Raw genomic sequence first — 57,671 nt, 5'->3', positions numbered from 1 at the left:
GATATTAAAGATATCGGTTCAGCGTATAAAGCGTTATTGAAACAAGCAGCTATTGCGACTGTGCAATCACTTGAACCTGCGGCTGATGCGATGCGTAAGCAGCTCATGGATTTATTATATGCAGCCAATGATCAAGGTGTTCAGGCACCAGGTATTTATATCACGCTTGATCTAAATGATAGCGACGCACAACGCGTATTTAAGATGATCACAGCGCCATGCTATGTGAGGGAACACCATATAGACAGTGTCGTGCGCTTCTCTGAGGGCGTATTTTATATTACTGAAGACAAAGATGACCAAGGTGTTGATACAGGCTTAACACGTATTGTTTATGTTGGACAAGCTGCGTTTGAGCGTTTTTTCTTGAAGTTTAGTAATCGATAAATCTCGCTCAGCCGGACTCTTTATACCAATTTGCTTAATTAAGCTTGTTATTTTGAGGCGAACAGATAATACCGCTAGCACGTCATACTATCGCCAAGGTAGCTGCATGGATGCAGACAAGGAAAAGGCGGTGCTACTTAGTTTGTTCTAGATAAGCAACGTTTAACCAATTAGCGTCAGATTTATTCCTTCAAATTGAGCAAGTATTAAGGCGAATTGGTATAATATTAGCGCCTTTTTTTAGTTGCAACTTTAGTGTAAGCAACCCATTGGATACTGTGCGCATTGTACAATATGCAAATTCACAGCGAATTTACTGTGTTGCTTTTAACTTCTCCATGAGACCCATTACATGTTTAATTCAGATCCACTTTTCTTAACATCAGCGCAAAAACCAAATACACACCGAATTGGTAATGTACTTCATTGTGATAAGCTCCCCTACCCCACCAATTACGTCCAACATGATATATATTGTGTTGTATATGTTGGTGATGATGTTCAAGACATACTCAAAGCACGTTACACCATTAATTTACTCATTGAGAGCGGGCGTTTAACGGAAGATAGAATTAGATTAAGAAAAGCACTGGGTGAATACAATTTTAATAGAATGATTGATGGCTTTTTGCAAGAACAAATTAACACATCAAAGCAAGGGTAAATTGTACAATATAAAGCATACCGTACTGTACAACTCATTCATGCTCATTGCTAGAAGTCATTACCTCAGGCGCTTGACACTTGACGACATCAGAAAAAGAACTGCTGTTTTGCTATTACCTTACGCTACGATAACATTAAACTTGGCAATTAACTTTCCTAAATGGCCGGTGCTTCACTTGTTATAACGGTAAGCGCCACCCAAGGTTATAAAGTCATTTAAAATCAAAGCACTAATAGATAAAATAATTAACAACGCCAGCTAAATAAACTGCCTATTAAGCTTAGAATATTACTCTGGCATTGCGACAAATTACACCCTAACAGACGCCGATATGAATTAAAATGTAGTCGTAGCGTCTGAGCATTCATTGAATAAGGGTAACCAACAAGCATATTCACTCTTTTAAGCAAAGCGTTTTACTTCCCGTACCTTACAATCAACAATATGAACGTCGCTCTGATAAAAGCGCACTTAAGGTATATTTAGATTTCTATTACTCCTTTTCATATTCAACAGGCGGTACCATACCGGCTATTCCAACCCCGACATTAATCGCTGCGTTACACAACACTTTTGCTTTGTCCTCATCACTTAGGGCTTCATATGCAGCAATGAGTGCAGGTCCACCTTGGTAAGTAGTATTAAGCAGTGCTGCTATATTAATGTCTTCTCGAACAAAAGTCGCATTAAAGTGTTTTGCGTCCATCTTAGTCCACCATTCATTACAAAATTCTTATAGCCCTTGACCTATCATTTTAAGTGCACAGTTCGTCATATAATGATATTGGGCTAAATGTCGTTAGTCTCGAGTCAACATTCTAAATGTAGTGCATCACTAAACGCAAGACGCGTGACTACAAGTATATTGAAAATCGCACATTGCTTGTGAGTACATTAAGTACACACGCAGAGCCGTTTTAGTTAAGAATCAAATTGTCCAATACTGGTGTAATGTCAAATACCTGCTCAACAGCAGGGTTACCAATATAAAATTCATCAGACGGAAACTCAAAAGCTTGATATGCAACGTTAGACACTGTCGCTAGTAGGCTTGCCTGGATCTCATTTTCTGGTAGCCATTTGTTATAGGTTAATATACCTGCATCATTCGCTACACCAACAATTGCCACACTCACATTGTAATTGAACTCATCAATGTTCATCCCTAGCGTATCTGCACTCGTGACAAGTAAATAGGCTACTTTGGCACTCTCCTTTAACGGCAGAGCATCGCGTAACCCATTAGCAGTGTTCAAAGCCAATGTTTCAAATGCTCTAACGTGGGTGTCTTTTAGAAGACTGTTTAGGCTTGTTCGCTTGCCTCGACCATTAGTTATGCTGGACTTGCTGTACCTTATTGTCATACAACACTCACTCCCTAATAAAACGTACATTTCTTTATAGGCGCCTTAGATTGCCTAGTATTACAACGACTAACATTTCCCCGCGCTATAAAACATTACACTCAAAGTGTGATTGATTCAAGCTCAATCTGTTGCGTCATATACAATTCTTCACTTATCGATCTGAAAACATGTTTTAGCACACTTTTTGTTAGAGTTGTGTTGATATATAGCAAATGTAGGCGAATAAAAGCATTTGACGCAATTCACATTTTAGATAAATTACCACGCCTATTATCCAGTTTTATATAATTATAAATCTTGATAAATGTATTTAAAGTGCTATTAATTCAAGGTGTTATTTTTCAAACCAGCAAAACGGAAATAAAAAAAACCTTACTAATGAATGATTTAATATTATTAAAATCATACTTAAAGCTGAATTAGAGCGACGCACTCTATGGCGTTTCAACTGTAACGGCTGTATGATTGCAGCAGCTTTTTGCACTTTAAGTGTTAAGCAATGTTTTTCGTTCGGAGCCACTAAAGTTGACAGAACTATACTATAAAGATCACCAAAATCTGGGGTTAAAAAGCCCAAATGGACCGTCAGCCCGCCTCAATGAAATGTTGGATAAGAATAAGAAACGATGGAAAGAGCCCGGCCACGGCAGAACTTCTGTGGTTAGAGATGCTGCTGATATCTCCTTCTCAGCCGCTGCAAAGTGGCTAAAAGAGGATGTTTTGCCTCGAAAAGCTGAAGATAGAGTGCATTTTGCTCAGATCTTACAAGTAGATCTACTGTATTGGGAATATGGTGAGCGAAGAAAAGTTGAACGAAAACCGGTGGATATTTTGAAGTTTAGTGTCGTAACGCACCAAATGATGTCCAAATTAGGGCTTTCTCACAATGAGATAAAAACCGAGCAGCTGATATTGATTCAGGAAATCGCACTTGCATTCTCAGATAGATGTGGAGATGCCTACCCAGATGAACATATCATAGAGCGACTTTTCAAGTTAGCAATCGGAAATAATTAATCAATACATAAATATTGTACAATATCAGAGTTTGGCTGACCCAATTCTCTTATTTTCCTGTTACAACTTGTATTGTACAATTACAACTTCATCGCTGTTAAATATTAAGCCCCTTGGCTTTTTGATAACGGCCACTAACACACTTTAGTAAGCGCGGGTGTAACATCAGCGTCAGAAACTCACTCATTAGTGAGCTTCAATTATAGTGTCTTTACAATCAATTGGAGTACTTGGTATGTATCTTGAAGAGTTAATTGACTACGTCATGATCGAAACCGGTGGATTCATTATGGGCGACTTAGAAATGACCCAAATTGACAAGCATCAATTTCACCTCATCGTGAAGCGTGCCTTGGGTATTTACAACAAATATTGCCCGCAATCAAAACGCCTTATCGTTGACTGTGACAAGACATATGACTTTACTACGTCACCTTTGGGCAGGCCAAACTGGGTTTCTAATGTTACTCCATTAGACCATGAGAGCGCCATAGCAGAGTTAGTTTATGGCCGCTCAATCATCAATAAGCCTCCGGTTTGGGAATACCAAGAGCCAACCCTTTTTATAGCCGGTTCAGCAGGAAAATACGACGTAACAGCACTCTATTTTCATGACATTACTGATATCATGTTTGATGAAAACAATCGAGTAACGACATGCAATTTACCTTCGATTTCCTATGACGATGTTTTATTTTTAGACCTACTAGTAAGCTACTCTTTACTTGCCATTGGCCGCTCTAGGCGCGCCTTTACATTGCAAGACTTTCCCGTCTCAATGGACGGAAAGTTACTCGTATATGAGGGACGGTTGATGCTAAAAAACACGAAGCGTAGACTACAAGAGCAATCTCGCTGGCATCATGCGATTGGGTGAGTAAGCGTAAATACCAAGACCTTGTTTCTCTGTGGTAATTTGATAATATGCTTGAAAATTGTACCTATCAACGTGTTTTTGACTAAGGCAATTTTGTATCGCCAACTTGAGACTGGAAGTATGAGACACTGAACTATGACATATAATGATTATGATTGGTCTATTGTGCCCTTAGAACCTGTTCCCCTTACTATGGGCCACATTAACTTATTAAATTTAGCTAGGCATCAAGCAGATAATACGCTGATTATTTTACGCCACCATAATAGCACCGCTTCCCCAAAGCATTTATGGACACAAGCTCAAAGCCAAGAAATGATCGAGCGATGGTGCGCCTCTCAAGTTTATGTACCAGCTTTAAAGTTCGTTCAGCCAGATGCACAAAGTAGCAATAGCGATTGCATTGAACTCATTCAGTCAAACACCAGTGGGAAAAAGGTATTGCTAACATCAAGCCTGAGTGCATGCGGTAAATTTAGTGAATATCAGCAAAATGGAATTGACTGTCGCTTTGTGACCCCAGCGAAAGACAAAGCAGGCGCAATCATCGACTCCTCAACAGTATTGCACGCTTTTTTAGGTGAGCCGTCATTGATTAACTTACAGTATGAGCTAAAACAATGCTTAGATCTGGGCATTTTGCATTATTCAACATACCAGTGGCTGTGGCGTTACGCACTGAACATACAACAAAATACGAATACCAGAATGGCGAGTTAACGATGGATCAGCTCACAAACAGAGGTAAACAAGGTACCCGTACGTATTACGTGGCTCGGACATCCGTGTTGCAAGCGCTGAGTGATTGTGCGCCTTTACTAAAGCAGCATGAGTTCGAATTAATTGACACATTATACAATAGAATCATGAACTTATTTGATACAGACCAATATGCCTTATATGAACAGGTTGCAAATATATTGTCAGTAAAGAAAAACACCTCTATTACAGCGTATTTAAAAGAAGCAATAGAGGCGACTGTCGTTAGCTTTACACATAAAAACTGACAGCTTGGTGAAGCAATTACCTTTTGCAATAAAAACAGCAATAGGTGTTTAACAGCGATGATAAGCTGTTCAGTGACAAAGACTCTTGGTATACTCTATTGTACAACTGAGACTACACCGACACCAAGCGGTGAATAATGAGAACTATGGGGCCTGTATGATGTCCACACGTGAAACATGTAATACACAACTTTGCGCTTTACCCGTCCATTTTGCGGACCTCTATGTGTTAGCTTGTCAAAGCAGCCTATATAACGAGTAAACTATGTCAGGTATGTCGTTTAACCGCAGTGGCTACAAATCACACGTCAATATGTTAAAAGATGTGGTGATTGACATGGTCGAGTCTGGAAAATTTCAGTCAGTCTCGATACAGCAGCTGGATAATGATCAAATCATTCACCCCAAATTACTTGAAGATGACGCCCCGTTCTCGTGCTTACTTGAAGTACTGCCTGAGGGTAACGCCATGCTGGCTGGCAACCAGTATAGTTGGCGCGTTATGTTTAAAGTTAGTTGGAATGAAGCCAGATTATATGTGGCGCCAAAGTTGCAGCTTCCCGACACCGCAATGCTCACAGAGGTGCAGGGTCAGTTTGAACGGTTAGTGGGTTGGGATCATGTTGGTGTCATCGGGTCTGATATTGGTAACTCAGGGATCCCATTTGTTGATAGAACGTACCTGAGAAAAGCAGCTCCAGCGTATCCAATGGGGTATATACTTACGTTAACCGAGCGCGGCTTTGTATTTTTTTCATACGAAGAAACTTTTGATGATGCAACGCAAATAAACAGTAATAATGCAAGCTGGTTTAGTTGGCTTTGTGTACAACGCCCTGTTGATCCAGAATCGGGCGAGCCGCTGGTAAGTGAAATGTCGCCAGTATTCGCAGCATATGAAATAAAAAATGGTTTTGGTCATGTAAGAAACAAGTTTGTAGTACGGGAGGCCGACGTGTACGTACCGACTAAAAGCCAACCGGCTTGGCGATTTAAGCACATGGACAATGCGATTTTGCCTCATCAAGACGCTGAAGTTAACTATTTTACTGATGATAATACCGCAAAAGTATTTTTTCCCCACAATTTGAATACGCGCCGTTATCGCTACAAACATGTCCTCGATCTGATTGCCTACAGTGAGGCTCGCTTATTTGGAAGTTTACAAAACGTTGAATTTTCTCAGGTCTTTTACGAGAAGCAAAGTCGCCGCTTTAAAACAGTATTGAATCACGCCCAAGATTCGACCGGCACCATTATTCTGATTTATATCAATGGACCAGAGATAAAAGAGCATGTTCGCTCGGTGCATGATGAAAGTTACAACTGGTTATTGGCCACAGGATAGCAGCATGACAAACCATGAAACGTATTGCGATATAAAGGGCTGGTAAAATATATGTACCATCAGTTTAAACATGGCTTAGTGGACTTGGCACAAGTACTTGATTTCTTGATAGAATCAACAAGTATGTATTTCACTTATAAAAAAATGGAAAATGGCCGCGTACTTAACTTGATGCCGCGTGTCACACTTGATGCCAATGCAAAAGACCAGCCTTGGGTCGTGCGCTTTGAGCTGATTAACGACATAGCGCTGCGCATGAATATTGTGACGCCCATGCAGTTAGACCCTGACGGCTCTCTATATAATAGAAACCTAGGTAGCCTTAATACAAAAGACACAAGTTATGCTGTTGGCTATTGGCATCAAAGGGAAGGACTTAAAGGTGATGCTAAGTATTCACGGCCTTTTTCTGTGCTTTTCACAGCCGATTCTCATGGCTTTGCTTTTGCAATTTGGGAGCATGCGGTCGTTAACAGTTTAAACCGTCAACTATCTTGGCTAGTCGTACAAAAGCCTGTTGAATGGCAAAATGGCATTGCTATTCCAACTGAGCATAACCCGGTGATTGCATTAAGCGGTATATTCAACCGCTATGAGTCAAGCGTTGAACAGATGCTCGTACGTGAGCGCGACATTCCAGTCCCCGCGCCTGCACAAACAGCGATTTCAGATCAATACAATCGTTACAGCGCAATGCATACAGTGAAATTAAAAGAAATTTCAGAAAGTAGGGATTACTTTATTCAATTTCCTAATAATTTCTCTACTGAACGATTTAGCTATGATGGTGTATTCGATATGATTGGCTTTGCCAATACGGATTTAGTCAGCGCCAATGCCACTCTACCTCTTGAGGTATTTGGTGAGCGCAGGAACTATCACACCATGGTAAGTACATTAGCCGATAATAACGGCGTCAGCGTTATGTTTCGCATTACATAATGCGCTACATATTGAGATTTTGTGAAACACAGTAGTGAAACACCTTAATTATTGTACGATCGAAGCGTTTTAAATTGTACAATAGTTAGAACCGCACTTTGCAGAGGCAAAGTAGGCATTAATGAGACCAGTTTGCATTGGCCCCAGACTATCCGGAGAAATTTATGGGTTTTGTCAAAAAAGCGGAGTTTGCGCCTTATTCAGTCGAGCGTGGTGGATACACGACGTTAAAAAGCCTGATCACAGCCGTAGTCCGAGATTTAGTGAATTATTATGAGCATCCAACTGCTGCCGATGAAGCGCAGAATGCGTTTGAACTTTTATATCCCGCAGATAACCCAGATTTGGGTGATCCGGAGTCAATTGATAGCGACGTATTTGTTGTACAAGCGACGGGGTTTGTCGATCCTTTAGCTGGCGCGGATCCAACTTTTAAGGCACAAGGTACTGAGATCATCCCTCAGCCTTGGATTATTCGTTTCGATACTGGTGTTGGCAAACAATGCACCCCAGCACATAACAATCGCCGTGAAGACCGCGACAACGATGCGCCTGAAGTTGGTAACTTGCATATCAATATTTCTACCCCACTACAGTTGTACAAACCTGCAAGTGGAGACTGGCAAATGTACGACTATACGCCACCGAACCGCGGTACAGGTGACGAACCCATTGTCGTTGGCACTTTGGGCTTCTTGGGCGAACGTGTTCCCGTTGTAGACAAGCAAGTTGCTTGGTGTGACCCAAATGATAAGCTGCGCCTAGAGATTGAAGACAAAGGCTTTTTCTGTCGTCGCCCGCTTTACAATATTAAAACAGAATTTGAAACTAAGTACCCTGACACAGCTCAGGTAAACATTGCAGGCACGCCTAATATTCCAATGTCATATGCCCTGTCCGTTAGTGAGCATGGTATTGCATTGGCTATTTGGGAAGAAGCGACAGATCAATATGATGCAAAAGGCCACCGCCACAGCTGGTTTGTTTGCCAACGCCTCGTAGACAAAGAAAGCGGCACACCACTTGTAAATCAAGCCGATTCACACTGCCCACTAGCGTGTTTGTATGGTATTCAAAACCAAACTCAAAATATTAAACGTTATTTTGTGGTTCGAGAATCAGATGTGCACCGTCCATCTGAGGACTTAGATGCAACCAAAAACACCCAAGACAGTGTTGCACTTATCAATCCTAACGAACAAATCTCTGTCACAGAAAACTACGAATATGTCGTATCCGTACCAAGTGGGATCAACACCCAACGTTATTTGTATCTTGAAGAGATGGACATGATCAGTTACTGCTCAGCCGATATTATTTCTCAAGACGGTATTGCTGAGTTGTCCATGTACGATGATGGCAGTAAAAAGCGATACAAAGGGTTGCGCTCCACGGGCAAATATAACACCGGCGTACGCATTCTCATGCGCTGGTACAACACGGCTATCACAACACAAGACAACGTGGGTCAGACCGACGTTGTGCCTGGCTCTAGCGCTGGCACTTACTAACAGGAGAGTTATCGATGCCACTTACAATAAATGGTGATATTTACACTTCGAATTTACCAGCGAGCTTGGCCAATGGTGGAGAGCATTTCGTCACGACCGTTACCCGTGATGGCTTCACTGATGTCCGTGAGCTTGTCAGCAACTGGTTACAAGTGATGGTCGAAAACGGCTATAAACGGATCACCCGCACCCCTATCGAGTTCGACCCAAATAATCCTCAGCCTATTATGGCTGTACTTGAGTCAACGACTGCGACAAATTCACTCAACGATGAAGAACCTTATCGCATCAGGGTATACGCAGATACACAATACACTTGTGAAATTCAAATGGCGACGCCACTACAACTGGGTGAGGACTTTGAGGAAGCCATTCCGAATTTGCGCGGCTACACTTGCGGTCATGTTGGTGAATCACCACACACTGTTCCGCACAATTACCGTGATGTGATCCCACTAAACAAATCATCGGCAGCTAACGCGACGACAAAGCCGCCGCAGCCAAGCCACGGCTTTAACGTATCAACGCTCTACTTTATTGACGTGCGCGAATTTGAGGGGATGCTTCGAGCTTACCCAATGTCATACCGACTATCCATCACAGATAGAGGGTTTTCTTTTGCGTACTGGGTAGAATCAGACGACCAATCAGCTGGAGACTCGCCAACACAAAGTTGGATGGTGCTACAAAGGCCTGTGGATCAAAAGTCTGGCAACAACTTGCAAGATGCAGATCCGCTGGGCTCTCGTAACCCCATTTTTTGCTTATACGGAATCTATAATAAATACATTTATGATAATTTTGGTACCACACAAGATGGTGAAATCTACACCATGGACATGGATGGACAGGTACCTTTAGGTAGAACGCAACCTGTATCTTTAAGCTCGCTACCGGGCATTATTCAAAAATTTACGGTACGAGAAAAAGACGTATTAAAGCCAACATACGCCGAAGATGCGACGCTGAACACCCGAGACTCAAATGCTTGGGTAAACGAAGTGCAGCAGCAAACTCGAGTTGAATATCGAGCGAGTTCAGAAGCAACAAACGCAGGCGCATTTACCTTAGCTGGTGCCAAATACGTTATCCTTTATCCTAATAGACTGAATACAAAGCGTTTTCGCTATCAGCATGACATGGATATGGTGGCATACACATCAGCCGACGTAATAGCACCACAGCTTACTATTAAAGTTAATGTGTATAACGAAGGTGATACAAGCGCCAAACGTTATCGCAAATATACCGCATTAACACCAAACAGCAGCCATAATACCAATATGACTGTATTAATGTTAACTGAAATAGATTGTGACGCCCCAGACACCGGGGAAAATCAGTAATTAAACAGCTTAATAATCGTTATTGAGCATTCGCCATTTTGTTCAAAACTGTTGTACAATACAAGCACACTGTACAACAGTTACAGAGCTAACTGTAATGGTGCTGAGACTAGAGACAGCGAGGAAAATGAGTCATGTCAGAATTTTCACCTTATTCCGTAACACGCGGAGGGTTCGCCACACCCCGGGAAATGTTCTTATCTATTGTACAAGACCTAACACGGGAAAATAGCAACCAAGTAAAAGCATTCGATATTGTGTATCCAAAGGATACTTCAGAGCTTGACTATCAAAACCCAGATAATCCAATCAATGATGTGATCATTGTGCAAGCAAGCAAACATGTCGATGCCTGTGCAGAAGATGAGTCAAATCCTCAACCTTGGGTAGTGCGCTTTGACACACGTTCAGAAATTGGCCACGGCATGGGTCATATCAATGTGACGACACCACTGCAAATTGATATGGACAAAGATAAAGCTCCAGCCATTCCTTATATTCCGCCAAATACATCGTATGATGAGAGCAATATTTCTAATATCCAAACCCGAGGTACCTTAGGCTTTATTGGTAATCGCGTACATGATGGTAATGGCGCTGTACCACAGTCAAACCGTTATGGCTTTATTAACCGTGCGATTTATCATACCAAAATAAAAGAAACTCAAGATATTGATCCATATGGTAACTTAGAGTGGAACTGTATCAATAAATCACATGCAGCCGACAGTGTTTTCAAGGTTCCTGGCAGCCGTAACATGCTCCCTCGTGGTGCCTTTGATGAAAATAACCACATTCTTTATAACTTAAACGTCGAGTGGTTCGAGTTAATGAACCCAGAAGAAGTGGATTTAGGCGCATCGTATCCAACATTCGGTACTGGGGGAACGAACCCTCATATTAAGTCGTCAGGTGATCGTGCTGCGGGTTTTGAAGATCCTGTCTATGAGCGCCGAGAATTTACAATACATTTCCGCGCACCTGTAGGCAAAACATTGACAGACTTTGATGGCGATTCTATCACAACCATTAAAGTGGAAGGTGAGGTTCCTCCCAGTTTACTCAATTTAGCGATTGAAAATTCCAAACGAGATGAGTTTGGCCTTCAGCAAGAGTTGGAAATTGAATTCCCACTCAGCCTTTACTCTGAGTTTACCTACCATAAAATCATTAGTATCAACATCGGTACTTCAACAAAGCCAAATTACAGGGCGAAGTGGGACGTAGATACCTCTGCTGCACTCAATAAGACACCACAGTTGACAGAATATGCACCGCAGGATCCGAGCGTTGTACTAGGTTCACCTGACGTTGCTAAAAACAAGGGGCTTGAGTTTTACGATAACCTAAAATATGACTTAGTGCCAGTTACCAATCAGTCCTTCGATGTAGAAGGTGAGGCCATGGACCCTAAAGAAGGCGCTCGTAACGTTCCGATGTCTTATGCACTCACAGTGAGCGATCATGGTATTGTGCTGGCAACGTGGGACCAAGCAGTAGACCAATATGAAACAAATGATGGTCACCGTTTTAGCTGGTTTGCAACACAACGCTTGGTAGATAAAGACACCGGCACACCGTTAGTTGACCAATCAAAGAGCTTTTGCCCATTGTTCTGCATTTATGGTGTTTATCATGAGCGTGTTAGCACCAGTAATTACTTTATTGTACGAGAGTCTGACGTGCATCGCCCTTCTGAAGAACAAACAGCAGGCGATGATAGCCCGGATTCAAATGCCATCATCAATACCTACGAGCAAGTTGCTGTATCGGAAGATTATGAATACGTGATCACGGTACCTTCAGGTCTAACAACACAGCGCTACCTGTATTTAGAAGAAGCCGACCTTATTGGTTATACCTCAGCTGATGTTATTTCTAACGGCGCCCTATCAGAATTTAGCATGTACGATGAAGGAGTATGCTCTATACCAAACGAAGCACACGTAGATAGAGAGTCATGTATTCAAGGAAACGGTGTATGGGAAGAAACATCGCGTCTGTACAAGGGCTTGCCTGCAACAGGTAAGTTTAATACTGGTATGCGTGTTTTAATGCGTTGGTATGGCGGTCGCTTAGGCAACCTTAACAGCAAACAACAAAACTAATTTAGGAGAGGACGAGGATGGCTTTAAATACCCTTGTACAAAGTAATGTTAAGTATGGTTACAGCGACCTGCGTTTCGTTTTGTTTGAAATCGCAGAGTGGCTCAATACCGTTGGTTGGGAAATTAAATATCAATTTCCAAACGCAAAAGAAAAGTTTGATGCGCAAGGTGGCTACAGTTTTGTTGCTGTTCCTCGCGGTGATTCACAAAACATGTTTGATAGTGAACTTATCGCACTAAAAATGGCTACAAAAACCGTCAGTGGCTCAGAGTTTTCTTATCAAACAATTGAGGCGCATGTCACACCGCAACTACAGTGTGATTTTTCAAATGGCCAAGTGATCCAAGACGCACGAGGTGTGACTTCAGGTAACCTAGGTCCAGACTATGACTATACCTATACAGAAGCAGGTGTTGAACACCGTGCTAACACTGGTGATGGTCTATTTTTCGACACTAAAGTCGTCAAAGGTCGTCTAAAAGCACATCCAGTTTCGTGGCGCGCATCATCTACCGAACATGGATTATTTTTAGCTATTTGGCTAGAGGGTGACGAGCACCGTGATCCGCCAACGCAAAGTTGGTTTGTGGTACAGCGCCCTGTAGACCAATCAGATGGTCAACCATTGAGAGAACCAGATGCGGATGGTAGCCGAAATCCAATTTTCTGTATGTATGGTATTTCTAACGAGAGTAATACTCGTTCAGCAGCCCACCAAGCTGCTTATGAGAAATATGCACAAGAAAATGGCATTCCATATACACAAACTTTGGGATCAACATCGTCTGGCCCGCAAAGCTCTATTACGCCCTCTCCAGATGCGACCAAGCAAGGTGCCATCGCACTAAAACGCTTTGTGGTGCGAGAAAAAGACGTTAATGCACCTGGTAAACAATACGATGCGTGGCGTAACGACCGTGATATGAACGCCATTATTAATCTACGTCAACAACAGGCGCGGATTGAAATGCGCGATATTGGCGTTGCAAGCATTGAAAAAGCAGGCTCTCGCTATGCAATCCTGTTCCCTTCAAAGCTGAACACGCCACGCTTTAGGTTTAAGCACGAGCTAGATATGGTTGCTTACACCTCAGCTGACGTCATTTCATCTGGGTTACCTGTAAATGTGCACGTGTATGGTGAAAAAGACCCTGAAACGCAAGAGAAGCTGTATCGAAGGTATATTGCTATTCAGCCAACAGGGCCATTTAATACCAACCTTATTATGCTCCACCTAATTAAGTCTGGTATTCCCGAGTCTGAAATTAAAAAATAATCGAGCACTTGTTTGAAGGGTGCAATGCCCTTCTTTTTGCTGTTTCTCGCAGAGTTTGCGTATATTTATATAATAACTTAGGTTTGGATCGCCTGAGAAACAGCCCTTCTTCCTTTTCAAACGGCTAACTCACCGTCCCCATTAATTTATTGTACAATATTTCAATCTCACTACTGCTTCATTTCAACAATCGCGGTACAATCCTTATATTAAGGCGATGCCAAATGAGACTAGTATGAGGGTGCCTCGTGAGTGTAATAAATACCATAAAAAATGCGAAATACCGTGCATTTATCAATGCGCTAGCGGACAAAAGAGAATGGTTCAGTGTTAAGTCGGAACAAAGAGTACCCAGCGTTATACCCGATAATAAAGGGTTATTGTATCTGGCAAACTTTAATGAGAATTACGTCGTTGCCGTCACGCCAATCAACCATGATATGGTGTATGTTGCCGAAGTAGCCTCACCAACTCGCGTGGTTAGCGGTGTTATCGCTGGGAGCGAGCGCGTATTAGTACTCAGTGCAGACGGCAAACTGCATATTTTCAGCCCGAACCTTATCCACCTGCAAACAGTAAACTTACACGACAATATAACCGACATCATTTGGGCAGATGGTCTTATTTGGCTAGTTGGTCCAGATATGTTCCATATAGAAATTCAACAGGTTTTATCGCGAGAAGAAGGGCTACTCGAGCTAGTTCCCTATCGCAGCGTACCCGGGTTACCCGGTATTCGCCATTTAGTGTGGTTACCTCAAGCACAGTCGGTCGCAGCGGTCAGTGCGACCACATTATACTTTGTTTCTTTCGAAGGACTGGAAGTACAAAATGTACCTTTGCCTACCAGCGTGCAGCATGTTGGTGGGCACACTTCCTTGCTGGTATTTACTGAAGTGCATTCTGGTGATGCCCTGGTATTGGATTTGATTGATGCTGACATTACACCTTTACCCGCCTATGGCTCAGTCAATATATGTACCGATCCAATCATCACTACCAAAACGGCTTGGCATCGACGTCACCACGGTGACTATATTGTTTCACTCCTTGATATTCAAGAGCCTGGTAATGAAGAAGTGACCTCAATTGTACAACATATTGAAAAGGAAGCCGGAGCACTACCCAACAATCAACCTGAGCTGCTCGTTAACTTGCAAGAGAAAGCTGACTATTTTAACTTAAGCGCTCAGCGACACTGCCAAGAGGATGAGTTTTATACCAGCGAATATTTTTCGTTACGTGGCGATGGCGACCCACTGCTTGTGCTCGCCGATGGCGGAGAACTTGTTATAGACGAAGCGGGGTCACGCAGGCTAACAAGCGCTGCATGGATCACCGATCAGCAACTGGCTATCAGCCACAAATTCAGCAAACACTCAGGGCTTCACCACCGTGTTAGCATCAAAGTATACGAGCCATTCGCTTCCTCTGAACGCTATGTTGATTTATCCCAAGGTGAGTTCACGGGAATGCAGTGGTTGCCAGCACGAGGGTTATTAACGCTTAAAAATCCAGTCTATACCGAAGGCTATTATGTTGGTAAGTATGTGTCAGAAATTTATCCTTTATCTGCACTAACCTTAGTCGAAGGCGCTGAGGTACTTCTAAGCGGTACAACTCCAAGCAACACATCAGTCACTTTTGAATTTCGAGTAAGCTACTCCAACGAAGAATACGCCCATATTCAGTACAGTGATTGGTCAGCAAATTTACCAACTACGCCCTCTGGTGCGCAACTCAAAGGCGTTCAATTTCGTGTTTTTGCTACTACAACCGATACCAATACAACACCACTCATACAAGGGTTTCAACTTAATAGTACCCAACACGCGCTACTTAGCGTTGGTTTTTGGGATCTACACAGAGCGAGATCTCAAAAATTTGTACCATCACTGCCATCAAGCCAAGACTCAATAGATTTAACATCAAACTCTCAATGTGTGAGTGCTCATACCTGCGCACACAAAACATATGCTAACGATGGCCAGAGTAGGAGTATGGGTACTTATACACACGCTTATACTTTGGCGGAACAACTAACGGTGCGATGGCAAAACGCACATTATATTTTACGGCGCACATCAGCGAACTCTCAGCACGGGTATGCGCGATATAAAATAAGCCCCACACAAAAGCAATGGGCAACAGCCAAGTTTCATTTACAAACTTGGCTCAGTCGCGTTAACGACGTTAACCGAGGTCGTCTCTACTCTACGAATGCCCACCATGGCCCTAAAATAGACATGATGAGTGAAGGGTCGAGGCAATTACACGAAAACGTTCTTAGTGCTTCTGGCTTTGTTAGTACCAACGCCACGTCACAGCAACGCGTATTTAGTCCTCATATGCGTTCTTCGTTTAACGTCAGTTCAACCTACACTAAAGATTGGCACTATCGACTGGCACTGGGCGGTATTCAGCGTTACTTAGGACTGCGACGATTTGCCTCTAAAAAAATTGGCAAGCGTTATACTTGGTCTGTATTTAGCAACCCTATTTCGTTGGCAAGTGATAAAACGCAAGGAGTGGGCTACCCTTCACAAGCGAGTGGCTCGCCACAAACAAGAGCGTTCTCATGGCATGAAGGGATCAGCCCAAGAGTCAGCAACGGCATGCAGCCTGTACGCGTAAAGTTACCGCTTTTTGGCACCCAAGAGGTTGACGGTATCAGTATGTACAACCACAGTGGCGTGCTAGGTTATGATAATGAGCTGTATCAAGCCAACACTAAGGTTAATGCCACCGTCGCCTATGACACACTAACTTCCCTCACATTGCAAAGTACCAAAGGAGTTGGGCAAACCGAGTCTCGGCGCGCAACATCACAAAGTGCACTCACAGTGGATGAGGTGCTCACCGGATCCACACGTCAACTTAAGCACTACCTAGTTGCTAGCCAAATTTATTCTTGGGCAGCGAAGTTACCTTTTAGACAACCTGCAGAGGCAAGGCGCTTTAGGCGAAGTATTTGGGCTATTCAGCATGCTGTTGATAGCTGGAAAGCCCAACCCGTAGAGGGGCAGCGAACATTAAGCGCGGACAATATCAATGCACTTGAGCTAAAGCAGTTAAGTGCATCCTTAGGTACAGATTTAACCGCACATAGAACAAAGCAACAAAGCCTGCGCTTGTGTGGCTCAGTAAAATTAAGATTGCTCTGTCAGAGCAATTTAGGCACTAATTTTATGACGAGCTATCCAATACAAAGCTATCATGCCTCAAAACCTGAGATGATGAATTTCAGTATTATTGGTGGATTAAAATCAGCCAGTAATGACCAATTAATCGCATTACTAAGCCAACCAAACCAACGCGTAAACGTTGCACAAACTCTCAGCTTTATCATGGAGTCGAGTACTCGCATCCAGCGTTTATATGAGGCAATTCAGTATGCAATTAGTTGGTTAGCACTGCACCCATCTGGCTATAAAATGGAGTACTCAGCGACCGGTGCACATTCTGGTCCACTTGCTGATGCTATGAATGCACACTTAGTGAGTATGTCTAAAAGTGAAGCGCCAGACGTGCCCTCCACAGCCGCACACACTAAACAGTTAGAAGCGGGAACTTCGCAAGCTAACACGGCACAACCCCAAACTTTAGTGGGTAATATTAACTACGATAAAGCGAATGGACAGGATACCTCAACACCCGCAATCATCAATTATCATTTGAGCGGTCAGCAGTATTTACTTGGTCGCGCAATTTACGATGTGTTGTCAAATTGGATAGGAAAAGAAAGTGGCAGTAGGATCCAATTTATCAAAGGTGTGCTGTCACCTTCTCACACCTCGGATACCCACGCTGTTGCGGATAAACTCAACAAGTTTGTCGCTCAACTGCTTAAACAAACAGCCTCGCAACAAAGTGCTCAAGTCGCCGATGTGATCAAATATTTTATTGCGTCATTCTTAAATGAAAATCAGCCGCAAAAAGCAGAGTTTGCCGTTGAACCACAATCATCATTAGCAACGCTCGCCAAAGCCATTTTTACTACCGGTGTCAGTAATGCCTACTCTGATGATATCGGCTCAGCGGTTTATAATACGCAACATGCCATTCAAACCATAGCGTTGCGTATTTTGCTCAAGCAAACGGCCGATTATCAAAAGTTGACCTTTACGCAGATGCAAGATCAGTTCAGACAATCTCTTGGCGCACCTGTTTATCAACTTTATCGCTACACCAGAATAAGTTCAGATAGACACAATATTGGCTACACGACGACCGTCGTCTCTAAAATTCAGGTCAATGCGCCGCGCTATTTAAAAAAGGCTACAACCGGTAAACCTATCAACGTAATTGCCAAGTCTATTGCTAGCGGCCCTTTGTGGACTAATAATATTACCATGTCGCCTGACAGTGCGTTTAGTGGTGGCGAAAATATCCTATCTGAAATACAGTATAACGTGGCTCAATACCGCACGACACTTCGTGCACTGCAAAGCTTGTCTAGTATAGCGAAGGGCTGGCAATCACGGGTGCATGAACAAGCATCGTATTGGATGGCAAAACAAATCAAACATATTCCCGTGTCCGTACTAACGGCTGAGTCACCTACCTATTCGCATGCCATAAGCGATATGATGAACTACCGCTTCTCCAAACTTGGTCTCACACTTGGAGAGCTCATTCAAAGTACACCGCAAAGAGAGCACAATATTACCCTGTTTTCGGTGAACTTTTTAAATAACCAACAGGGGCATGCCTATCAATCTAGCGGCTTCACAGGTAGATCTCAGCTACCTTGGCTGATCACAGGTAAAATATTGGGCGTACGCGCCGCTGACAATGCAAGGCCTCTAAACATTAGAAGCACAGCGAATGAGAGCATACGATTTTGGTGTTCACGCTTAGAGGCTGCTGACAATCAGCAACCAACCTTTGCTCAACAGCATATACCACTCGTAAAGAAAACGGGTATTTCCAGTATACAGACCAGCGCAAAAATAGTACGCGGGGTCTTTAAACAATGGATAGAACAGCAGTTCACTGCACGCATTATCTACCGTGACGTAGCAATTAACGACGGATACTATATTCAGTCACCGAGCTTTCAATTTAAGCTAAATAATCAAGTTAACGCGACGCCGTGGCAAAACTTATCCATAAATATGCTCAACGCGGCTCCGTCTCGCTGGTTAAGCGAAGTACACAGACTCAGTGATAAAATATACACAGCCATAGATAAAACCCTAGCTCAAGAGGTCAATGTGGCTTTTAAAAGTCTCAATAGTAATAATGCGCTTGAGCTGCTCATCGTCACAGTCACAACTTTAAATAAATTTGTACAAGGCCTAGGCCGGTATTCAAAATACGCGTCTTTGGAATCAGAAACACTTTCTGCCATACAATCTAAAATTAACAAAAATATGGCTGTTTTGTGTTCTGATGCGGTGAAGTATGAACGTTTATATCAAGCACAGCAATACCTAAGTGTCGTGTATAACAAAGCGCTCGCCGCGTTGTCACACACGGGCCAACAGACACAATTTTTACATCAATCTAGCGCCAAGCTCATTGTCAAGATGGTTGAAGCAAGCGTACTCAACTACGCCCATTACTTGATCCGTGCCAATGGCCAAACACACCGACCCACTCATTTGCTCAACGCAGTAGAAGTAATTAAGAACTGGCAGCAACAGCTTGCTGTTAAGCAAACCAACAGCATAGCATCGACGCAAGAAATTAAATTAGTCAATGCAATATATGAGGTTATTCAACCGCTGATCACTTTACCAAAAGCAGTTTTTTCTATCACCGCAGGGATGCAAGCAGATGCGCTCAAGCTGATCAATTTTTCTTTGCAAGAATCATTTAAAATACATCCGATAAAATCGATACTAGGCAAGCATTTACCAAACACTTTGCTGATACAAAATAAAGCCTTGTCGAAGCACGCGTCCGGCGCAATTGAAATGTCAGGCCGCATGTATGTTGATTCGTTGAATCAACATATGCAGCTGAAGTTTATACCAGGCACTTGGGTAAGAAATCATTATGTCTTCAAAAAAGCACACCTACTTAAACAAGCTGGAACCAAAGTGCACCTGCCGGCAACGATTAAATGGCAGGTGGAATCGGGTTATTGCCAACACAATCAACTAGAAGTTGCTGCTTATCTAGTATATCAGCCGTGGTCAAAACGCTTCAATATGCTTAATTTTAAGCCCCTAATTAATAAAACCACGCGCCTATTGCAACGCGTGGCTATTTATCGCGAAGCTGGCAAGCGTGTGCTACTTTCTCAAAAGCCTCAGTACTGGATGCCTAAACCGCGTTATATATTTCCTCATGGATTACCCGATTTCCTTCAAGATTTTGGGCCGTTTTCCCCTGGCCTGCACTTGTCACAACAACAGTATATTCAAGAACTGCCAAAACAAGATACCGCGGTGCTAAGCACTCAAAAAGATGCCGGATTATACGCCCTTGGATTAGAACACACGCAGCATGTCGTGCGAGACAAGCGAAGTGCTGGCAGTGTACGTCTCAATTATGAGCGTAATTACGCACCATTTTCTGCAGATCTGCAATTATTCGTGAATGATTTCAAGCAGCTATCGCAGGCGAAAAAAACAGTCAGCCGAACAATACGTCGCAGTGCAGAGCAATTCTCGTTCGGTTACAGCCGACTAAACATGCGTTATGTACAAAATCGATTAGGGCATGAACACACAGAACGCCTATTTAGCCAAGCGGTAACTAATACGAGACTGCTTATTGGTGCCCCAAGTTGGCTGCGCGCTAGCACTCATGCTCAAGCCTATAACAGCGATAACATTGCTTGGCGCCAAACTAGTCAGGGGATAGGTAAACTGACGGTAGATAAATGGATCAATACGCACTTATCTAATAGCACCACTCGCCTTCTCTACAAACTAGCCACGCCATTGAGCACGCACAGTTTCACCACGGCATATCGGGCTTCACGTTGTAGCGACATCATATTTGCTCACGATACAACGACACGTGCATGGCAAACAATCGGCACGGGAACAACGCGCTCTATCAAGCATAGTGGCGACCAACCGGCGGTTAAGCATGTCGTCATTAAAGAAACACTGACCAACCCGCTCACAAGGACAATACAATGGGAAAAGCTCGAGGCGCTAAAGACCTCAGCAAACATCCCCGCATTAGTGAATCTAAAAGTCACCACTTTGAGCTACAACGTTACGCGCTTGCTAACATTACGCGTCACCGACGTTCATACTACTAAGCAGTCTATTAGCTTGGCGAAAGCGCACAGCATGATGCGCTCAACCGAGCTCACTTATCAGCTCGTTACCCCAAGTGATGTGCCGTTAGGTAAGGTAGTACAATCACCTTATAAATTATTAAAGCAAAGCATGCCTGACAGCGTATTTGTAGCCATGCGTCATGCAAAGGGTTTTGACCTATACGGCACAGTTGATTTAGGTAAGCGTACGTTTTGCGCGCCAATACCAATCAAGATCCAGGAAATGGACAGGCTAAAAGCAAGTACCGTCAGCCATTATGCACTCAAAATTAATACCATATTACGGGACTCTCTATACGCGCATGCAGACAAGTTAGATTACACTCGATTGTCGCCAGATAGCTACATACAGAGCTTAATGCAGTACACGGCTGAACTCACAGCAGTTGCTATCGATCACTGGCAAATGAAACAAACAGCGCCCACAATCAGTACCAAGCTGCACAAAGAAATTATCGAGATCTTAGAAGGGAGCTGGCTCACAGATAAAAGTTTTAAGCAGTCACTTAAGACGCGAGGCCACTTGTTAAACCGCTTAGCTCAGGCCATGATGCTCCCACCTAGTGTGCGACAACATTATCGTCAAGACCTACTAAGTGAAAGTACCTTGTTAAATGCCTTGATCCAGGCTAATCACATTGACAACGTCGCACAACATGCACTTGCACAGGCAGGTCTTTCCGCTTCTACCATCCACACACTAATGGCGCAGTCACGTCAAGGATTAGCTGAGAGGTTAGCTCTACTTAGACAAAGCGAACTCAATGAAGTGGACGTTGAGCGCATATACGACCAACAAATGCTCGGTGCAGCTAAGCTGATGAACACCCTCACCCAGTTGGGTGTCAACACAGCGCAATTGGAGTCTGCCTATAACCAGTTACAGTCTCCGCTCGACGCTGCAAGCCCAATCATCGCACAATATGTGGAATACCCTAACCTCGTCATGGCTATAGGCGCTGCATTTGAACAATACCTTGCCTCTGATCCCCGTGCATATATGCACTATCGGATGAACAAAGGGCAGGTAGCCAACCACCAACGACAATATCGTTTCATGACTCAAAACTTGCCAGAGGTAATTGATTTTTATCATCAAACACACTCAACACAAAGGCAACTCGGTGCTAACTTCGCGGTGGATATGACATCTATACTCGATAGCATCGATCATTCTGCTTTACAGACAAAACCATTCCATGATCGAGTAGAGCTCAATTTACCACTGAATTACCGCAGTGATGATTACCGCCGTTACAAAGCTGGTATTGTCGCTATTGATCTGATGCAATGGTTACGGGATTTACGCACAGATTACCGAGAAGAGCTCATTGCAAAAGTGCAAGCCGGAACTGCGCAAGGTGCGTATTCTCCCCGTGCAGCAATGCTTGATGCTGTCAGGAACATGGTCGTAGAGCCTATCCTTTATCGCCACCCTAAAGACGGCTCTTGGATGTGGCGCGCCTATTCACCGTCGGATACACAATACAATTATATTGTATGGGGTAGCCTGTAACAGGCACACCCAACCAAGATCGGCGTATGGCTACTGTCACTGAGCACAGCCCATGCGCCAACATTACACAAAAGGGAAAAGTATGATCACAGCATATGCCAATGTAGAGCCCAATAAAAGACCGGCCTATGTGCGTTTACATGGCCCAAAACAAACACATATCGCAAGAAATCAAGAAACCTGGTTTAGTTTTTTTGACCACACCAAAGATCCCCGCTTTACCAGTAGCGATGTCTTACACCGCACCATCGATTATTGGAGCTATGACTATCAGCGTGAATATTATGATCTGCATTTTATTGACCAAAAAGAATTAGAGAAAGACTTTTCTCAAAGGTATCGTTGCAGTTTTGAAATACTGCGCTTTCCGGAATTTGGTGTCCTCGAAGTCGCACCTTGGTTTCCTATGTATGATAAACTTGTTTACCGACCTGGTCGTGGCTACGAGGGCAAGGACTCCTTTTCTGTTCGCCCGATAGTACCAAATAGAGGTTACACTGGGCACGGTTACACATTTCATCTATATGTTGGTAATCCATTCACCTAAAATAACAGTTATTGTACAATAATATGGTTTGATAACTGCAAAGAGACTTGTAAATGCTATATCCTAATATTGAATCTGCCATCAGTCGGTGGAGTGCCTCCATGTTCCCCACCTTGATCAATATGTTTGGTGTGGAGGTCAAGGTATCTCGCCAAGTATCAGTTGCGTCATCGCAACCTCAGACGCTTAACCCCCAGTCTGCCATCGCCAGTGTTTATGGTGGCCATACAGGGCCCATGTCAACAAGACCCAATTCGCCCTTTGAAATTAAGGAATTTCGCGCAAAAATAATTCCTCCCTCTCGAGGCTGGGTACTTGAGGGCACACATGCTTTAGGTAGCGCGAAAAAAGTCGAGGTGTACGCGCAAGCAGATATCAAACCAGGAGACAAGCTCACTTTTGAGCGTAGTGATGGGAAAATATTTTCCTACAAAGTCAAACAATCCCTCACACTGGGAGTGACACAATGCTTGATGAACAAGCTCGCGTTATTGCCTATTGAGGCGGAGGAACTTCATGACTGATCCGCAAACACGTGTCGTCGCAACCCCTTCGTTGGTAACCTATTATCTACTCAAAGAAATAGGTAACTACCTTCCTAATGTCAACGCGATATTCACGCCATCACTTGACTATCAAGATGGTTTGCGCGCCTTTCGCACAGCGAATCAAAAAAAACAAGTGATAGACCCAACCGCGCTGCCATTGCTGCTATTTAACCGCTCCACCATCAGCAATAATGACATATATGCTGGGCGAAGTGGTCACACATTACTGGCAAAAAAATATCGCTCTGAAAATCCACTCAATCCGCATCAGTGCCAAACCGCTGTGGACAAATACCCCGTGCTATTCGGTGACATGACTTTTAAGTTTATGTATATCACCTCTTCCATGGAAGAATTAGAACGCTTTGAAATGCTCTACAGCGTGGCAGGGGGCTTGCGTGAAATCAGTGCAGTTAGTGTTGATATTCCCGATATCGGACAAATTGAATACAAACTTACTTGGAAAGCCCTACAAGACTTTACTGTCGACGTTGGTGACAGTGCAACCAAATCCATTGGTGCAGAAGTTATAGTGAGGGGGCCGTTCATTGTATCAAAGAATGAAACTTTGGCGTTAATCACCAATATTTTCGCTTCTGAGGGGGTAAACCTCCATCTTCTTTGCGAGTCTAAAGCACAGCCTGCAAACGATTAAATTAGCGAATTATTTTAATCCAGTGATGACGAACCTTCCATCACTGTTGTACAATAAAGTCGTAACTTCCTCGTTATCCTGAAGTTACACCCTATGAGACGATGAGCTGTGAGATGAGCGCCTGTTATTCAGGCATTGAGACACCTAAACCAAGATTACACCGGTAACTTGGGACTAATTTTAATGTCACATTAGGAGCAAACATGGCTTCACGTAAATCTAAAACCGACAGTGCAGCAACGGAGCTTGCAACGTTAGTTTCGACGCTAAACCACCCTGTCGTTATTTCATACGACGGTGATGCAACGACACTACCACCACGCGGACGTATCAATAACATCAACCCTAAAGCTTTAGGCGCATTGCCAAAAGGCGTTCGAGTAAGCTAAGCGTTTGAATACGCAAGCTTCATTGAATTAGTAAAGGAGACGCATAATGTCATCTGCACAAGTCATTCTTAAAGAATTAAATTTATCTCAGCGTGTAGGTTCAGAAGCCGGCATGTACGCCGCAATCTTATTACCACAAGCTGAAAGAGGTTCTCTAGAACCGCAACTATGTACCAGTGAAAACACTTTTTTAAACCGTTACACGGTTGATGGTAAGGTTAAAATTGGTGCTGACAACGCACACTACTCTGCACTGACTTATCTTGGCGGCGCAGACAAATTGTACATTCGTCGTGTACTTGGTGATGGTGCAAAGTTCGCAGCAACCGCGATTGGCGAAATGGGTTCTGAAACAGAGTCTAAGCCAATTGCAGATGGCTTCGAAGATTTCTTAGATATCAAAGCTGCTTCACCACAAGCATTCATCCTGACAGCAGCAGATCAAGGCACATGGGGTAACCGCCTGTCAGTAAAAGTACACAACTATCGTACAGCAGAAAAAGTTGCGTTTAATACAGTTACTGATGAAGCTGATGCTGAAGTACTTGATAGCAGCCTAGCAGTTACGCAGGCTTGGTCTACGGGCTCAGTGGTGCGTTTAGCCGTGATAAAGCAAGCGGAAGATGACAGACTACCAACCGGCATCTCTGGCGATCGCGGTTACTATGTCAAAAGTGAAGAGAGCGGCAAGATCCGATTGGCAACCTCTGCACAAGCATTAGCTGACGAAGAGTACGTAACGTTTACCGATGCTGGTCAAGGTGACATTGTGATGTCATTATTCTCACCAGTGGCCACCACGCCAAATACATTCGTACTAGAAGTCTATCTAGATGATAGCGCCAACCCAGTTGAATCATTTACCTGTGCGTTACGTGAAGATGCGGTAGATGGATTCAACAAGAATATCTTTTTGGATAACGTACTTGAGCAATCTAACTACATTCGTGGTTTCGCAAACCCAAGTTATGTAGGAGAGCCGGCTGATCACGTGCTTAACGCGATTGGTTTTGCAGGTGGTGATTTAGGTGGCGCAGTCATGGCGGGCCACATGATGCAAGCGCTAAAAGAGTTTGAAAACTCTGATACTTACCCAATCAAGCTGTTTATGGACGGCGGCTATGCGGTACCAAGTTATCAAAAAGCATTACTTGCATTATGTGAAAAACGTATGGACTGTTTCGCTTTTCTGTCAACGCCTTACAGCGCTGAAGCAAGCAGCAACTACCTGAATGAAGTGGTTGATTATCGTAACCTTGTATTAAATGCAAACAGCTCATTTGGCGCAATTTACAGCTCACACGTTAAGATATTCGACAAGTTCAACAATCGTGCTGTCTTTGTTTCACCTGAAGCTTATGCGGCACTTGCGGTATCACGCACTGCAATGAACCAAGAAGCTTGGTACCCAGCAGCTGGCCTTAACCGTGGTGTGATCAAAGTACTCGATGTACGCCGTCGCTACGATAAAGGCGAAATGGATCGCCTATACGCCGCTGGTATTAATCCGCTGCGCTTTGCAGCAGGTAAAGGCATCTTGATCTGGGGTCAAAAAACCCTGAGCTCAATGCCAAGTGCACTCGATAGAATCAACGTTCGTATGATGTTAATCACCATAGAACCGGCCGTACGCGATGCACTAGAAAACTTCTTGTTTGAATTAAACGACGAGTCATCACGTGCTATCGCAAGTGCCATGGTTACGTCATACATGAATGGCATCAAGGCACGTCGAGGCGTATATGACTTTAAAGTCGTTTGTGACGACTCAAACAACACACCAGAAGACATTGATGCTGGCCGCATGAACTTATGGCTATTTGTTAAACCGACCCGCAGTATTGAATATATTCCATTCACCACAGCAGTACTACCAACCGGTTTAGATTTTAGCCTAGCAGAACAGTTACTGGCTGCATAAGCGCCAGTTCATTTGATACTTTTGTAGGGTACATACCCTGCACCAATAAAGGAGGCCAATATGGCTGGTTTACAAATTGAACAGATCCGTAACTTAGACGACTTTGCTGTTCTGTATAAGTGGGATGTTTGGTTCACGCCCCCTCCGGCAGTTGCATTCGACCGTAACGACTTAAACGTACGATGTTTATCAAGCTCACTGCCAACAAGCGCCGTGCAGAGCATTGATATTCAAATCCGAGGTCACCATATCAAGCAAGCAGGTATTGTGGATGATGATCACACAATCAATCTCACGTTTGCTGAAACTGTCGATAACACTATCCACAATATGCTTCACAACTGGCGTGAAGCGCTGTGGGAAACAGGCATAGGTAAACAAAAGAAACGTGCGGAATATCAATGTGATATGCTGCTAACTCGTCTAAATAATCAGGACGAGCCAATCTGGACCTACAAGCTATTTGGTTGTTATTTAGAAAGCGTGGACTGGGGCGGTGAACTAGGTGGTGATACGTCAGATATCATGCGCCCGAGCCTAACTTTATCATACGACTACTTCAAAATGGGCGCTGGTGCTTCTGTACAGTAAGCAACCATAAAGTAATATTCGTGTGGCAACAAAAAGGGTGGCGAGTGCGCCCCCTTTTTTTAACTTTGTACAATATAAAACTTGCTTTAATATATTGTACAATACACAACGTAATCGTTGTGTAAATACGGAGACTGGTCTATGGCTGATTTTTCGATGGAATCAGTACGTAATGTTGATTGGGCTAAAGACTACTTATGGGACTGCAGGCTCATAGACCGCAGTAACTCTGGGCCGGGGCAGTTCACGAATTGGTTCCCAGCTACAACAGTCAACGAAAATTTAGCAACAACACAAAGCTTTACCTTTGAAGCTTATCTTTCATCTTACAGTGTGCCACAAAGTACCAGTGAGACCACTGTAGATATCAGCTTTATTGATGATAGCGAGCATTCGATAAAGCACTGGATAAGCGACTGGGTAAACAAAGATATTTTTGGTGAGGGTAAATTTGTGCGCACCGCCCATGAATGTGTTCGTTACCTACAAGTAAGAATGTTAGACGCACAAAGAAAGCCAACCAAAGAGACAGTTTACATGGTAATACCTGATGGCGACTTAAATTTTTCAGGCACAAGTGAAAGCGGCAGCCATGAAAATACTATAAGTTTCAAGGTACTGGGTATTTTAAGCCAAACAAAAAAGTGACGGTTCAGAGCCAAACACACACTCTGATCACACGTTGATTAAATTAGACGCACCCACCGATGGTGTACAACCTGTTATGGAGATCCTCATGAGTAAATATCGCTTTATGATCGACACCCCACACGGTCGTTTTAAAACGATCAATGAATACGCATATCACGGCTTGGTATTTAAGAGTCGCAATAACGGTGCTCGAAGCGAAGTTATCTGGATGATGAGTAAAGAAATCGCCCAAAAAGAAGCGATAACACTTGCTAAGTTAGGCTTTCTTATTCAAGGGATCTATCCAGCTGTAGAGTATAGAACCAGTATTTAATACCAATTTACCTTACTACATATTCAATTTGAAGGCGTAAATCTGACACTGACTGCATCAAAAATTGCTATTTAGAGCAACTAAGTAGCAATATTTTTGCTTTGCCTATATGGATGTAGCTAGCTTGGCGACAGCACAACAAGATAGCGGAGTTATTGATACGAATATACCGCCTAAAAATAGCTCACGTAGTGACACAAATTAGTACAAACGCGCGATTATCGTAATAGAAGATTAAAAGGTGTCGCCAATAGATGGTGGCAAACTGAGACTGAGGTAATGATACGATGAATGAATTACAACAAGCACTAGACAAAGAAAGCAACCTACCTGATACCATGGTAAAAGTGGCACAATTGCCCTCTCGTGGTTTAGCTTACCCTGTTGGAACAGAAATACACTACAAGCCATATACATTTGGCGAAGTAAAGATGTTTTCCCAGGCACAAGGCACAATGTCTAGTGCAAAAAGCACAGAAAAAATCCTGAATGGTATTAGCGTAGAAGGAATGGATCGCGAAGACATCACATTTTTTGATTTTTTATACATTGCCTTGTTACGTCGTTTGAGCACAATGAATGCCGTAGAGTTTAATTTGAATGTTGAATGTCCACAGTGTCAACATAGTGTGCAACATCAATTTGGCTGGGAAAATTTGCAATTTGAAGACCTAGCGGCACCTAAATTACCCGTTATCGCTGATTTATGTGGCATGACAGACGTTAAATTTAAACCCCTCACGGTCGGCCAGTATTTAGAGTTGACTCGACGCAATGCCGATGAAGACCCAGTCGCTATCGCTGCAATGCAGTCATCTCTTGATTACAAGTTGGCATATAATTTATTTAACAATGCCATTGGCGATGACGCGGCCACACTAGAGGACATCGACAAGTTTTTATATCACGATTTAAAACCTATGGCGGTAACTTGTGCCAATACTGAATGTGGCATTGTTTTTTCAGCTTCTCTAGACGATGAGGCGGCCCTTATCAATCCCTTTCGCAAATCTGAACCAACTACTGGAAGTCGAGTTCGGTTTGGCAATTAAGCAGATATTGTCTCCCACCGAACTGGCCAAGTTCGATTTTGGTATGGCAATGCTGCTACAACAACGATTACGTAAATACTTAGACTCGGGCCAGTAGACCGAGTCATTACATTTTGGAGACTTGTATGGCTAACATCGCTGTGCGCCACATTGACAAATTACGTCAGTCAAATGCGCTAAGCCTCCCTAATTTGGGTAACGTCACAACTATTAACAGCACGCAGCCAAGCGGTATTCGCATTTTTGAGCCGCGCCAAGCGCAGCCTCAAGAGTTCGCGGTGCTGGCAAAACGCTTGCAGTTAGCTTTTGCTCGCTTCAAAAGCCCCTCCCCCAATACGAGACAGGCTAATACTCCTATCTCCAATGGGCAATCATACCCAACTCTAACTACACTCCCCAAAAATATAGCGACCGGTTTGATCAATGCCGTGGTAAGGGGCCTTACTGTCCAATTGCAAGCTCTGAACCTGGATGAACTAAAAACGGCTCAACATAACACAGGACAGTCTCTACAAAATGTTCCCCATGCGCTGAATATAGATAAGCTCCTTCAAGGGCAAGATCTGTCAATCGAGGCATTGCGCGCCACAATGAAAATGCTTGGGCCAATGATCAAGGCTTTTAATGCCAAGCAGCAAAGCGATCATCCAATTTTAGTTCAGGATATCGCGAGACAATATAGTGCACAGTTACAATTAAGCAAAGATCAAAGCCAGCGAGCACAGTGCCACTCGGCCTTAGATTTATTGTCACAAAATGCCGCTGCTGATCACGCACAGCTCAATGTATTAACTCATATGGATAGCACGCTCACAGAACTTGCTAGCCATATAAAAGCGCAGAGTGAGAAGCAACAAAAGCAATCTCAACAATCTCGGGCATTAAAAAGCGCCAGACGAAGCTCAGATCTGCACAACAAAGAAGATAACTCAGACACCACAAAAGACAAGCCAAGCTTGTTCAACATCGACAAAAAAGAGTTATTTAAGGTTGCACTGGGCACAGTTGGGCTTGATGACTTACCAGAACTGGTTAATTTTGATGCGCTTTTCACCAGTCAAAAAGGTGCAGGAAAACAGTCATCTGACGTTAATCAAGTCGCACCAAATAGCAGTACAGCAACCGTTGCAAAACGCGCTTCACAAGCGGCTGTTATGCTTGCACCAACTGACACCGCAATGATGCGGGGCAATACTAGCAGCACCGTGATTTCAACAAAAGCTGCGCTCATTGGCGTAGGCACCGCACAATCCACCTTTGATCCGTCAGTGCCCAAACACCACAGCCAAAACAAAAACACTCGACAACCAAATTCTGAGATACAAAGTCGCTCACAGCTCCCCGTGAGTGCAGCAAAAGCCGCCGTGCCCACTCAACAGCACGCAGAGGAAACACACGCGCTACTCAATGCGGCATTACGTAGCCTCAGCACGCAGTTGCAGGCGATTGCCAAAATAAACGGAACAAAGTCGAGCGCGCTTACCTCTGTAAATATAGACACGCTACTCAAGGGACAGCGTTTAGAGACTCACTCTCTTCGTCAGTTGCTGTCCGATTGTGCGCCCTTGATTAGTGCATTTAATCAGCAACAAAAAAGCACTACGCCCATCACGCAAGGGCGTATGACCAATAGCTATAAAGAAATGCTAGTTGATGCACCAAAGCCACAGCAGGCGATATTACAGACACTTATTAAACAATCAACCTCACCACGCCCACAAGAGCAAATAGCTCCCCCTGCTCTAGCTAAGCTCAATATTCTAGGTACAGTAAATGAGGCCTTTGCACGGCTGCAAACGCAACGAGTAACAGCAACTAGACAAGCGACAAAGCCGCGACATAAACCCCAGGTTAATCGCGAGGCTTCAAATAGGCGCGCAGAGCAGCAGTCGATTTTGAACATTGACAAGCATGAATGGTTACGTGTCGCACTTGGTACACTCGGTCTTGATGACCTACCAAATATACTCGATCTCAAAGCATTGTTTAGTGGCGGTAACCCTAAGACTGCCAAACTGGATAAACGTATTGCCAAGCCACAAAACAAAAGCTTGGCTAAGCGTGTGATGGGGTCAGTGACAGAGCTTTTTGCGACCAGGCAACCACCTGGCAACACGGCCAAATCTACCCACGGTCAAAAAACGATTGCACCACCACAAGGTCGCGTTAAAACCACCGCGCTGCTGGGAGGGATCACTGCGAGCGACGTTAACCCTAATGCGTCTGTCTCTACAAAAAGTGTTGCAGCACCCAAAACACTGCACCTGAACAATGCCCAAATTACCATTGATAAAGGCAGCACGCTAGTTATTCAAGGTGACAAGCGAACTTCAGCTGCTCACCAGAATATTGCCCATACGAACCAACAAAGAGCAAACCAAGCACGTACGTCAGCTCAAGGTAAGCAAGCACATCAAAAGCGCGCGCATCAGGTGAAAGCTAATCGCACTACTTGGGCAGCCGCTCCTACACAGTCTTTAGCCAAACTAGCAACTGAGTATTTGCCATTACATGTCACCCACGTAGCCAATCCAGATAAACGCCCAACAACAAAACTGTCTCCCCTACATGGGAGGATGAGTTTGCGGTTATTGTCAGGTAACAGCAAAGCACCAACGCGCAGCAACACACGACCTCGATTAACGACGACAACAGGCTTGCTGAACAAGTATGAAGTTATCACTCAGGTCGCCAGCCTGTTTGGTGCATCATTAGCCCACGACACTGCTAAAAACGCAGCCAGTCAAATGGATCCACGCTCTACTCGAATTCAAGGTCAACAAGGCAATATCACGGGCCGACTTCTTAATCTGGGCGCTTCGTTATTCGCTGAACAAAAGGAGTCGCTGTCAGAACTGAATCAAACATTACGCTTGTTCAAAACCATACTTCCAAAGGATGGCTCAGCGGATAATTTATTAGGCAATTTACTAGACAAGCATACCAGCAAACGAGAGAAGCGCACTAATCGTAAACGGAATGGCCGCAGCAATAAAGCGAGACCTACGGTAGTGAAGCGTCTCGGCACTGGTCGCTCCTTTATATCTACATTATCAAGAGGCGCAAGCGCTGCAGTTTCAGGCATAGCATCATTAGCGACAGGTGGAATGGCCGCACTCAGCGGTGCACCGGATACTAGCCATAAAAAAGCGCATAGAAGAGAGGCTAAGCCTCGTCTTGGATCTGAAGTAAAAGCGCAAAGCCGACGCAGGAAAACAACCCAAGGTAAATCAACGGTGAGTAAGGCTCTATCGCATACCAGTAAGTCTATTTCAAGCCGACTCCCATCAATGAAAGGGTTGGGGCGAGCAGTACTTGGAGGAGCTAAACTTGTTCCAATAGCAGGTCAAGCACTCACGGCGGGTTTAGCTTTACTAGATGGCGCAGCTGGATGGCAACGTGCAGATGAAAACTTTGCACTGCAAGCAAATGAAAAAGCCAGCACAGGTCAGAAAGTCGCATCAGCAGCTGGCTCTATTTTGTCCGGGATCTCATTTGGTCAACTGGATGAAGGAAATACCGCGCGCACTTTGTACGATGTTGGCTCTAAGGTGGTGAACCTTGGCAGTCACCTATTTTCAGGGCTTTTTTCCAACGACCCTCAGGGTACAACGAAAAGTTCAAAATCACAGTCAACTCGTTTAATCAAAGCCGCCGCAATACCGTTGACGATGATGACACAACCACACACACAGGCAGCCACCACCCCAGCATCCGGTCAGATGATGGTACAGCAACACATACCGACGCATAGCTCACGCGTTCACACAGCAGCCAAACACGAGCAAAGTAAAGAGAAAAGGGAACAAACAGAAGTTGCCAACCTTGCATCATCACTGCAAATAGATACCAAAACATCGATACCAGAGCCACTTAACGACCAAGTTCTGCGCAAAGATACACTCTCGCACGTGGTCAACACACAGGCCACTGCGAAGAAATTGCCAGCAAGTAGTACTGTAAAACCGGTGTCTGCATCACGCAAGTCGGTGCAATTAAATCGCCCAGCAAGTCGTTCAACACCAGCTCAAAGTAGTTTTGGCATCGATGACTATGGGATTGCGATAATGAACAGTATCTTATTCGATTAGAGGTTATATGAGCGACTATACACTAGATTTAGAAGCACTCGAGTCTGGACAAGTACCAGATGCTAAACTGTATATTGTGACCCCAAACGACTCAATCACAGGCTTCCTCACCGAAGCAGTGACGGTTGCGGGCGCCGCACAATGGGAGGGCAAACAACCGGGACATTTAGAGTCTGCCGATGAAATCTCCAGAACTGCGCACAGCGCGTTAAGCCTATTTGGCATGGCACCCTCACAAATGTCGATGACATCTATTGCATCGACACGAAAGCACTGGCTATCAAGTGAATCGCCCTCCATTCCAATCAACTTTCTCATTGTCGCATATAAAGATGGTATGGATGTAAGACAAAAGGTAGCTGCGCTTTTAAAAACGGTTTACCCATCAGGGCCTGCTGCGTCCATTGCGGGCGTTGACTTATTCTTAAGTGCACCTAACAACTACAAATTTACTGGGCTGGACTCAGCCTCGGGGCTGATAAGCTTAAAAATAGGCCGTTGGTTTGAAGCCAAAAACTTATTAATGGAAGATGTCTCCGCCACTTTCAGCAAACAGGTGACACAAAATGGTTACCCGTTGTATGCCGAAGTGTCGTGCACTTTAACGCCATGGAAGTTGCTCACAGCCGATGAAGCCATTGAAATGATACAAGTGTAAAGGGAGAAGTTGGTTGCAGCATGTTACTTACTGCAACCAAAATAAGTGGTTTAACGTTGCTGTGCGCGCAGCTGACGGGGTTTAACATACAGGGCATAAACCGACAAGACGATGATGCTAATGGTGATACTGTTTAGTATATTTTTAATGGGCAGATAAAGATCGTAAATAAAATACACATTCCAAAATGGTTCGGCGATTTGCCTGCTTACCCCAAACTCGTGCAAATTTCGTAGTAAATTTTCTGAAAAAGCAGCAACATCTATAACTAGAAATCCTGCGAATACAACAACTAAACATGAGTCAGTAAAGATTTTATAACTCAATTCTTGTGCATATCCCTGCTTTTTCAACACATAGCGAGATATTTTGTCACGATTATACAACGCCCATATTACTATAGAGTCGAGCATAGAATGGATCATATAAATTACCGCATTACCAAAAAATGACGAATAGACCCAATACTTAAAGAAAATAAAGAACACTAGATATTCAATGAGTGTAATGATTAATAAGATACAAGATATATGTGCAATATTTATATTCCGCCAATTGGTCACTGTCACGATTAATAAGACACCAATTAACACATTTCTTGATACCGTAGCACTATCAACTATTGCAAAAAGTGCAGAGACAACTACCACTACGAGTATATATAAGTGATTACGGCTCACTTACTTTCTGCCTTTTATTATTACAGCGCTGATAAGTTCCAGTATTCAGCTACTTAGGCCTAACTTCCTTTGGAAGTTGATCACCACCACTACCACCAGACACGTTTTTAAGAGTATCATAACAAACAATTATTTTAAGCTGTTTACGTATATTCTTAGCCATCAAAATATTCTTAAGGTTACAAGTCAAATAAATTAAATAAAACACATATGCCTAATATATCGAACCACAATAGCACAGGTAAAAGCGGGGTTAATTTGGTTTTTGTACAACATTATTTATGAATAAGGCGGTCACAGCGTGTTGTCTTTTTTACGCGCACGGATCGGCCGCTCACCAATTGACTCTTTTAATTCCAAAAAGGGTTGCCACCAACTGTGCTTAATTAGCCCAGCCTGCTTTAACCAAATACCTACGTACTTATGATCGACAGTCTCAGTAATTGAATTTTCTAGGGTCCAGTAATGATTTTTAGAGATACCGACTAGATCAGCCATTTGAGCCTGCGTCAAACGCATCCACTTTCGGAGTCTCCATAAATCATCCCCTGTGAATTGGTACTTCAAAAGGCTCTCCAGTATATAAAAACCACTACTAGCGTTCCAATGCTTACACTCAGCACACCTTCAGCTCAATAAATAGGATAACATTTAAGCTAACTCTAATTAACATAGGTAGATTAACATAACTGAATCTATCTCTGTAGCCTTATTTATCTGAACTAGAGGACATACTATATGTCTCAAAGAGGTCAGCAACTGCTCACACTCTTCGTTCTAAAAAACACAAGACCAAAGAAAACAGGTTTACCATGTACGCGTCGAAGAATACACGTAACATAAGTAAATGGAAAGCCCAACACTATGTTTCAATTAAAAAAGTTCAAAAATCATGGATTCTTTAACTTTTTTTCATATAGGCTTCCACTTGCTACCAACTGGTGCGCCAAACCGAGATGTAGCGCTCTAGTTGGTGAAATAAAACAACTCTGAGAAAGGAGTACAATCTCTATGTATAAATCAGATTATCTTAATACATCAAGTATGCTTACAAGTCTCGCTGGTCAGCACGCTACCCTAAAGGTTAACAACCACCACAACGTGTTTCCTATCTCGACCATTAAACGTGACAGCCAGTCACAGCTTGACTCTAGTTTACAGCACACGAATGTGACTTATACACGAGCCTTAAAAGGTCTTATTCAGGAGCGCTTTTTAAAAGACTATGAGGCGCTATTATTCAATATATTAACCGCGTTTAATGGCGCTCCTAACATTGTTAACACACGTTACAAAGTAGCGCTTGTGACAAACCATGAACAACATCTGAGTGAGTTCGTGTGCGATCAGCATGGTCTCGCTTCATCTGCCATTATTTTACTTTATAAAGATAATGCACAGGGAAACATAGTACCCATAGCAAAGTGGCTACCAGAGAATGATTTGCAAAATCACTTTTTGAAAAAAGTAGCGCAAACATTTATCCGCCATTATCAACCATCTGTCGGTAAAAAAGGCCAAGCGATAGTCAGAAACTGCCTCGCTTTTAATATCGGATTATAATAAAAAACAGCAGAGAAAAGCCCTTGTTGAGCCGCTCTCTGTTATACCTGTTAACATCAAGGTCGACACCAAACACAATTATTATTCACTGACATAATAAAGCTGAAACAGGTGATCCTTGGCAACAACTATTGTACAATATAAATTACTATCCTTATTCAACGCAGTAAGCTAGCATACAGACGAATTAATTCACACAGTTGGTTTTCCAGCACCTAATGAGACTTGATAAGTATGTTGAAAATTGAAGGTCAATACGAGTTAAACCTCGAAATTGGCGGTGTATCTTTGGCCGATTCTCAAGGTAACCTAGATATCCAAGAAATTGAGATGATAGAGACCGTAGGTACCGCCTTACCAACAATCAGCGCAACGCTGATCTGTCGTGATAAAAAAGTCAGGGCTTTGTTTCACGAAGGTAATAGACTCAATGTCATGTTTCGTCGCAACGAAGATGACAGTGATGGGGTTGTGACGTCATTTCAAGTCACTAACGTCATGGTAAAGCGCATTGCGAGCCACTACCTTATTAAATTTACCGGAATTTATGCGGCAATGTCCTATTTGGCAGAGCATCGCCAAAGGGCGCTAAAAGAAAAATCGGCAATAGAAGCAATTACCACGATTGCCAAAACGCATTTCAAAAAGGTAGATAGCAATCTCGCTAAGTCACAAGACCGACAAGTTTGGTTGCAACCAAATGATACCGATAAAAAATTTATTTCTGACATCTGGCTTCATGCTAACTTACCAGACTCTATGCTCATGCTTGCTCCTTGTACCAACGGAGATTTTCGTATTCGAGATTTAAAAACCTTGGTCAGCAAAGCACAGCCTAATTGGGCGTTTTTACCAAACGTGAAGGACAATGCAGACGACAAAAACATTTGGTATAGCGGTGAATATACAATCAATACCAATAGTGGTTTTATCAACCATTGGTTAGGTTATGGCAATCGAGTAGACATCACTGATAGGGACTTGGGTGAATACGAGGAATTACTCGAAATGCCTACGCCAAAGCTCACCAAATCAAATTTATTTCCGCGACGCTCAGATATCGATGGTAGGCGCAGCACACCGCAATGGCTGAACGACAATGTGCACCCCAAATACTGGCATGCACACCAACAAAACATCACATCGCTGGCGCTATTTAGTACCGTCACCGTAACGCTTTCGTATTCTGATCAACTACACCCACAGATGCGCGTACTGGATCTTGTCTCTTTCTTAGAACCAGACAGCACCAATGCTGCCACTGACGAGACCCACACAGGTTTATATATTATCAGTAAACTAAGTCGCAAATTTGCCAACAATCACATCGTCACGACCGTTGAGCTTAGCCGTGAAACTCATGAAGATATTGCTGGAGAGATACGCTAATGGGGCTAATAAAACAATCTGATTGGCTACGTCCGAGAAATGCTCTTCAACGCCAATACGAAGGGACTGTGGTTGATGTAAAAGACCCCAGAATGTTAGGTAGAGTCAAAGTTTCTATTGAAGGCCTCATGGATAGCAAGTTTATCGATATCGATGATTTACCTTGGTGCTATCCTCAATTACCCGCACACCTTGGCAATAATGCGTTTGGCAGCAGCATGTATGTACCAGAGCTACACTCTACGGTATTAGTTGAATTTCCAGAAAAGAGTATCTACCACCCAGTATACCGTTGGCGCGTCAGTAACCGCCAAACGCGCCCAACGGATTTTCAAAGTGAGTATCCTCATCGATATGGCGAAGCAGATGCTCATGGCAATAAATCTATTACCAGTCACGCACCAGGTCTATCATTCAAGGAGTCGCGTCAGCAAGATGGCAGTCAGACATTTAACGATAATGAACGCAGTGTCACTTTACTCAGCGATCCACATGGCACCTTAGTTGAGTTTGATAGAGAAAACCAAAAGCTTTATGCAAGCTTTGCGGGGGTTGAACTCACTATAACTAAAAACGGTATCTTTCTTAATACACCTTCTTTGATGATCAACAGTGCGGATGCTATTTCATTGCTAGCAAGCAACGGAGTGGATGTCGCAACGGCACAAAATGGCATTGGTTTTGAAAACATAATCAATCAAATCATAGGTCAAGGCAATCCAAAAGGAGATAAATCATGACACATCCCAACAGAATACTGCATCGTAAGGATGTAGAAGCGGGTGTCATTGACAACAATCCCTACCCTGCCGATCTCAAGCCTGCACAGCTTGAAACAGGTAACGCCATTGATCATCTGACAACAGGAATATTTAACGAACAACAAAGCTCAGCTCCCATATTTGCAACTGAGCGTTCACTTAAATACCCAACTTTCAGTTTGCACGGTAAAGCCGGTAATTTAAATATAGATAAAGACGGCACCTATCAACTCAATGGTTGTACAATACAATCATTAAATTATGAAACGCCGGCAACTATTATTTTGCGTAATAGCTCTATTGCCGCTATTCAAGGGAAAATGAAAAACCAAAGTCCTGATGCAAAGATCCGCTTTATTTTCATTGATAGCACATTAGAAAACATCAAAGACAGCGAGCACTTTTTTATCAGTTTAAATGGTCTGTCTAGTTGGAACGGCAACATGTCTAAATGCCGCTTTGGGGCCGTCACTATGTTACAAACTAAGGATTGGATCACAGAGCATAATGTATTGGATTGTGAGCACATTACCATGAGCTTTTCCATGGGACCTCATGCCAAAGTACTGCCTGTGGGGACATTTTTTGCCAAAAACTCAAAACACTGTCGCTTTCAATTCCATGGTACTGACCTCACTATGAACAATAGCCAAGCGATATTGTTCAACAACTGTAGCCATATATTATCCCAACATCATGGCGCAAAGATAAATGCGGGTGCAACTGTTGCCAAGTCCGCCAACCAAGTTGCCATTACACTGCATTCAAGTAATTTAGAAGTCGATAAATGGCTCTTTAAAGATCTGCAAGGTCCAGTGTTGTCGGCGATCAATTCTACTATCAAAGTTAACTCATCAGCCGATAGTGGCATCATGTCAGGCTGTGACGATAGCAAAGTGTATATCGGTCACAACACGCAATGCAGCGCCAGTAATGTGTTATCGGGTAAAAACGGAGTGTTGCAGGTGCAGCATGCTTCGATAAAAGCGACCCAAAGCATTATCGATGGGACAGCCTGTAAAGTAGAACTACACAATGCCAATTTGGAAGCTTCAGGGAGCGACACTGCAATCATATTATCCAACAACAGTTCCTTGTTGAGTTACAATAGCGACGTAAAAAGCCAAAAAGTAGCGTACACAATAACAGAGAGCATTGTGCGCATTGACGGCGGTAAAGTGCAAGGTGACACCAATGCCCTAAACCTAACCAAGTGCTCAAGCGCGCTATCGATGGTAAATATAACCAGCTCAGATACTGATATTTTACTCAACCAAGGCAGCTTGAACATAGAGGGCGGATCTTTAAGCCAGTCATTAACCGCATCCAAAACCTCCTCGTTAACAATGAGTGGTGTCAACGTAGGAAAAAACATTAGCGTTGCTGATGGTGCAAACACTACTTTACAAGGTAATACCGTGGGCGGCGATCTCACTATCAGTGGTGGCCACTATCAAGGTTCTGGCAATATTTTTTCAGGTAAAGGTAGCGTTTCTGCAGCGATGGGCACTATCGGTAAAGATAAATTCGGTAAGGCACTGTCTCTCAAGGGTGTCCACATGCTCAGTGAAGTCAACGCAGCTAATGTGAGTAATACCGGATTTATGCTACTTGAAGGTGGCAGCGGCTCATCGAGTCTTGCTAAAACCAAACGGGGCTGGCACGTAACAGGCTCGATGGACTGGGTCATAGATAAAGATCTCTTTATGAACGTGGGTAAGAACCTCGATTATCGCATAGCACAAAATGCAAACTATAAAGTTGGCAAAAATCTTAGCTACAAAACAGGCAAAACAGAAACACACAATGCAGGCACACAAATCGCATTGAAGGCACCAAAAATTACTGAGAACTAATGAAATGAGGATTTATCCTCCCTTCTCACTATTGTACAATATATAATTAAGCTGCTCATACGCGAGCAAAATCGATGTTAGCATAATTACGCTTTTTAAATGAGACTTGAGAAACGACTATGACGGATCAGCTACCTGATGGCATCAGCCAGCGCTTAAATGAGCTAAGCACACAAGTGTTGAACGCCCATCCAGATTTACAAACGCTTTGTGACATCAGTATTGTCAACACACGACAGCAGCTCATCGCAGATATTAATACAATCAGCAACGACATGAAGTCGCAAATGCGCCAATTGGGCACATTTTACACTGCCATGAGCACCAATGGACGCGCGGTAGAGATATCCAATGACGAATTTCTTTATCAAACGATTGGCGGAATGAGCCGCTTATTTGCTTCAATTGCCAACGGGGAGTATTTCGAGCCACTACGGGCGCCGCTTTTCGAACTTACCCAACTGTCTGATTGTAATGCTATTGCTTCGCAGCTCACGAATATTCGTAATACTTTGTATTCATTAAAAAATATCACTCAAGAGCTGCTCGATTTTGCAAAAATAGTCAATGAGTTGCTGTCAACCGCCATGCAACATTTAGCGCAACTAATGATGGAAATAGGCCAGCTCACGGAGCCTAATTCTCCATTTGAGCACTGCTTCACTGCTGTGGCCACCTACAGTCAAGACATAAAGCAAAATTATTTTAATATTCAGCAACTCCAAGCAGGACTTGAAGACGGTTCAATTGACGATGAAGACATTGGACTCTGGGCCACCAATAAGGCAAGACATGCCACTCAACTCTCAGAGCGATTGATTGAATCAAAGCAAGCGCTCAGTGGGCCTGCACAGCAAAAACTAGAGACCGAGATTGAACGCTTTATCGCTAACGACTCGGTGCAGCCTAACGAGCCAACCCCGTCAGTGGACTTTTCATCTCATAGCTGGCGCGCTTTGCGTGGTGAATGGCAGTGGCTCGGCGAAAACGAAGTGGTGCTGAGTGATTCGAGCTACTATCGGCGCGGATACTATTTGTATAATGATATTAACGATCCAGATTGGCGAGGGAGTTTAACCGTGCATCTAAAAAGCACGGCGCTGCATCGATACGCTGCCGGTTTTTGCCTAGGCTATGACCATGAGGAACAACTGATCAGTATTGTTAAAAGAGGCATTGGCGGCGTAATGAGTGTGGCTGTTGATCAAGTCACCTTCAACACACCAACCGACTACGTACCTTTGGAAGATAATAGCAGCGGCCAATCGTTTCAAACTTGGTCAGAAATAGAAGGAGTAGAGCTGAAACTCATCAGCGATGACTCAGGCTTCAGCGTGCTGGCAAGAGAGGTAAACACTGACACACCGTGGGATCAACTCCATTTTGACAGAGCCGAGTTTGCAGAGCTTGAGCTTGGCTTAATTACATTTGGCCAAGAAATTCAGTTTGAGTTGATTTCCAGAGTAGACGCTCAGTGATTATTGTACAATATTATTAACTTTCCGCTACGAGAGGTTTATTATGGTATTACCAGCACTAAACAACGCGCGACTAGGTGACAGGTGGGTTGGCATTTGTGTATGTCACCCAACCCCCATTCCAATGACAGGGACAATTTTACGCCGAGGCGCAAAGACCGTCATTGCACAGGGTAAACCAAAAGCACGGTTCGGCGATATTACCTCATCTTCATGTGGTCACAAGGGCGTTATTGTCACAGCGTCAGGGTTTACTAGGGCTGAGAAAAAAAATGATGCTCGGATCACTGACTTGGTGACAGGGTGTAATATTGGCGTCATAGTGTCAGGTGCCAGTAAAGTCAAAACGGCCTAGATAAACGCGCCAATCAGATAAATTGTACAATGTGCTTCTAATGAGACTAGATATTGGAGTTTTTAAATGGCGTTATATAGTGACGTTAATCAATGTGATATGTTTACTGAACATCTCGTCTCTGACGAAGAGTCCGTACAGCAAGCATTAAATAACCTATTTAATACACGTCTCGGTGAGCGCGTATTCCATCCAGAATACGGGATGGATATTGAACATCTATTGTTTGAAATAATGGATGACGAGATTGCTTTTAATATTCAACACAGGCTGAATAATGCCATCACCCAGTTTGAACCACGCGTCGTTATCATGTCTTTAAACGTGGAGATGATACCTGACGAGCATATTTACTCTGTGAACTTACTTTATAGTATCAAAGGCTTAGGTGATAGAACCTTTACCTTCACAAAAAAACTGCAGACCAAAGATTAACACGAGGTAATGCCCCATGTCACAAGACTTGATCCAGCCTGACTCGTTCAGCTACGAACAAATACTGAACGATCTCACCGGCAAATTAGAAGAAAAATACTCCGAAACCGATGGTGCTTGGCGCGACTTTTACAAATTTGGTACCGGGCAAATTATTCTAGAATTACTCTCTGCAGTCGGTTCATTTACCACATATTCTGCACTTGCAAATCGACGAGAGGCATACCTACACGAAACTCATTTAGAAAGCTCAGCTCGCGCAATCGCGGGGCCTCTTGGCTACTCTGCATATCGTGGTAGCAACGTGAGCCTGCGTTTATCCATTTACACCTCAAGTGTCACCACTATCAAAAAGTTCGACAAAGTCGGTGAATACGAAGATGAGTCTGGCGTATATGATTTACTCTCATTGGGAGATTATACGATTTCTCCGCCAAGCAGTGAAAATGCACTACCGACACAAATCGATGTTGCCATTGGACAACTTGCCACAACATCTATCATATTGCCTACCTCTAAACCGCAAGTATTTAGATTTACAGAAGAAAATGTCAGCGAGCACTTTGAATTAAAGCTCAACAATAAAGCCGTGCCGCACAGTGAAGATGTCATAGATCTGATCAATGGCAAATATGTTTGTATCACCAACACGGTGGGTTCCATTGATGTAATGGCTATTAATGACTACCTAGCAGATACCGATAAGTTCAGGGCCGGATATGAATTGTCACTACTGTATATTCAACTGCATGAAAACAAGCGCGTGCAGTTGACCAATATTAACCTAGAAGTCGGCACGTTAGAGAACGTGGCGATCGCGAGTCGCTATCAAGGTCCAGATACCGTCGGCGAGATACAGGTAAAAGGCCCGCTTCGCCACGAAACCGGGCGTGTGATAAGAGGCCGTCACGACTATATGAAGCGCATCACTGAAGTGCTCCCAAATGCCATTGATGTACGAGCTAAAGATTTAGATTCAGCAAAGCAAATGATCGCCTATATTATTGACACCGAGCAGCCTCTCACCGAAGCGGAAAAAGAAAACGTAATAGCACAGGTCGCACCGGAAGAAAATCGCCCGATGGGTGTAACACCGCCAGTATTGGTAAGTGGTCGTGTTGTAGAAGTGATCTTAGAAGTACAGATCATCCCTAAAAAAGGTAATCAACTCCCCTCTTCGATTGATATCGATGTGCTCCAATCTTTGGCTCAATTTGAAAACCGCTTAGGTCTAAAGCTAGATTCTTTTGACGTAGAAAGTGCCATTCTAGCTGATCTCCCTTACGCCAAGGCCGTGCGCATAGAAGTGCTCCCAGCCCCCGATCTCAGCGATGAAGAACTGGAGCAATGGCAACCACTTAACATTGCTTGGAGTGAGTATTTCAAATTCATGCCACGTGTGTCGCTATATGACTCAAGTAAAAGCTTTGAAGCGACTTCAGGTCCCGCTCAGCGTTAGTGCATATGGAGAGTGAGATGCAAAATTCTTTTATTGATATTCAAGGGTTAGTACCGGAAAAGCTGCGAAATAAGCCGCTATTTAAAGACGTGATCGACGCCCTAGAACATATCTATTTTGAGCGGACAAACAATGTTCAAGAACATTTGGAAGCAATTAGGGATAAGTACGCCACTTACTTAGTGCTAGCCAAACAACCTGCCTCAGACATATTTCAAATCACAGGTTACCCAAACGACACCATCATTGAACCCAGTGTGTACATGGATGAACCGCTGATTAAACGACAAGTCGCTGAATTGAGTTTTGGCACAGGTACACATCAATTCATCGCACAAGCACTATCACTAGAGCCCATCAGCCACATCGTTGCCGATGAGGCAGTCGAATACATCAAGCAAATTACACCGTTACAACGCAACATGAAAGAGGGCTATTTCGAAGAAAATGCCCTATATGAAATAAAGTGTGCTGCACCTGTACGTTTTGAGTATTTGGGTTTGTCTCATGGCCATCCAGTTCCAATTGATTCCATCAAATGCGAGACACTGGGCTTAGTATACCAATTCAACGACTTACGAAACTCCGATTTGTATGCGTTAGAACCGGGTTTTAAGTACCGAATTCAATCAGCTGCCGAAGGGTTTGAGTGGGTTATTCAAGGCAAAAAATACACCCAAGAAGACCTTGACCTAAGTCGCAACCGAAACAGTCAAATTATTTCTGAGTTCGGGTATCAATATCTCACCGATGCGTTGAACATGAGTCCTCTAGATGTAGCACTGGTGCGCTCATTTTTAACGGCCATTCACCAGCTAAAAGGCTCCAGAAAAGGGGTTGAGCTGATGCTCGATTTGCTTGAGCTTAAAGAATACGTACAACTGTTTGAGTGGTGGGAAGATGATCCGACAGGCGAAACCGCTGATGAAATGACCTATCGCGCGGAAGTCGATCTGACCAAAAACAACGATAAGTTGACAGGCAATGCACTGCAAGCACTGAGACTCTTTTTGCGTCAATACGTTTACCCGGTGATGAGTGACTTTGCACTACTCATCAATTTTGTTGATGAAAAACTACGCACCGCATACAACATTCTACCTCATCAAACCCTCGATGGGACAGTACAATCACCACTGGTGTTGGGGGTGCATTATCGCGCAAATCATACGCTCGAAGGAAGTGTCGCCTCTCCAGTGATGCTAGATGTCAGAGGTCTATTGGAGCGTGAGTACTTAGCCACCATGACGAGTATTGTACAAGAGTATACTTGCTCAGTAAGTACAGAAATTAACACAGCCGTCAACGTGCTCACAGACCGAGAAATTCCAGGTGCCACATCAACAAGCGTGTTGTTTGGCATGGCAGGTGTCGGACTCAGTCAATTTTATGGCTACACTGTCAGCCCTATCGTTACCAGTGTGGTTGGCTTGGTTCATCAAGATTTGCTTGGCTACACGAAAGAAAGAGAACAGGAGCAAACCCTTACAGTCACACTTAATGCCAACATCGTAGGCACAAAAGGCATAGTAGCACAGACACTTAGAAGCTCTTTACCTTCACCTTTAATGTGCATGATAGTCGGACAATTGGACCGAGAGTTTTCGGGTAACATACACAGTGTGCCGCCAGACTAGCCGAATCATGTATTGTGAATGAATAAAAAGCATCAGAATTAACATGTTAGGTTCTATGGTACGTACATAAAATCATGACGATAACACATGGTAGCACTGAGACAAATTCGCTAATTGGTTTGAAGCAAGAGTAACAGTCTATATTCTTTTTTCACTCCTTTTCGCTTTACGCTAGCGCCACATTGTACAACAGTGGTAGTATTAACACAGACTTATGTCTTGAGACTTGTAGGTGGCCTATCCCAAACGCCACCAAAATGAAAATTGAGGGGATTATTCCATGGCTATAACAGGCATTGTGACCAATAAAGGTCTTGCCGAAGCTGTAAAGGCATCATCGAACCAGGGCTGGTCGATTTTCCCAACACGGTTTGGTATTTCGGCACAAGACGGGGAGTTGAGTGCAAAGCGAACTGATACAAATGTCACTTGGTATGACGCACACATCACAGATCAAACTGTGGTTTCTGAAAATACCATTCAGTTTGTTTGTACAATACCTCCACAGGTAACCGAAACAGATCAGCACATCAAAGAGATTTACCTGTTCGGTGAAAATCCAGACGAAGGGTCGGAGTTTTTGCTGGCGATCGGTCACCCAAGCGATAACGTCACTTATTTTAAAGATGGCTCTATCACGCTGCGCATGCACGTCACGCTTGCCAATATTCAAGCATCACAAGTATTTGAATTTAAATACACAGGCCATCGCTCGATTGAAGAACATAACACCGATGCAACCGCTCACCAAGAATTATTCGGCACGCTCACCGATCAAATTAAAGCGCTGGGTGAAACTATCCTAGTGGATGGTCAGCTTGCCAGTGGTGGCTCTATGTATATTGATCGTGCAACAGGACGATGCAAAGTAGATTCAGCGCGTTTTTACCACAAGGGCGTACTTTACACGGTGCCTGCAGGCGAAGTGATCATACCTTTGAGTGGCGTGATGGGAGTGGGTGTTTGGCTCTCAACCGATACAGACACACAAGAGAAAACGCTAAAATGGGGCACTCGCCATCAAAGCGCTGGCACGCGTTACTATGAAATTCATGTTGTCGAAGATGGTTATCTCAAAACGGTTGTAAAAGGTGAAATTGTACAAGAGCCAGTGTCTAGCGCCATTGTTCGTTATGACAGAGATGCTAATGGCTCTTATGTGGTCAATGGTCTAAAAGCAACAATAACCGAAACCGACGATAGTTCTTATGTTATTCAAGTTTCTGAAGGCAAAGCCCATATCGACGGCACAGAAATAAAACAACATAAAACCGTTGAGATAAAAGAGTACTTTGACCCTGATACCGCGCCGGTTGCTGCCGAGCGACATACATTTAAGCCTGATGCTAAGGGGATTATGGGTGTATCTCTTTTTGAGCAACCCGTTGCAACTGACAAGCCTATTAGGGTTGATTACACCAAACAGCAAGTATTCCGAGTGCGAAGAGGCCAATTTAGCGCTACACGTGACTTTGTTGTAGAAAACCCTACTAAAATAATCGCCGTATATGGTGACGGCCGACAATACCGTGAAGGCGTACACTTTGACATATCTGGATCTTTTATAGACTGGTCTAGAAGTGGAACTCAAGCGCCTACGATGGATGCGCACTATTTCATCGAAGTCCAATTTACCAAAACAGAAACAGTGCCCACCAACGACATCAGTGCAGCCGGTTTTACATTGCAAGATGCGGTCGAAGATTCCCATTTCTTAGTCAGTTATGAAACGCTGCTACCAAGAAAAGACTTGGTTATCTTAAATCGCACAGGGCAAATAGAACGCGTTAAAGGCAAAGGGGACACTCGTTCATTGACTACCCCAGCAGTACCGGCCGGCGCCCTACAGCTTGCTGAAATTCGCCACCATTGGACTGCGGGAGTTAACCCTCAGATCGAAGACTCAGGCGTGGTGGCACTCAAAGCGTCCGAATTAAACGAAATGCGCAACCATATTTCACAACTGTTTGATATGTTGGCTGTTGAGCGCGTTGAACGCCTTGCGAACTCGGACGATCCACGTACTACAAAAGGTATGTTTGTTGACCCATTCATCAGCGATGACTATCGTGATGGTGGCGCTACACAAACCGCAATGGTCGATGCACAGAACCAAGAGCTCACCTTGGCATTTGATGTCAATACCATAGATACCAAGTCAATCAGCCAAGAAGATGCACCACAGGGTCTAGCCTGCTTACCGTATACTTTAAAAGAAATTGTCTCTCAAAATGCCAGTACAGGGGCCATGAAGGTCAATCCATATGCGGCATTTGACCCAATTCCACCGAAGCTGACAATTTCTCCGGCGATCGATAATTGGACAGTACAAACAAACCTAAGAACTTCCATTAGTCGTACCGTCATTGCGTCGCGTCAACGTATGCGCGCCTCTGATTTCAGACAGCGTTTTGGTAGTGGTAGTGTTGCCACAGTCACTAATTCTCGAAATGTGAGCTCATCCACGACCATGCGTGTAGAAGATTTGCCTAACTTACGTAGTCTGCGCGTTAGCTTTGACCTGCAAGGCTTTAAGCCAGGTGAAGCGGTAAGAAATATTCGCTTTGGGAGCAAAGATGTAACAGATTCTGTTGGTGAATACGGCCTCCCAGCGGTTGACAAAACACTGCTAATTGGCGACAACAGACGATTAGATACACGCCCACTGTTTGAAGGCGCACAGCATGCAATCCTTAACTGGGAGCGCAGCAACCCTTCTACTAATGGGCAAGTTGGTAATGAAAGTTCTGCGTGGTCTGTATCGAACGGCCATCTTCAATATCGATTTAATTCAACCTCTTGGGCAATGCTGCTTTCAACCAATACATTTGATAACTTTGATGTAACCGCCCGTTTCACAGGCCTTGATAACGACAATGACCGCATGGGTATCGTTATTGCTCGGATCAAAGTTGACGGTAAAGAGCATACCCTCAGTGCTGTTCGAAACCAAGACAAAGGCGAGAACGATTTGCGCTGGGCCATTATTAAAGATTATCGCTCAGCCGATGCCACTGAGATTTCTCGCTCAAAAAATACCGATGTGCGTAACAATAATGGGGCGGCTTGGTCAGCATTCCCAGAAGGGATGTTAGTCCGCGTGCGCCGTCAAGGTGACATCATTGAATGTTGGACTAGCGAGGCTGGAGAAAGTGAGCTAAAAGCGTCATCTAAATATCTGATTGATTTAAGTAAGGACTCCCGCCTAGCGGTATTTAGACGTCCTTGTTCATGGGGCCTGGGTTCATTTAGCCAACAAAACCGTGCTGAGGTTATCAGCCACACAAACCATGGCAACTTAGGCTAATAAAGAGAGAATGAGACATGTCTAACACATTGATAGCAGATCACAACGGGGCTGTACGCGGCTCATTCCAAATTCCATCAAATGTGCCCGCGGGTACCTATGATGTAACAGTGGAAGGTAACAAAAATAGCAGCGCAGCGACGACCTTTACCGGACACGGGCAAGCTGAGGTTACTCAAGTACAAGATGTGATCACCACATCACTAACACAAATTACGCGCTACGACCCATTAGCACAGACATTTACTTTTGATCGTACATTGTATCTAGCCGCAGCCGATGTCTGGTTTACCAAAGTAGGTGAAACCGCACTAACTGTGGACATACGCACGACAGAAAACGGCATTCCGACACAAACTGTATTACGTCGCACACGTGTTGAAGCTCATACGATCACCACACAAAACAACACTGCAACACGCATTACCTTTGACCCTGTGCTGTTAGAGCGTGGTGTTGAATACTGTATTGTGCTGATGTCTGATGATCCGAACTATGAAGTTGAAGTGGCCACATTAGGCGACTATGACGAAAGAGCTGACGCATGGGTAACAGCGCAACCATTTCAAATTGGTGTGCTATTGAGCTCAAGTAATGCCGTGACTTGGACGCCGCATCAAAAAACTGACCTACGTTTTACGCTGCATGAAGCTGAGTTTACCTCAACCACAAGAAACTATAACTTGGGCGAGTTTGATTTGTATGAAGCAGATCTGGTGCAAACACAGTTTAACGCCATGCGCCAAGATGCAGAAACCGACGTTAACCTCGTGATGACCTTGCCGAGCAATCGTGAAGTGCGCTTGAAAGAAGGCTCATTAATCACCCTAGGCGAGAAGGTAACAGGTCGTGCGAAGGTCAAGGTGGAGCTATCAGGCACCAAAGGTAAAACTCCACAAGTTCTGGCACCGATTACTATGGTGGGTGCTGGTGTAAAAGAAAAAGGTATTTATATCACCCGTCACATCAGCTTAGGCGAGCATGTCGATGTTCGTGTTGGATTTGATGCTGCGACAGGCCTTGACTCAAAAGTGACAGCGTACTACTCAACGGGTTCACAATGGCTGGAACTGCCATTAGTAGAGCAAATGTCGCTGGGCGGTGGTTTTAGCGAGCGACGCTACGAATTAAATGATATCTCGGGTGAAACTATACGCATTAAGCTAGAACTTGAAGGTACCGCAAATGATGTACCGCGCGTACGCCCTTTACGTGTGACCGTAGTTTAACTCACACACATCCGAATGAGACTTGTATAAAGGAAAATTGAAATGGCAGTTATTGGCGTCATAACGAACGAAGGTCTATCAAAGACGATTAACGCAGCCAACCAACAAGGTTGGAACATTAACCCAACACATTTTGCTATCAGTGCAACAAAAGGTGATTTAAATTCGTCACGCGATGGCGAGTCTACCAACGAAACTTGGTATGAAGCCCCCATAACATCACGACGTGTGATCAGTGAAAACTCTATCGAATTCGTCTGTAATATTCCTCCGAATGCAACTACAGAAGATATGGATATCGGTGAAGTTTATCTTTATGGTAGCGTCAGCGAAGACGATAACATTCCAGCTGAAGAACCGTTTCTACTGGCGCTTGGTCAACCTTCAAACGCCTTAACGTATTATTTTGAAGGCTCAATTTCACTGCGCCTTGTGGTAACACTAACCAACATTAATATCTCAGAGTTATTTGAGTTTAAATATGAAAATACACTCGATATTGATGACCATAACATGGATGCCGACGCCCACCCTAAATTAATCTCTGCTATTGCCCAGTGGGTTAAGGGTCTAGGTAACGCACTACTACGTAACGGCCAATTACTCTCTGGCGGTTCATTGCATGTGTCACAGCCGATTGGCGATGATATTAAGCTACGCGCTGATGCTGCTGCAATCTATATCAACGGTGCCGTGCTATACGTGCCGCAAACTGCTGAGCCAATTTCAGCGAGCCACAATGCTACCTTTAAATTTGGTGTCTGGGTTGATAATTCAGGCGCAGAGAATGTCGGTGGCTCAGAGCTTACCTCTCCAGACGCATCAGTTAAGTGGGGACTCGATTATGTGCAAGATAATGTGGGCGACTTCTACCCTGTCTATACGGTTTCTAACGGTAAACTACTGGAAGAGGAAGCACTACTATCCGATGAAGCCAAAGAGCTAGTCGCACAAATTGTGCGCTATGATGTGGATGCCCATGGTGATTATGCTGTAAATGGCCTTGATGTGCGCTTACATGAGTTCAATACCGATGTAGATGGTGATCTCACTGACCCACTGAAAGATTCAACAACATTTGTTATCTCAAGTGGTCGTGCCCATGTCGGCGGCAGAGAAATTGATTTACGCCACGATAAACGTAGCCGCTTCAAAAACAATGCAGTTACTTACCTGACGCAAGGTGAAAGAATAGCTTTTCACCCAAACAGTGACCCCAATAAGAATACAAACCGACTAAACCTAGACTTTGGTCCTGTATATCAAATTGAAGTTGTTTATGGTGAAGTGAGTTTACGCCACAAAAAAATAATCCGTACTACTGAAGGTATTGACCAGCTTGGTGTAAGTGCTGTTACTTCAATTGAAAAGATATACATTGGTTCTGGCGAAAGCGAAGTTATCTTTGAAGAAGGTACACATTGGGATTTTCTAGGTAACCAAGAAAGTAACTCGACGATAAAATGGCGTTCTGTTGACGGTGTTCCTGGTCCTCAGGATTCGTATTATGTTGACCTAAATCACAATGAAGAGATCACCCATGCAGTGAGTATTTCCGGTGACCGTAAAGCAATAGAGATCCAAAAATCATTTACAACTGATGAAACTCCAGATGGCCTCGAAACAAGCCTAGTGCCTGGTACAGAAGTTCAGATCGACTACCAATGGCGCGTACCTAGAATCGACCGTTTGTATTTAAACAAAGATGGTGAGTTGATAATGAAACGTGGTGTATCATCACCTTTCGCCAAACCAGCATCTCCAGCGCTGCCTGACAACGTGCTTTCTCTTGCTGAAATTTATCACACTTGGTGGGAAGAACCTGATGTTAAGCGTGATGGTGTAAAAGTAGTACATATGAGCGATCTAAATAAGATGCAGCAAAGTATTGTTGACTTATACGATTTGGTGTCATTAGAGCGCTTAAAAAATGATACAAGTCGCCAAGCACCATCAGCCACTCATGGATTATTCGTTGATCCTATGCTGGATGACGACATGCGTGACCGAGGTCTAGAATCGAATCTAACAAGCAATAAAGTGGATGGTATTGAACAAATAGCACAAATAAATCCTGCTCGTGAAGAGCTTGTGCTGCCTATTAATATGAAACCAAACTCTTTAAATACATCTAAAGAAACCAAACCATGGACTCTTGATTATCAGCATACGGTACTCATTGATAAGGGACGTCCTGTCGAGCAGGTTGAAAAAACGGGGAGTATGAAGGTAAACCCTTACTCGGCGTTTAAACCTATTCCGGCAAAAATGACGCTTATCCCTGCCGTTGATATTTGGACAGAAAGTAAAATAGAACTAAAAGATGGTCCGCCGCTTAATAGTACTGTTGTAAACCATGGGGTATATGGCTTTAAGTTTAGAGGTAATGTAACTTCACAAAAAGTAGGCTCAACTTCTCGTGCCGCTGAGTTTTTACGGGAGCTGGACGTCGAATTTACACTAGAAGGCATGTTGGAAGGGGAAGGAATTCAAGCCTTAACCTTTGATGGTGACGTATTGCCAGTCGTCTCTATTGATGGCAGTACCCCGACGATTGCAGACGCTTCTGGCGTACTCAAAGGTAAGTTTAAGATCCCAAAAGAGACGTACCCTGCAGGTCGAAAAGCAGTAACAGTGAAAGGCACAGGTATTGGTGGCAGCGAGCCAACTGAAGCAGAAGCGTCATTCACGGGTAAGGGCACCATTACAACAGAGGAGTGGCAAACTAAGTTCTCTGGAGGTTTCCAACGCTGGGATCCATTAGCGCAAACCTTCACACTTAATGAGAGCCACTTTATCTCAGGGGTCGATATTAAAATTACTAAACGCGGTGCTAAGCAACTCGTGCTGCAATTACGTAATACGACTGTTGGTATTCCAGATAAAACATTAGCTGAAGTGCGGGTAAATGCTGATGAGTTAATTGAATACGACAGTGGACTTTATGCTTCTAAAGAAGATCCCCTGATCGATGGTAAACCGCAATCTTATAGCAAACCTGAGGATTATGGCTGGACACGTCTGACTTTTGACCCAACTTATATTGAAGCGGGACAGGAGTATGCTTTTGTTGTATTAACCGATGATGCTGACCACGAAATGGCGATTGCAGAGCTAGGCGGTGTCAACGAGAAGCAAAAAGTGATCACGGAGCAAGCTTACCAAATTGGTGTCATGTTATCGTCATCCAACGCAACAACTTGGACGCCACACCAAAAAGCAGATTTAACATTCCGCTTACTCAGAGCTGAATTTACCTCTTTAGAAAAAGAGATTAATTTTGGCGAGTTCGAAGTTGAAAAATTGTCTGATTTAATGGTAGCAGGTGGTGCAATTCGCCCTTCTGATAAATCAAACATTAAGATCAACTTTACGACGGAAGAGAATGTCACCTACGAACTCGACGAGAATGTCCCGTTCCGCTTGCCTAACTCATTTACGGGTAAAGTTAATGTTTCTGCGCGTTTATCGTCAGACAGTCACTATAGATCACCATTAATGTGGCCAGAAGCGCTGATGATGATTGGCTCACAAGCATCTAAAGCCCTCTACTGTACACGTACCTTTATGACTGGCGCTGCCGAGTCAACGTTGCGAGTTACCTTTGAAGGCCAATTTAAAGGTGATGCAAGCGTACAAGTATTTTACGCTGTGGATCCAAGTGCCAGTAACATCACTTGGATTGAAATGACATCCCCTGATGAAAAAGCGCTTGGTATAGACAGAACTGAGTATACCTACACGAAAGAGAACTTTGAGCATACCTCAACGCAAATAAAGTTAGTACTTAATGGCTCGGCACTTAACCGACCGGTAGTATCAAACTTACGTGCAATGGCTTTCTAATATAAAGCCCCGAGCAACGCAACAACTGGGGCGCCTCACTGAGTGAGCCGCCCCTTTTTGTCTAGAAGCCACAACGTGAAACACAGAGGCCTGTCATGGCATTATTGAACGACTTTAAAATCCTCAAGGGCGGCGGTGGCGGTGGTGCCGCATATCGTCGTGAAGATATACTCACCTCAGGAGTCATAGCGCCAAAACAGTTTGAAAGCCTAAGCGTCAAAATGGGCCAATCAATCACGCTCACCAAGCTTGAGGTCAGCGCGCCATGCTTGATCAGGATATTTGGTAAAAAAGACTTTTCTGACCCAAATCCTTTTGAGTTTTTAGCTTACCCAAGTTACTTAAGTTATGAGGGCGCGGTATGGGACACACTCGGCACTGTCTGGGGTAATAACCGCTACCCGACACTCATCAACAAAGATGAGTTCCCAAATAACAAACTCTATTGGCACATCGCCAACCCCAGTGACGACCCGATACAGATCACGGTTGACTTTGGTTGGTTAGTTTTAGAGGAATAACGCATGTTTTATATTGACATACAAAGAGAAACAGAGCGCCGTTACTCAGCTGAAAAATTCATGCCCTTTAAGCACCGTACCGAACAAACAGGAAAACAGGGCGGTGTATATGATGTCTTAGATTCATATATGTTTGCAGCGATAAAAAAGCTGCCGATGGCCGGTACGTATTTAATCGTTGAAGATGAAGGCAACCCGCCATTAATTTCATACCGCTTGTATGGCCATACCGAGTATTGGTGGATGCTAATGACCTACAACAGCCTCGTTAGCCCCATGCAACTCAAAGCGGGTGTCAGTATAAAGTATCCCATACTTTCAGAATTAGAAGCTTTATACGCAAAGCTAGCAGCGCGAGAACGTCACCCTAACGTTAAAAAAGTTGCAGCATCGACACCGCAAACCACAGGAAAAATTGGTGATCCTGATTCGCTCAACCACATTATTCCAAGTGGTAATGGCAATACCAACGCCATGTTACTTAGAGCGTACGCAAGTTTTGCAGCCCAAAAGTACGATCTCGCTTATGCTATCATTGATGATTTTCAAACAACCGAGGGGATCAATATTGATAGTTCTTCTGGTATTGATCACACCCCCTATAAGGTTGATATGTCTGCAGGGGGACGCCGTGCGCCGGTTTTGACGACGGTAACCCATCATTTGCTTGATGCTGCAAACGGGAACGCAGTTCATATCGCAATGCTACCCGACACTGAAGGCCTGAACATCGAATACAGTTTAGATGGCGGCACAACTTGGGAAGCGTTTAACAAAGGCGTTATTTTCACCAAGGGCGGTGATCATATTACCCTGAGGTTTATCTATAACCCTAGTGCTGGGGCGTCAATGAAACGTGCTTTCAACGGATATGTTATTGTACATAATTAGTAATGTATTGGGAGGCAGTACAAAAGCCTTCATACTGCAATAAATATGCAATTCTAGGTATTTTTCAGCAGTGACTATCGCCTTAGAATTAGCTAAAATTGTACAATAGTAGAGAATGAGACTTGTAAGTTGGATATCATTTAAAGATGACCATACATAGAAAGACGATAACTGTTCCCGTTAAAACAGGCAGTCGCGATCACCGTCATAGTAACCTAGATGTGTTAGACAGTTTTCGTACGGATCAATACGGAACATTAAAATTCAACAGTAAGACATTGGTTGATAAAGAATTTTTAGAGAGTTCATTACGTAAAAGAGAGCTGTTGCAGCGGCCTTATGTCGTCGTCAGCTATTCAACTCACTTGTCACTGACTTCAGGTTTACCTTATTTAAACCTACTCACCTTTAAAGAGGGTAATGAAGTAAACGGGCAAGAAAGCCATAATTGTACAATAAGACCATATGATGCGGTCATGCATATTAATCAAAGTAACGCAGAGCTGGTCACCAATAGTGTAAACATCACCAGTGACAGTCAACCAGATGGAAAAGCCCATCAACTTTTGATTACGACCATCCCATCGTATGAAGATCAAATTGTAAAAGTGTCTCTTGATAACACAGACAGTTGGTATGTCGTTGCTCAAGACACGCCAATTGACATACCCAATGGTGCAAGTTCGTTACGAGCAAAACTATCGATGCCTCAAAGCAAAGACCCCGCAGATACAGAACGTCCGATCTACGGTATCTACATTCTGTATCGATGAGATTTGAAGGCGTTCAAACCACCGCCAGATGTTAGAGCAGTGGTGTAACGCGAGCATCCAAAAGTGCACGCTAGAGACTACGGCCCATGGTGATGGTAAACGCGAATGCTAGCTGTGAGTGAGACAAATAGCGAAAATGATTAATTAGGAGTTTGATATGGTGATCTCAACACACCGTTTAGGGCTAGCTGCGTTCATGAAAATGCAAGGTTGTAGCCTAGAAAAATTTGAAAATCGTCGTTTTTTCTTTGCAACAGAAAAAACACTGACCGATTGGGAAATCGAATATAGCAATTCTTGCTGTTATCGACATGACCTTGAGCTTTGTGAACTACGTAAGCTCTACCCTACAAGCCCTCGAGGTTAAGTAAGTAGGCGCTGGAAAGGTGGCAAGTATAGATTGCCGCCTTTGTTTATGAGCATGCGTCACTAAGACGCAAAGTTGAGTGAGAGTTTGCGAGATGACCACGCTAGATTACGGGAATCTAAGTTCTCAAATTTTGCAAGAGGAACGAGCTGCATTAATCGCGTCAGCAACAAAGCAGCTTAAAGAGCAAGATCAAGAATATTTTGGAACCCAAACCTATCACAACACCGTTATTTTCAACCTTGATGTTGATTTAGGTGCACTCGAAAATGCCAAATACGCGGTCAACGCGTATAGCGTTAAACAGTATGTAAATAATTTTTTTAACCAGATACTAAGCCCTACCGCAAATATTGAGTACAAAGGACATGTTACTTTTTCAGGCGTTAATCCAACTCAATTTGCCCAAAGCCCTGTTATTCACAACGCGTTATCTCTGTCTTCGATAGACAATTTAGCCAATTTTCCAGAGCCTGAGCTCCTTAAAACTCCCGCGCTTGTTGGCGATGTAAAAAACTATATAGACGAAACCTATCGTTTAATAAACCTAAGCTTAGAGTACACAGCTGAGCAAGTAGTTGAAGCTAGGCTCAACCAAATACTACCAGATGCTATTGATTATTTTATTGATATATCGCTTGGCGAAAAATTAGCTTATTTTTCTGATGAATACGTATTTCCTAGAGTTGAACAACAAGTCAGTACTGCGTTAGAGGTTCAGGTAGCGCCAGCTGTGTCCTCTGCAATTCAAGATGACTTAGCGGCGTTTGCGCAATCAATCACAAATGATTATACAACCGCAATCGCTCGAGCTATTGAGAGCATCGATCCAGGTAACAGTTGGACCGAAGCGCAAATTCAAAATATTGCCGCCGAAGTCGATAACATTGTCGTACCGGATATTGTCGATACACAACTGAATTTAAAAGTCGCGCCAATGGCCAAAGCTGCCCTTGCCGACGACCTCAACGCGTTGCAAGCCAGTGTCACCGACGCCTATCAGGCAGAAATCGCTCAAGCCATCGCCGGCATTGACCAAAGTGGCAGGTGGAGCGAAGCACAAATTCAAGAAATAGCAGCAGCGGTTGATAA

45 protein-coding genes (1 of these 45 running past the window's edge) are annotated in these 57,671 nt (G+C 43.7%); 41 read left to right on the top strand and 4 right to left on the bottom strand.

What is annotated here, in order from left to right; all coding sequences use genetic code 11:
- On the top strand, positions 1-387 hold the end of the coding sequence (locus HUZ36_RS14145; RefSeq protein WP_147388878.1) for a hypothetical protein. 930 nt of this gene lie to the left of the window's left edge; the window shows 387 of its 1,317 coding nt (coding positions 931-1,317); its start codon lies off the left edge, out of view; its stop codon occupies positions 385-387.
- Between the two features lie 352 nt (positions 388-739).
- The gene (locus tag HUZ36_RS14140; RefSeq protein ID WP_128730734.1) at positions 740-1,051 is read left to right on the top strand and encodes a hypothetical protein; all 312 of its coding nucleotides are present in this window, start codon (positions 740-742) and stop codon (positions 1,049-1,051) included.
- A gap of 496 nt (positions 1,052-1,547) precedes the next feature.
- Here the strand turns inward: HUZ36_RS14140 and HUZ36_RS14135 are convergent, their stop codons facing one another.
- Together HUZ36_RS14135 and HUZ36_RS14130 are read right to left on the bottom strand one after the other, a co-directional pair.
- Positions 1,548-1,760: a hypothetical protein gene (locus HUZ36_RS14135; protein ID WP_125251908.1), complete on the bottom strand. Its 213-nt coding sequence runs from the start codon at positions 1,758-1,760 to the stop codon at positions 1,548-1,550.
- Positions 1,761-1,971: 211 nt separating this feature from the next.
- Positions 1,972-2,418, bottom strand: a complete 447-nt coding sequence (locus HUZ36_RS14130; protein WP_128730735.1) for a hypothetical protein — start codon at positions 2,416-2,418, stop codon at positions 1,972-1,974.
- A gap of 528 nt (positions 2,419-2,946) precedes the next feature.
- Between HUZ36_RS14130 and HUZ36_RS14125 the strand changes: the two genes are divergently transcribed.
- From HUZ36_RS14125 to HUZ36_RS14020, 22 genes are all read left to right on the top strand, one after another.
- Positions 2,947-3,438 carry a hypothetical protein gene (locus HUZ36_RS14125; RefSeq protein WP_128730736.1) on the top strand — a complete coding sequence of 164 codons (492 nt, stop codon included), beginning with the start codon at positions 2,947-2,949 and terminating at the stop codon, positions 3,436-3,438.
- 205 nt (positions 3,439-3,643) lie between these two features.
- Positions 3,644-4,315: a hypothetical protein gene (locus tag HUZ36_RS14120; protein WP_128730737.1), complete on the top strand. Its 672-nt coding sequence runs from the start codon at positions 3,644-3,646 to the stop codon at positions 4,313-4,315.
- A 135-nt stretch (positions 4,316-4,450) separates the two neighbouring features.
- On the top strand, positions 4,451-5,035 hold the full coding sequence (locus HUZ36_RS14115) for a hypothetical protein (protein WP_147388877.1): 585 nt from the start codon (positions 4,451-4,453) through the stop codon (positions 5,033-5,035).
- Positions 5,036-5,037: 2 nt separating this feature from the next.
- Positions 5,038-5,322: a hypothetical protein gene (locus tag HUZ36_RS14110; RefSeq protein ID WP_176033184.1), complete on the top strand. Its 285-nt coding sequence runs from the start codon at positions 5,038-5,040 to the stop codon at positions 5,320-5,322.
- A gap of 265 nt (positions 5,323-5,587) precedes the next feature.
- Positions 5,588-6,670, top strand: coding sequence for a hypothetical protein (locus HUZ36_RS14105; RefSeq protein ID WP_125251902.1), 1,083 nt, complete (start codon positions 5,588-5,590; stop codon positions 6,668-6,670).
- A 51-nt stretch (positions 6,671-6,721) separates the two neighbouring features.
- Positions 6,722-7,612, top strand: coding sequence for a hypothetical protein (locus HUZ36_RS14100; protein ID WP_125251901.1), 891 nt, complete (start codon positions 6,722-6,724; stop codon positions 7,610-7,612).
- 164 nt (positions 7,613-7,776) lie between these two features.
- A complete protein-coding gene (locus tag HUZ36_RS14095; protein WP_125251900.1) occupies positions 7,777-9,123 on the top strand; it encodes a hypothetical protein in 1,347 nt (448 codons plus the stop codon).
- A 14-nt stretch (positions 9,124-9,137) separates the two neighbouring features.
- Positions 9,138-10,469, top strand: coding sequence for a hypothetical protein (locus tag HUZ36_RS14090; protein ID WP_125251899.1), 1,332 nt, complete (start codon positions 9,138-9,140; stop codon positions 10,467-10,469).
- Positions 10,470-10,603: 134 nt separating this feature from the next.
- Positions 10,604-12,577: a hypothetical protein gene (locus HUZ36_RS14085; protein ID WP_176033183.1), complete on the top strand. Its 1,974-nt coding sequence runs from the start codon at positions 10,604-10,606 to the stop codon at positions 12,575-12,577.
- 17 nt (positions 12,578-12,594) lie between these two features.
- Positions 12,595-13,854: a hypothetical protein gene (locus HUZ36_RS14080; protein WP_125251897.1), complete on the top strand. Its 1,260-nt coding sequence runs from the start codon at positions 12,595-12,597 to the stop codon at positions 13,852-13,854.
- Positions 13,855-14,102: 248 nt separating this feature from the next.
- Positions 14,103-22,616, top strand: a complete 8,514-nt coding sequence (locus HUZ36_RS14075) for a hypothetical protein (protein ID WP_176033182.1) — start codon at positions 14,103-14,105, stop codon at positions 22,614-22,616.
- An 82-nt stretch (positions 22,617-22,698) separates the two neighbouring features.
- A complete protein-coding gene (locus HUZ36_RS14070; RefSeq protein ID WP_147388872.1) occupies positions 22,699-23,163 on the top strand; it encodes a hypothetical protein in 465 nt (154 codons plus the stop codon).
- 53 nt (positions 23,164-23,216) lie between these two features.
- Positions 23,217-23,687, top strand: coding sequence for a hypothetical protein (locus tag HUZ36_RS14065; RefSeq protein WP_128730744.1), 471 nt, complete (start codon positions 23,217-23,219; stop codon positions 23,685-23,687).
- Complete coding sequence (locus tag HUZ36_RS14060; RefSeq protein ID WP_176033181.1) at positions 23,680-24,366, top strand: hypothetical protein; 687 nt, start codon at positions 23,680-23,682, stop codon at positions 24,364-24,366. The genes HUZ36_RS14065 and HUZ36_RS14060 overlap by 8 nt, the downstream gene beginning before the upstream one ends.
- 203 nt (positions 24,367-24,569) lie before the next feature.
- Entirely contained in the window at positions 24,570-24,755 is a 186-nt protein-coding gene (locus HUZ36_RS14055) for a hypothetical protein (RefSeq protein WP_125251892.1), read from the top strand.
- Positions 24,756-24,801: 46 nt separating this feature from the next.
- Positions 24,802-26,676, top strand: coding sequence for a phage tail sheath subtilisin-like domain-containing protein (locus HUZ36_RS14050; RefSeq protein ID WP_128730746.1), 1,875 nt, complete (start codon positions 24,802-24,804; stop codon positions 26,674-26,676).
- 60 nt (positions 26,677-26,736) lie between these two features.
- Entirely contained in the window at positions 26,737-27,267 is a 531-nt protein-coding gene (locus HUZ36_RS14045) for a hypothetical protein (protein ID WP_125251890.1), read from the top strand.
- A gap of 141 nt (positions 27,268-27,408) precedes the next feature.
- Positions 27,409-27,915 carry a hypothetical protein gene (locus HUZ36_RS14040; RefSeq protein WP_125251889.1) on the top strand — a complete coding sequence of 169 codons (507 nt, stop codon included), beginning with the start codon at positions 27,409-27,411 and terminating at the stop codon, positions 27,913-27,915.
- An 88-nt stretch (positions 27,916-28,003) separates the two neighbouring features.
- Entirely contained in the window at positions 28,004-28,231 is a 228-nt protein-coding gene (locus HUZ36_RS14035; protein WP_176033180.1) for a hypothetical protein, read from the top strand.
- A gap of 287 nt (positions 28,232-28,518) precedes the next feature.
- Positions 28,519-29,283 carry a T4 family baseplate hub assembly chaperone gene (locus HUZ36_RS14030; RefSeq protein ID WP_176033179.1) on the top strand — a complete coding sequence of 255 codons (765 nt, stop codon included), beginning with the start codon at positions 28,519-28,521 and terminating at the stop codon, positions 29,281-29,283.
- Positions 29,284-29,408: 125 nt separating this feature from the next.
- Positions 29,409-33,374, top strand: coding sequence for a hypothetical protein (locus HUZ36_RS14025; RefSeq protein WP_176033178.1), 3,966 nt, complete (start codon positions 29,409-29,411; stop codon positions 33,372-33,374).
- Positions 33,375-33,381: 7 nt separating this feature from the next.
- On the top strand, positions 33,382-34,032 hold the full coding sequence (locus HUZ36_RS14020; RefSeq protein ID WP_125251885.1) for a hypothetical protein: 651 nt from the start codon (positions 33,382-33,384) through the stop codon (positions 34,030-34,032).
- A 50-nt stretch (positions 34,033-34,082) separates the two neighbouring features.
- On the opposite strand, the gene HUZ36_RS14015 is transcribed toward HUZ36_RS14020, so the two are convergent.
- Positions 34,083-34,712 (bottom strand): hypothetical protein, encoded by a 630-nt coding sequence (locus tag HUZ36_RS14015; protein ID WP_176033177.1) that lies wholly within the window; start codon positions 34,710-34,712, stop codon positions 34,083-34,085.
- Positions 34,713-35,006: 294 nt separating this feature from the next.
- Positions 35,007-35,279, bottom strand: a complete 273-nt coding sequence (locus HUZ36_RS14010; protein ID WP_147390428.1) for a helix-turn-helix domain-containing protein — start codon at positions 35,277-35,279, stop codon at positions 35,007-35,009.
- Positions 35,280-35,723: 444 nt separating this feature from the next.
- On the opposite strand from HUZ36_RS14010, the gene HUZ36_RS14005 reads away from it, so the two are divergent.
- The 17 genes from HUZ36_RS14005 to HUZ36_RS13925 all read left to right on the top strand — a co-directional run.
- Complete coding sequence (locus HUZ36_RS14005; protein ID WP_125251882.1) at positions 35,724-36,275, top strand: hypothetical protein; 552 nt, start codon at positions 35,724-35,726, stop codon at positions 36,273-36,275.
- Between the two features lie 234 nt (positions 36,276-36,509).
- A complete protein-coding gene (locus HUZ36_RS14000) occupies positions 36,510-37,664 on the top strand; it encodes a hypothetical protein (protein ID WP_176033176.1) in 1,155 nt (384 codons plus the stop codon).
- Positions 37,664-38,404: a phage baseplate assembly protein V gene (locus HUZ36_RS13995; protein ID WP_128730751.1), complete on the top strand. Its 741-nt coding sequence runs from the start codon at positions 37,664-37,666 to the stop codon at positions 38,402-38,404. The genes HUZ36_RS14000 and HUZ36_RS13995 overlap by 1 nt, the downstream gene beginning before the upstream one ends.
- Positions 38,401-40,281, top strand: a complete 1,881-nt coding sequence (locus tag HUZ36_RS13990) for a hypothetical protein (RefSeq protein WP_147390431.1) — start codon at positions 38,401-38,403, stop codon at positions 40,279-40,281. The genes HUZ36_RS13995 and HUZ36_RS13990 overlap by 4 nt, the downstream gene beginning before the upstream one ends.
- 119 nt (positions 40,282-40,400) lie before the next feature.
- Positions 40,401-41,759, top strand: coding sequence for a hypothetical protein (locus HUZ36_RS13985; protein WP_176033175.1), 1,359 nt, complete (start codon positions 40,401-40,403; stop codon positions 41,757-41,759).
- A gap of 43 nt (positions 41,760-41,802) precedes the next feature.
- On the top strand, positions 41,803-42,114 hold the full coding sequence (locus HUZ36_RS13980; RefSeq protein WP_125251877.1) for a PAAR domain-containing protein: 312 nt from the start codon (positions 41,803-41,805) through the stop codon (positions 42,112-42,114).
- Positions 42,115-42,180: 66 nt separating this feature from the next.
- Positions 42,181-42,549, top strand: a complete 369-nt coding sequence (locus HUZ36_RS13975) for a GPW/gp25 family protein (RefSeq protein ID WP_125251876.1) — start codon at positions 42,181-42,183, stop codon at positions 42,547-42,549.
- 16 nt (positions 42,550-42,565) lie between these two features.
- On the top strand, positions 42,566-44,008 hold the full coding sequence (locus HUZ36_RS13970) for a hypothetical protein (protein ID WP_176033174.1): 1,443 nt from the start codon (positions 42,566-42,568) through the stop codon (positions 44,006-44,008).
- A gap of 17 nt (positions 44,009-44,025) precedes the next feature.
- Positions 44,026-45,645, top strand: a complete 1,620-nt coding sequence (locus HUZ36_RS13965; protein WP_176033173.1) for a phage tail protein — start codon at positions 44,026-44,028, stop codon at positions 45,643-45,645.
- A gap of 280 nt (positions 45,646-45,925) precedes the next feature.
- Positions 45,926-48,952, top strand: coding sequence for a DUF4815 domain-containing protein (locus HUZ36_RS13960; protein WP_176033172.1), 3,027 nt, complete (start codon positions 45,926-45,928; stop codon positions 48,950-48,952).
- Between the two features lie 17 nt (positions 48,953-48,969).
- On the top strand, positions 48,970-50,181 hold the full coding sequence (locus HUZ36_RS13955; RefSeq protein WP_176033171.1) for a hypothetical protein: 1,212 nt from the start codon (positions 48,970-48,972) through the stop codon (positions 50,179-50,181).
- A gap of 42 nt (positions 50,182-50,223) precedes the next feature.
- Positions 50,224-54,027 carry a DUF4815 domain-containing protein gene (locus HUZ36_RS13950; protein WP_176033170.1) on the top strand — a complete coding sequence of 1,268 codons (3,804 nt, stop codon included), beginning with the start codon at positions 50,224-50,226 and terminating at the stop codon, positions 54,025-54,027.
- A gap of 95 nt (positions 54,028-54,122) precedes the next feature.
- On the top strand, positions 54,123-54,548 hold the full coding sequence (locus tag HUZ36_RS13945; protein WP_147390438.1) for a hypothetical protein: 426 nt from the start codon (positions 54,123-54,125) through the stop codon (positions 54,546-54,548).
- 3 nt (positions 54,549-54,551) lie between these two features.
- Positions 54,552-55,439: a hypothetical protein gene (locus HUZ36_RS13940; RefSeq protein WP_125251869.1), complete on the top strand. Its 888-nt coding sequence runs from the start codon at positions 54,552-54,554 to the stop codon at positions 55,437-55,439.
- Between the two features lie 146 nt (positions 55,440-55,585).
- A complete protein-coding gene (locus HUZ36_RS13935) occupies positions 55,586-56,212 on the top strand; it encodes a hypothetical protein (protein ID WP_128730760.1) in 627 nt (208 codons plus the stop codon).
- A 157-nt stretch (positions 56,213-56,369) separates the two neighbouring features.
- Positions 56,370-56,579, top strand: a complete 210-nt coding sequence (locus tag HUZ36_RS13930) for a hypothetical protein (RefSeq protein WP_125251867.1) — start codon at positions 56,370-56,372, stop codon at positions 56,577-56,579.
- 94 nt (positions 56,580-56,673) lie between these two features.
- On the top strand, positions 56,674-57,671 hold a 998-nt coding region (locus HUZ36_RS13925; protein ID WP_176033169.1), incomplete at its 3' end, for a hypothetical protein.

Origin of the sequence: Pseudoalteromonas sp. McH1-7 (assembly GCF_013366255.1) — a bacterium.
In the GTDB taxonomy this organism is placed as follows: domain Bacteria; phylum Pseudomonadota; class Gammaproteobacteria; order Enterobacterales; family Alteromonadaceae; genus Pseudoalteromonas; species Pseudoalteromonas peptidolytica.
This window is presented reverse-complemented; position numbering and strand designations above follow the sequence as displayed.

Excerpts from the sequence above, each read along its gene's own strand:
- HUZ36_RS14140 (WP_128730734.1), top strand. The coding sequence starts at position 740 with ATGTTTAATTCAGATCCACTTTTCTTAACATCAGCGCAAAAACCAAAT.
- HUZ36_RS14135 (WP_125251908.1), bottom strand. The coding sequence starts at position 1,760 with ATGGACGCAAAACACTTTAATGCGACTTTTGTTCGAGAAGACATTAAT.
- HUZ36_RS14130 (WP_128730735.1), bottom strand. The coding sequence starts at position 2,418 with ATGACAATAAGGTACAGCAAGTCCAGCATAACTAATGGTCGAGGCAAG.
- HUZ36_RS14115 (WP_147388877.1), top strand. The coding sequence starts at position 4,451 with ATGACATATAATGATTATGATTGGTCTATTGTGCCCTTAGAACCTGTT.
- HUZ36_RS14110 (WP_176033184.1), top strand. The coding sequence starts at position 5,038 with ATGGATCAGCTCACAAACAGAGGTAAACAAGGTACCCGTACGTATTAC.
- HUZ36_RS14105 (WP_125251902.1), top strand. The coding sequence starts at position 5,588 with ATGTCAGGTATGTCGTTTAACCGCAGTGGCTACAAATCACACGTCAAT.
- HUZ36_RS14100 (WP_125251901.1), top strand. The coding sequence starts at position 6,722 with ATGTACCATCAGTTTAAACATGGCTTAGTGGACTTGGCACAAGTACTT.
- HUZ36_RS14095 (WP_125251900.1), top strand. The coding sequence starts at position 7,777 with ATGGGTTTTGTCAAAAAAGCGGAGTTTGCGCCTTATTCAGTCGAGCGT.
- HUZ36_RS14090 (WP_125251899.1), top strand. The coding sequence starts at position 9,138 with ATGCCACTTACAATAAATGGTGATATTTACACTTCGAATTTACCAGCG.
- HUZ36_RS14085 (WP_176033183.1), top strand. The coding sequence starts at position 10,604 with ATGTCAGAATTTTCACCTTATTCCGTAACACGCGGAGGGTTCGCCACA.
- HUZ36_RS14080 (WP_125251897.1), top strand. The coding sequence starts at position 12,595 with ATGGCTTTAAATACCCTTGTACAAAGTAATGTTAAGTATGGTTACAGC.
- HUZ36_RS14070 (WP_147388872.1), top strand. The coding sequence starts at position 22,699 with ATGATCACAGCATATGCCAATGTAGAGCCCAATAAAAGACCGGCCTAT.
- HUZ36_RS14065 (WP_128730744.1), top strand. The coding sequence starts at position 23,217 with ATGCTATATCCTAATATTGAATCTGCCATCAGTCGGTGGAGTGCCTCC.
- HUZ36_RS14060 (WP_176033181.1), top strand. The coding sequence starts at position 23,680 with ATGACTGATCCGCAAACACGTGTCGTCGCAACCCCTTCGTTGGTAACC.
- HUZ36_RS14055 (WP_125251892.1), top strand. The coding sequence starts at position 24,570 with ATGGCTTCACGTAAATCTAAAACCGACAGTGCAGCAACGGAGCTTGCA.
- HUZ36_RS14050 (WP_128730746.1), top strand. The coding sequence starts at position 24,802 with ATGTCATCTGCACAAGTCATTCTTAAAGAATTAAATTTATCTCAGCGT.
- HUZ36_RS14045 (WP_125251890.1), top strand. The coding sequence starts at position 26,737 with ATGGCTGGTTTACAAATTGAACAGATCCGTAACTTAGACGACTTTGCT.
- HUZ36_RS14040 (WP_125251889.1), top strand. The coding sequence starts at position 27,409 with ATGGCTGATTTTTCGATGGAATCAGTACGTAATGTTGATTGGGCTAAA.
- HUZ36_RS14035 (WP_176033180.1), top strand. The coding sequence starts at position 28,004 with ATGAGTAAATATCGCTTTATGATCGACACCCCACACGGTCGTTTTAAA.
- HUZ36_RS14030 (WP_176033179.1), top strand. The coding sequence starts at position 28,519 with ATGAATGAATTACAACAAGCACTAGACAAAGAAAGCAACCTACCTGAT.
- HUZ36_RS14025 (WP_176033178.1), top strand. The coding sequence starts at position 29,409 with ATGGCTAACATCGCTGTGCGCCACATTGACAAATTACGTCAGTCAAAT.
- HUZ36_RS14020 (WP_125251885.1), top strand. The coding sequence starts at position 33,382 with ATGAGCGACTATACACTAGATTTAGAAGCACTCGAGTCTGGACAAGTA.
- HUZ36_RS14005 (WP_125251882.1), top strand. The coding sequence starts at position 35,724 with ATGTATAAATCAGATTATCTTAATACATCAAGTATGCTTACAAGTCTC.
- HUZ36_RS14000 (WP_176033176.1), top strand. The coding sequence starts at position 36,510 with ATGTTGAAAATTGAAGGTCAATACGAGTTAAACCTCGAAATTGGCGGT.
- HUZ36_RS13995 (WP_128730751.1), top strand. The coding sequence starts at position 37,664 with ATGGGGCTAATAAAACAATCTGATTGGCTACGTCCGAGAAATGCTCTT.
- HUZ36_RS13990 (WP_147390431.1), top strand. The coding sequence starts at position 38,401 with ATGACACATCCCAACAGAATACTGCATCGTAAGGATGTAGAAGCGGGT.
- HUZ36_RS13985 (WP_176033175.1), top strand. The coding sequence starts at position 40,401 with ATGACGGATCAGCTACCTGATGGCATCAGCCAGCGCTTAAATGAGCTA.
- HUZ36_RS13980 (WP_125251877.1), top strand. The coding sequence starts at position 41,803 with ATGGTATTACCAGCACTAAACAACGCGCGACTAGGTGACAGGTGGGTT.
- HUZ36_RS13975 (WP_125251876.1), top strand. The coding sequence starts at position 42,181 with ATGGCGTTATATAGTGACGTTAATCAATGTGATATGTTTACTGAACAT.
- HUZ36_RS13970 (WP_176033174.1), top strand. The coding sequence starts at position 42,566 with ATGTCACAAGACTTGATCCAGCCTGACTCGTTCAGCTACGAACAAATA.
- HUZ36_RS13965 (WP_176033173.1), top strand. The coding sequence starts at position 44,026 with ATGCAAAATTCTTTTATTGATATTCAAGGGTTAGTACCGGAAAAGCTG.
- HUZ36_RS13960 (WP_176033172.1), top strand. The coding sequence starts at position 45,926 with ATGGCTATAACAGGCATTGTGACCAATAAAGGTCTTGCCGAAGCTGTA.
- HUZ36_RS13955 (WP_176033171.1), top strand. The coding sequence starts at position 48,970 with ATGTCTAACACATTGATAGCAGATCACAACGGGGCTGTACGCGGCTCA.
- HUZ36_RS13950 (WP_176033170.1), top strand. The coding sequence starts at position 50,224 with ATGGCAGTTATTGGCGTCATAACGAACGAAGGTCTATCAAAGACGATT.
- HUZ36_RS13945 (WP_147390438.1), top strand. The coding sequence starts at position 54,123 with ATGGCATTATTGAACGACTTTAAAATCCTCAAGGGCGGCGGTGGCGGT.
- HUZ36_RS13940 (WP_125251869.1), top strand. The coding sequence starts at position 54,552 with ATGTTTTATATTGACATACAAAGAGAAACAGAGCGCCGTTACTCAGCT.
- HUZ36_RS13935 (WP_128730760.1), top strand. The coding sequence starts at position 55,586 with ATGACCATACATAGAAAGACGATAACTGTTCCCGTTAAAACAGGCAGT.
- HUZ36_RS13930 (WP_125251867.1), top strand. The coding sequence starts at position 56,370 with ATGGTGATCTCAACACACCGTTTAGGGCTAGCTGCGTTCATGAAAATG.